Below are 56517 nucleotides of genomic sequence, written 5' to 3' on the forward strand. Positions count from 1 at the left end.
CTATCGGCTCACCGAGCACTTGGGCCTGCCGACCTTCTTTTGTGATCCGCATGCCCCCTGGCAGAAGGGCGGGATCGGGAATGCCATCGGCCGTTTGCGGCGGCGCCTGCCGCGCAAGGCTGATCTGGCCACCCTAGCGCAGTTGGAGTTGGTGGCTCTGGTCGAGAGCTACAACACAACGCCACGAAAGTGCCTTGCCTTTCGCACCCCGCACGAGATCTTCTCAACAATCATCAACCGTGTTGCACCTCAACCGTGAATTCACCTCCCCGCCTGCGCGGGGATGACAGCGTCGAGGTTCGAGTACCAGATGCTGAAAGCGATCTCGGATCGCATATGGCGTCAAGAATGACTACGGGCGATTACTCCGCTGCCTGAGGCAGCACACCATCCGACATCCAAGCCGCCAGATCCATCCGTGCCCGGTCCGTCAGCGCCTTCTTTCTCGCAACGGCCTTGGCGGGCCCGCGCAGGCGCTTCCCGTCCTCGGCCTTCGGCGTGTAGTCCAGCGGCGGGAAGAGGCCGAAATTGACGTTCATCGGCTGGAAGGAACGCGGGCCCTCATCGATCGTCTCGATGTGGCCGCCCGTGATGTGGTTGATGAGCGCGCCCAGCGCCGTGGTGTGCGGCAGGGGCTGCATCGGACGGCCGAGGCGCTCGGCAGCGGCGAAGCGGCCGGTCATCAGGCCCACCGCCGCGCTTTCCACATAACCTTCGCAGCCGGTGATCTGGCCGGCAAAGCGCAGGCGCGGCATCGCCTTGAGGCGCAGGGTCGGGTCGAGGAGCTTGGGCGAGTTGAGATAGGTGTTGCGGTGAATGCCGCCGAGGCGTGCGAACTCGGCATTCTCCAGGCCTGGGATCATGCGCAGGATCGCGGCCTGAGCGCCGTATTTGAGCTTGGTCTGGAAACCCACCATGTTGAACAGGGTGCCGAGGGCATTGTCCTGGCGCAGCTGCACGATAGCATAGGGCTTCTTGTCCGGATTGCGCGGATCGGTGAGACCAACGGGCTTCATGGGTCCATGCCGCAGGGTCTCGCGGCCGCGCTCGGCCATCACCTCGATGGGCAGGCAGCCGTCGAAATAGGGGGTGTTGGCCTCCCATTCCTTGAACTCGGTCTTGTCGCCGGCGATCAGCGCATCCACGAAGGCTTCATACTGCTCCTTGGTCATGGGGCAGTTGATGTAGTCCTTGCCGGTGCCTCCCGGTCCAACCTTGTCGTAGCGGGACTGGAACCAGGCCACGTCCATGTTGATCGACTCCCGGTAGACGATGGGCGCGATGGCGTCGAAGAAGGCAAGCGAGGTCTCTCCCGTCAGGGACAGGACCGCCTCCGCGAGGGCAGGCGAGGTGAGAGGGCCGGTGGCCACGATCACGGAGGACCAGTCCTCCGGCGGAAGGCCTGCCACTTCGCCCCGCTCGATGGTGACGAGGGGATGCGCCTCGAGCGTGGCCGTCACGGCATCGGAGAAGCCGTCCCGGTCCACCGCAAGCGCGCCTCCGGCAGGAACCTGATGGGCATCGCCCTTGGCCATGATGAGCGAGCCGAGGCTGCGCATCTCCTGGTGGAGCAAACCAACGGCGTTCGTTTCGGCATCGTCGGAGCGGAACGAGTTGGAGCAGACGAGCTCGGCAAGCCCCTCCGTCTTATGGGCGTCGGTGCCGCGCACGGGCCGCATCTCGTGCAGGACGACAGGAACACCCGCCTGGGCGATCTGCCAGGCAGCCTCCGACCCGGCGAGGCCGCCGCCGATGACGTGGATGGGTTCGATTGTGCTCATGGTCATTCTCCCGAGCGGTCTTGATTGACTCCCCTGGGAGCCCTGGTCAAGTTGAGCCGGTCAATTTCGAAAAGGGCTTTGAACGCCGTGCAATCCAGGCGACCCGTCGTCCTTATTACAGGAGGAAGCCGCGGCATAGGGGCTGCGGTGGCGCAGCTTGCGGCAGCGCGCGGCTATGACGTCGCGATCACCTACAGGTCCGAGCGGGAGGCGTCCGAGCGGGTGCTCTCAAGCTGCCGGGCTGCCAGCGCAAGAGCCGTGGCTTGCCGGGGCGATGTTGCGGTTGAAGCGGATGTGCTGCGCCTCTTCGACGAGGCCGAGGCCGCCTTGGGGGCCGTCTCGCACGTGGTCAACAATGCCGGGATCACGGGAAGATCGAGCCGGCTGGAGCAGGCATCGGCGGAGACGATCCGGGCATGCATCGACATCAATGTGCTGGGAGCTCTCTGGGTCGCCCGCGAGGCGGCGCGGCGGCTCTCCGTGAGCCGGGGCGGCGCCGGCGGTACCATCGTCAACATCTCGTCGGTTGCTGCATCCCTAGGCAGCCCCAACGAATATGTCTGGTATGCCGCCTCGAAGGGCGCCGTCGATTCACTCACGGTCGGGCTGGCAAAAGAGCTTGCGGGGGAAGGCATCCGGGTCAATGCGGTCTCTCCCGGCATGACGCGAACGGATATTCACGAGCGCAGCACCGGGGATGCAGGCCGCCTGGAGCGCCTGCGTCCCCATATTCCGCTCAACAGAATTGGCGAACCGGATGAGATCGCCGAAGCCGTGCTGTTTCTGATGTCGGAAGCCGCGTCATATATCACCGGGGCGAACATCCCCGTCTCAGGAGGGCGTTGAGCGGGTTCACGCACCCTCCAGAAAAGCGAACGCCCGCCGGAAGGGGCGGGCGAGGGCCAGTTGCTGCAGTGCAGCAGATAATTACGCGACAGCGTTCTCGCGCGCGATGTTCTCGATCTGGAAACGGGAGATGCCGAGATCGTCGAGTTCGCGGTCGGACAGCAGCGAAAGCTCGCGGACCGTATCGCGATAACGCAGATATGCGCGGAACTTAGAGAGAATATAAGACACGAACATAGGAGACTCCTTAGCAGTTGACCGGTCCCGTTGACCGGCAGCTTTTTTTCTTGCGTTTGCAGTGCAGTATATAGACCCGTGCACCGCGCAAGAGGAGCGGTAATAATGTAGGCCTGTTATGCTTTAGTAGCATACTGGCCTAATGCCAAGTTAACCATGATGCGGCCCTGGCATGGCTTCGGCCTGAGACCCGGCGCCCTGCTCGGCGGCCCAACAGGCCTACGGCCAAGCCTCGGCTTGGACAAACCAGCCGAAACTTGGCCGTAGGTGCCGATTGAGCGCGTGGCAGGCTCTGTATCAGAGCATGAAGAAATCGCTCTTCGTCAGGGACAAGCCCGATGAAAGTTGCGCGAACTTGACGGCTGCCGCTCCGCCAATCCCATCTGCATCGTAAAGCAGTGCGCCGTTCTGTTTGTTGTAGATGATCCGGTCCGAGGCATCCTTGGCCCCAGAGCCTGTGGTGAAAGCCTTGCCGGCAAGCCATCCATCGCGCCCAGCCTTGGTGAAGAACTGGTTGTCCAGCATGATCGTGTCGTCGCTTGGCCGGAAATCCAAGATCCGATCGACATTGGATCTGGAGGCTCTGACGTCGAAGACGAAGTAGTCCTTGCCGGAGTTTCCGGTCAACGTGTCGCTTCCGGCGCCCCCGCTCAGGTAATCGCTGCCCGATCCACCTTTCAGTACATCGCGGTCGTTGCCGCCATAAAGATCGTCGTCGCCCTGCAGGCCGAAGAGCGTGTCCGCTCCTGCATCGCCATGAATGATATCATCGCCGCCATAAGCTTCGATGATGTCGTTGCCGACGCCAGCACGAATGATGTCTACATAATCGTTGCCATAGAAGGTGTCGTGGCCGCCGTTGAGGGTCACATACCAGGCGTAGCCCTGAAGCTCGTCGACGGTGGTATGAAGTTCGAGGTCTTTGATGGTGAGGATGTCGAAGCCATCGTTCTCATAATACAAGTCATCGATGATGATCTCGTAACCGTCGGTCCAGTAGGCTGCGCCGAACCTGTCTACCTCCGGGCTGCCGTAGATGTAGTATTCTGCATATGACCCGTTATCCCAGTCGAGTTCGGTCGTGATGTAGGGGTTCGCTCCCACGAAAGCCCAGCCCGAACTGCCGGTGCTCGACATGTTGAACCCGGAACCTGCTGCGTTGAATGCCTGAAAAATTGCCATGGCGATGCCATTCCCAATGAACGACCGATAGGCTTAAGCTAAAAGGATAAACGTGAACTTAAGCTGTATACCCCTATTGACCGGCGTTCAGGTTGTTGTCGCCTGACCGTTCAGACTTTTCGGGCCGGGCCCTGCCTAATCGATTCCGCCTCCCAAGAAAGCGCTGAAACTTGAACAAACGTTCATCTTCGAGGTTTTGGGCAAGGGCAAGCCGACTTACTTGAAGTTGTTGGAACAGTCTGCGGCGCTTCGCGTTCATCTCGCAACCTTTACTTTGTTGGAGATGGTTCCGTGAAGAAAATCGTTCTAGGGGCGGCCCTTCTGCTGTTGAGCAGCACGGCTTATGCCCAGACATCCAGTCAGTCGAATACCAATACGACCTCGCAGTCGTCGCAGTCGAACACGATCCTGCGCAATCAGTCCGGCAGCGAGAGCAGGACGAACACCGAAACAACAGGCGCAACGCGCAGCGAGACCTCGGGTACGCAGACGAATGTTCGCACCCGTGAGGAAGGCAGCACGCGGGTCGGTGTCGGGGTCGAAACCCGCGAACGCACGGGAGTCTCCGTTCGCTCGCGCACTGAGGTCGAGGAACCGAGCGTTTCCGTCACCCGCCGCCGCAGCGTGACCACCTATGAGGAGCCGGAGACCGAGGTCCGCCGTACGGTGGTGAAGAAGAAGCCCACGAAGAAAGTCGCGGTCAAGAAGACCAAACGCACCAACAAGGTTGTTGCCAAGAAGCGCCGCTATCAGGTGGTCGATGAGCCGGTGGAGGTTCGTCGCCGGACCGTGCGTCGCTACGAGGAGGTCAACGAGCCGAGCGTCTCCGTCAACCGCCGCACGACCATTCGCCGGACTCAGGACACCTCGCCAAGCGTTGGCGTATCGGTGGAGCAGCGCCGCTCGAACGATGTGAATGTCTCGACCACACGTTCCCGCTCGACCTCGCCCGATACGACGGGAACCGTTTCGGGCAGCAGCCGCACGGATGTGAACAGCAACACCAGCGGCAACACCTCGAACAGCGGTGCAAGCGGCTCCGGCAATACGCGCCTGCCGCAGCAGGGCGGCTCTTCGGGCAGCAGCAGCACGACTGACTAATACGCAATAAACGTTTAGACGCATGAGGGGTCGGGCAACCGGCCCCTTTTTGTTGGTTCCTGGCCAGTTACGGAGGCTATAAGCTACGGAAAATTAAACTTGTGGAAGATCAACAAAGGAATCCATCGGGACGCGCCCTGCAATTTCATGAGCACTTCCATTCATGCATCACCAAATGGAACCACCGCTGGGGCTATAGCTTAATTATTCAAACTTCTTCTGGAGTATGGCGATGAAAAAGCTTTTAGCGACGATCAGCGTAGCCCTTCTGGCCGCTGCTTCCTTTGGCGGTGCGGCAGACGCGCGGCCGGGCAAAGGAAAAGGCCAAGCTTATGGGCATTACAAGCAGCACAAAGCGCAGCGCTATGCTGCGCCTCGACGCAACAACAACAATGCTGCCATCGCAGCAGGCGTGACAGGCGCGATTCTCGGTGGTGCGCTCGCAGCAGGCGCGCGGCCAGCCTATCGTGCTTATGACAGGCCTACCTACAGAACCTATGATGCACCGCGCCGGACCTACTATCGCGAAGAATATTACGACGATGAATATTGATTTCGTTAGGAAAGGCGCCCTCGGGCGCCTTTTTTGATGCTTGGATCAGTGCCGCATGCCGTCAACACGGATGACGGCGCGGAGCGGACCGTATTCCGTCTGCTTCCTCACATCGAGCTGAACGCGTCCGCTCGTCTGAGTTTGCAGCTTATTGGACTGACGTAGTCGGGGTGAGCCGGCCAGGGCGTCCGCCCGCACCCGGCCGCTGATCCGCACGCAGGTGTCCGATGCTTGGAGTTGCGCGAACCCCGGTGGGCAGGACGAGGATGCATGAGCCTCAATCCCCAGCAACATGCAGCTGAAAAGAGCAGTGGCCAGAAGATGCAACTTCATCATGGGCCGAACACTAGCCGTTATGATCGAAGCGGCGCAAGATCATGGCCTGCCGAACACGGCAGGCCATCGGTTGCCGGGTTGCGCCGATAGGGAGCCTAGAGGCTTCCCGAACTATTCCGGCGTCCATACGATGGAGCCACGTCCGGCCGGTCCACTTCGACATGGAACTGCTCCGCCTTGGGGCTGTAATCTTGAATCGCTCCGATGCCGTATCGATAGGCAAGTTCGCCGCCGAGCCATCCGCTGAACATCAGCAGCGCCGTTTGAATTCCCGACAGCCAGATGCCCCAGCCCTGCACGCCGGCGGCTGGATCGTCCAAGCGAACGCCGACATTGACGAGAGCCAAGCCGACCACCACCAGATTGGCGACCATGTGGGTCCATGACACCCAGACATTGCGCACCCGGTCGATGGTTATGAAGTCGATCATGCCAGGAACAGCCGCAACGAGGGCGGTGACGATGCCTGCGATCAGAAGCCAGTAGGAGCCTTGGGCCCAGAACGGATCCTGCGTGACGAGAAAGGCGATGTCGGTTCCAAACGCCCCGATCAGGAACGCGACCGGAAAGACGATGAGCATAGGATGAATCGGGTGGCCTGCAATGGCAGCGGTGCTTTGAACCCCGTGGCGATGGTACCGGCCCATGAATCTCTCCCTCCGTGAGGTGGCTTCAAGGAAAATGCTGCGGCCAAGCCTTCGTTCCGGCAAGCCCTCGTTCCGAGCAGGTGGTCCGATCCGCCGCACATGGGAGCGCTGGACATCGCGGGGACGATGAGAGATAGCGTAGGCATGCATTCCCCTACGGAATGATCCGCAGGGTAGCTTTCTGCGGCCGTTTGATCGAACGCATGGCAGCCGCTCTCATGGTCCTAGATCCTGCCACCCTTACCGTAGCCTTCGTGCTGCTGTCGGCGGTGCTTGGCACCCTGCTCATCTTCTCGTGGATCCTCAGCCCCGGGGTGAGCGCTCTTGCCTGGTGGGGAAGTGCCTTTCTGCTGATCGGCATTGCCATTGCGTCGGCCAATCTCGGGCAGGGTCAACCGAGCCTTCTGGTGCTTGTGACTGCTAATGCCTTGGGCATGCTGGCTTATGGCGTTCTCTATGGAGGCTGCAGGATCTTCAATGGCCGCTCTGCGCCCATCGCCGGGAGCCTGGCCGGCGTGGTCATATGGACCTGCGCCTTTCCGTTCATCTACGACTCGCAGGGCTATAGGCTGATGCTCGCCTCGCTGCTCACCGGCGGCTATGCAATGCTCTCCGCCTGGGAACTCGGACGGCATCAGGTCGAGCGCCTGGCATCGCAGCGCGTGGTAGTGGTTCTCGTGCTGGGCCTGGCTCTCTTCAATTTCTCCCGTGGAATGCTCGGGTTCTCCTGGGTCAGCGTTCCTTGGATTGCGGCCTTTGCCAGACGGTGGTCTTCGGAGATGGCGCTGTTCCTGGTGATCTTCACGCCCACCCTGGCCTTCATGTTCCTGTCCATGGCCAAAGAGCGCCTGAAGTTTGAATACAAGCAGGCGGCGCTCGTCGATCCCCTGACCAGTGTGCCCAACCGGCGAGCTTTCCTGCAGAACGCCGCCAAGCTCCTGGGCCAGCTCGGCGACAAGCCGGCGAGTTGCCTGCTCTTCGACCTCGATAACTTCAAGGCCATCAACGACAGCTACGGCCACGATGCCGGCGATCGGATCCTGACCGTCTTCGGGCAGGTGCTGGCAGGGCATCTGCCGAAGCGCACCTTCGGCCGTTTAGGCGGAGAGGAGTTTGCCGCCGTGCTCCCCATGAGTGCCCACGAGGCAGCGGCCCTGGCAGACAAGATCCGCCATGCCTTCTCGGCAGCCGGAAAGGCTGCCTTGGGAGGCCAAGCCGAGGTCACCGTCAGCGCAGGCTGCGCCACGGGAGCCCGGATCGAGGCCACGGCCCTTCTCCAGAAGGCGGATTCGGCGCTCTACCGGGCGAAGAGGAGCGGCCGCAACATCGTCATCGCGGCCTGACGCTTCCGATCAGTAATGATGCAGCTCGTCCTCTTTGGGGAGGCGGCCCTGCGGCGTCAGCTGATCGACGACTCCCGGCAGCACATGGGACAGTTCCGACAGGAGGTCCTGCTGCGGCATGCCGGTCTGCTGCGACAGCTCATTGACCGTATCCGGGCCTATTGCCTGGGCCAGCTGGTCGGGTGCGATCTGCCTGTTCTCGCCGGGGCTAACCCAGGAATTGGCGATGTCCCCGTGGCCGGAGCTGTTGAAGCTGTCGAGCAAGCCCCCTAGGCCGCTCGCCAGGATGCCTCCATTGAGGCCGCCACCCGATCCGCCGCCGAGCAAGCCACCAAGGGCGCCACCCAGGCCGCCGCCTCCGCCCCCAAGGCCGCCGGAGCCGCCACCCAGCAACCCACCAAGTCCACCACCTCCCAGCAGATCGCCAAGCCCGCCGCCACCGCCGGATGAGCCACGGCCGCTCATGGCCTTCTGGGCCAGCAGAGCAAGTACGGCCATCATGATCGGGGACATGCCACCCCCGCCGGAGCGACCTCCAATACCGCCGCCAAGGCCGCCGCCCATCATTCCGCCACCCGGCCGTCCACCGAGAACGTTGCCGAGCACTTGATCAAGCAAACCCATCGCGTGACTCCTCGCTTCAACTCTCCGGCTTAACGGGGCGCGCGGTAGAGAGTTTCAGCTTGGGCATGGAATAGGCTGCCAGGGGTGGAAGCCTGGCAGGAGATCAGGAGCAACCTGTCTCCCTTCGGGTGTCCGGTTCTCAGATGACGAAGAACTCCTTGGAGGTCATCGCAAGCCCCTTGTCGAGCAGAGCGAATTCCACCGCTTTGCCACGGCCCGAGCCATCGGCATCATAGGACAGGACGCCTGTCTTTTTGTTGTAAACGATATAGTCGTTTGCGTCCTGCGCTCTGCTCCCGACATTGAAGAAATCTGCCTGGAGCTTGCCGGGCTTGGTGGAGGAGCCCGAACCGATCTTCCGGAAGATCGCGTTGTCGAGCCATATCGAGTCGTTTCGAACCGAATAGTCGGTGATGGTGTCGAAGTTCACCCGCCGATCCGTGGCCGCCGTTCCAAGCTTGGTGTTAAATGCGAAAACATCCCGGCCCAAGTCTCCGGAAAGCTTGTCATTGCTGGAACCGCCATAGATCCTGTCGTTGCCCGACCCGCCATAGATGTTGTCGTTACCGGAATCGCCATAAAGCCGGTCGCTTCCGCTCTCTCCAAAAAGATGGTCGTTGCCAGCTTTGCCCTTGATGGTGTCGTTGCCGGCGCGTCCGCTCATGTCGTCGTCATCCGCGGTGCCCGAGCGGGAGTTGCTTCCGGCCGTTCCGACCCATCTCTGCGCGAAGGTGAAAATCGCACCTGATTCCGTTCCTGAGATCGTGTTGCCTAGGATACGGATGGCGGTGGGTCCGCCCTGAAGGTTCGTGGCCTCCTCACGGATGGCATAGCGGGCGTCGATTGCGGTGTCGGAGTAGATCGTATTGTTCAGGATCTGCGTATTCGTGGAGTAGTAGGTTGCGCCGGTCGTCGCATCGACACGCATGCGGATGTTGATTTCATCGAATTGGTTGTCCGCCGCCTGTGCATTGTTGAAGATCAGGCTGTTCTGAACGATCGTATCGGCGGAGCCTTCAATCCTGACGCCGCTGGACTTGTTGCCGCTAATCGTAGCGCCGTTGATGGTGACGTTGTCTGCCATGTTGAGCAGAACGCCCTCTTTGACATTGTCGTGGTACCAACCGCCAACAATGTTGATGTTGCTCGGCCACGGGATCGCCTCAGATCCCCGCTGCACGACGAGACCCGTGGATCCGTTGCCGTACGCCTCATTGTTCTGAAGCAGAAGTCCGTTGGTGGTCGTGGTGATGTTGAAGCCGTGACGATCGTTGTTATAGGCAACATTGTTCCGGTAGATGCCGTTCACGATGTAATCGGCCACGAAACCGTCGAGCCCGTTTCCATGGGCGGAGCTGCTCTCGATGATCAAGCGCAGGGTTTGCTCATGTGGGTCGAACCCATAGCCCGAACAATCCATGATCTCGACCCGAGCCACATGAATGTCGGTGTCCTGCTGCGTGCTTCCGGGCCGGACGCCGGTGTAGAAGCCATCGACCTTGCCTTTGGCCTGATCGCGGTTGCCGTCAATGGTGAGGTCGAACACACCGGCATTGTTGGTGACCTCATTGAAGGGGGTTCTTACCACGCCGGTGATGTCGCCCGACCATTGGTCTGCCACTTTGAGGACGGTCCGCCCCAGGCCTGCGCCTTGAAGAGCCGTGCCGCTGAGCAACTGAATCGCACCCTCGCTCTTATCGGTGCTTCCTGAGACGATCAGGGTGCCGGTCGGCAGGATGACGCTAACTCGCCCCGCAGCAGGATTCTTGAGATATGCATCGTTAGCCGCTTTGACCGCATTATTGATAGCGGCAGTATCGTCGGTCGCGTCGTTCGCAGTAGCGCCGAAATTCGCGGCGTTAATGGTCAAAGCCATACGGAAGATCCCCTGGTCCATGAATAAGAGGCTAGTTGCTTAAGGGAATTCCTAAGAAGCTTCTTTGGTTATTCTTGATCAGAAGACAAATTCAGGGGTAATCAACCGGAATTAATTGCGAAAAAATCGAACATCGTTTTTATTGCTTGATCCGCCCTATGACCTCCATGTTCGTCATCTGACCACGCGGAATGATGCGCTCCAGGGTGCCTGGACGCGGTACCCCGGATCGGCAAGCCAGCCCATGACACCAGGTTCAGCCTTGGATCGCTGAGCGGCTCATCCATGTCCGAGGCTTCGAAATAAAGAGCCGAGTCCAAGAAGAAGCCCATCATGGCTGGGCATTTTGAAGTATTACCCTACGTTAATGTCTCATCAAGCGGTTCATGCAATCTTTCCTAGTTGGGGAAGGTTGGCGCAGGGGGCTATCGTGACGGAAGAAGAGATCGAGGCTGTTGCAGAGGAGCTTGCGAAGGTTGGGGGGATCTCATGGTATCCGGGCCGGACGCGCGGCGCTCTTCTGCGGCCTGTAACCGAGCGCTACCGGGACCGAGCCAAGGTAGCTATCGCGGCCTTGGACCGCCTGCGGGCAAACAAAAACAGCGTTCCGGAACATCAGGCCTCGCAGGCAGGAGCAATCCTATCATGGCAAAACCCTGCGAAAGGACCTGACGAGCGGATCCAGATTGGTTCCATCGTCGTGTATCGTCCTCCTGGAGACCAGAGGGCAATTACCTGCCGGATCGATCAACTGGAGCAGGGACGCGCCTATCTGGTCCCGTGCTCCCGACCGGATGTCGGTTGGGTCTCCCTGGATAATCTTCAGCCCTTGAACACTGGGGCCATGGCCAAAGAGGAATAGTCGCATAGGATAATAGACCTGTTCACTTCTTGAAGGCGCGCGCTATTAAATATCATTGCGCCTATCTGGGAAGGTATTACCATGCGCTGCTACTTTCATCTCTTCAGCGACCAGGAAGAGATCTTGGATGAAGTCGGAGTAGAGGTGCCTGACCTCAATCACGCCAAGGTCGAGGCGCTCAAGGCCATCTCGGAGCTGCAGATAGAAATTGGCGGTGAAGCTGAGGATTGGAGCGGCTGGCGGCTCGAAATCGTTTGCCCTCAAGGAACGCTTCTCCACTCCATCCCGCTTAAGAGCACACTTCATTAAGGCAGAAGCCATTCTGACGAACCTTAGCTCTGTGCTTTCCTGACCCATAATTCTCCGGCTCTCCGTCTGGCTGCCGGAAAGCACCCTAGAGTTCAGCCGCCCCGCGCTGCTCAAATCGGTGCTCATGACCAGAGATCAGGCTCTGGTGCCGCAAGCAAAAGTCTCAGATAGCAGCATCGCTCACCCTTCAACGTTGCTGATGGCATTCGCTTGCCCAAGCAGGCGAATATGAGACACCGGATAAATTCCTGTGCGAAGAACAGACTTAAATAGAGAAGCTGATGGAGGAGGGTGTGCATGGAAGGTTGAGAGGCTTTGGTCGCGACGCTGCCATCCATGGCTCGGCTTTTTGCTGGTCTCCTGCCTACTCGGGCAACCGGCTGCCGCCCGAGGAGAGCGCAGCGGAGGGGCGATTCTGACCGCTAGGGGGTAGAGGAGCCGGAGTCGGTGCGAGCCATGGGTGTGCCCGCTGGCTCTTGAAACCATCGTCAGGCGCTCGCCTTCAGCGGCGCCACACCCAAGGTTCTGTTGATGCAGGCGCTCAGCTCCGCGGTGTCATAAGGCTTGCGGAGGATCGTGAAGCCTTCATTCATGGCAGACTGGGCAACGGTGCTGTAGCCGGTGGCAAGCAGGACGGGAAGGGATGGGTGTTCCTTGCGCAGGATACGCGCCAAGTCTACCCCGTTCAGATCTCCCGGCATCACGATGTCGCTGAACACCAGTTCGAACTTCGCACCGGGAGACAAGGCGGCGAGCGCCGAACGAGCATCGGCCACATGGGTCACCTGGAAGCCTATCTCCTCTAGATTGGCGCGGGTGACTTCCGCGATGTCGGCGTTGTCCTCCACAAGGAGAATGCGGCCCTGTCCACTCCGGCGCAGGGGCTCGGTTGCCGCAGCGCTTTCACCGTCTGCCGCTTCCAGCGTCCGCGGCAGGTAGAGGGTGATGGTGGTGCCACGCCCGGACTCGGCCAATGCGGTTGCCGTGCCGCCCGACTGCCGGGCAAAGCCGTAAACCTGGCTCAGGCCCAGGCCGGTGCCTTTCCCAACTTCCTTTGTGGTGTAGAAGGGCTCGAACACGTGGGGCAGCACGTGTTCCGGGATGCCGCTGCCGGTATCCGTGAGGCTCAAAGCCACGAACTCGCCTTTGAGGCCGATGATGTCCGGATCGCGCAGGATGACATTCCACGCCTCGATCAGCAGACGACCGCCGTCGGGCATCGCGTCTCTGGCATTGACGGCGATGTTGAGGATGGCAAGTTCGAGTTCGTTGAGATCGACCTTTGTGTTCCACAGATCCGGCGGCACCCGCATATCGATGGCGATATCGCCGCGCAGCGACGAGCGCAGCATGTCCTGCAGATCCGGCAAGTATCGGGACAGGCCGATCACAGCCGGCTCGTGCGTCTGCTGGCGGGAAAAAGACAGGAGCTGGCGCACGAGGCTCGCGCCTCGTACCGCCGCCGTCTCAATCGCATCGAGGGAACGTTTCTGGCGCTCCTCGGCTGGATAGCGGCGAAGGCGGTCGATGTTGCCTTTGACCACCATCAGAAGGTTGTTGAAGTCATGGGCCACGCCGCCGGTGAGGTGGCCCACCGCCTCCAGACGCTGAGCCTGCTTAAGGGCGGCCTCCGCAACCTCGCGCCGCTCCACTTCCACATGAAAGCTTCTGGTTCGCTGAAGGGCATAGAGGCTTACACCGAAAAGAAGCAGGGTCGCCGGAATGCCGAAGCCGAGAAGACCGCTCATGCTCGACCATAGATTCCGCGACAAGGCCGCCGTCTCGATGCCAACTTGCACGTATAGGGGATAGCCAGGCACCTTGCGGTATCCGATCCGGCGCTGGATGCCGTCTATCTGGGAAACCGCCGTGAAGAGTCCTGCCTCCTGGTTGTAACGGATCGCCTGCAGGAAGCCGCTCTGCGGGTTGAGCCGCATGGCCTCCTCGCCTCGGGATGGATAACGCGCCAGAAATTCGCCATCCGCCCGGATCAGGCCAAAGGAATCGGCGATGCCGCGGGAGATGCGGCCATAGAAATTATGGAAATGCTCGGGCCGGACAGAAACCGCCACGATTCCGTCGAAGCCTCCATCGGAAGTGGGGCGGCGCTGGCTGACCACGAAGAAGCGGATGCCGCCGATCTTGGAGGTGATCGAGCCGCCGATGAAGGTGCCGGCATCCTGCTCGGCCTGGGCTTTGAAGTAGTCCCGTTCCGAATTGTCGAGGTCGCGCGGGACAGGCAGGACCGTGCTCGAGACGAGCGGATGGCCGGCTTTGTCGAAAAGCCAGATCGCCTCGATCTGGGACAGGGTGTCCTGTGTTCTTTTGAGCCGACGCTGAATTCTGGCCTCGTCCGCCTGGATCTGCTCGGGCGGGAGATCGCGCACAACTTCGTTCGTTTCGGCCATCGTCCGTTCGATGGTCTGAAAGGCCTTGAGAGTATGCTCCTGAACCACGTCAAGAGCGCGCTCGATCCGCTCGTCGGCTTGCTGCGAGATCCGCCGATGGCTGTCCCAAGCCGTATAGGTGAAGAACAGGACAGGCCCGACCAGACTTGCAATCGCCAGGAATTGCAGAGGCCAGAGGATGTTACGGCTTTTCGGCATTACGAGCCCCACGACCGAGGACCTTCCTTGCATTGCCTATCGAGGGTTGTCTCGTTCTTGCGCATTGATGAGGCTAGGGAGGTGCAGACACGGCTTCGCAGGCTATCGCGAGGAAAGCCATGGCCGAGCAGATATAGTGGCGCCGGCTGGATTCAAGCCTGGGCGTTGACCTGCTCCAGCTTTCTTCGCCCATCCCGGTGGATCAAGGCCGCGCCGAGCCACTGTCGCGGGCGTATCGGTGTCTGACCTTCGGGGCACTCTTCATATGCTCGGTCCCCTGCCGCTGCACCGTCTGGCTGCTGTGACGGTCTACCGGCCGTCTGGATTATCGGCGGATCCGTTCAAGCCCCCGGTGCCGGTGTTCAGAGACATGAAGCATCGGCCTCATACCAAGCTTGACAATTGTAGGTAGCTCTTAAGATGTCTTGCACGTTAGAGTTGAAGTGACAGAATGCCTCTACCGTGTATCGGGGTGGAATGTGCGAGGGGCTTTCGTCATGAGTGCAATCATCCTCGGGCGCGCACCAGTGCTTGCGCTTGCATTGGGATGCGCTGCGTGTGCCAGCGTGCCGGCTCCGGACACGATACGACACGTCACCGTCAGAGAGATCGTTTCTCAGGTTAAATGCGAGATTGCCGCCGGCATTCGGACAGCAGGGCCTGGAGCCGAGGCTCGACGGCGGGTAAAGGGTTGGGCGGCCAAGAGCGCCCTGCAACTGAAGGGGGATCAACTTGCATCGGCTGGCGGATCATTCGGCGTGACGCCCCTTGCACCGGCTCCAAGCTTCAATCTCGCCTTCGGGAGCGGCGAAGGCTTTACGGAGACAAGCGAAATCACCTTCACCGACGATCTCGATACGATGGGCAATCCGACTTGCCCGAACGGAAGCGTCGAGCCCACACCCGGCAACAATCTGGGACTGGCAAGTTGGCTAGGAGAGAGCCTGAACGCATTTGGGCCCGGCAACAGGACGGAGTTCAGGCAACTGGGCCGGACGATCGTGTTCACGGCAACGAGCGACATGAGCGGAGGGATTGCCTTCGCCGTGGCTCCGGCATCTCTCAGCCTCAACGCTGCGCGAAAGCGCAGCGACACCCACACATTGACGGTTGCGTTGGCTGAGCAGGCAGGGCCGACGATCTACCATGTCAGGGTTGTCGGAGGTGCTGCGCCTGCGGCACCGAGAGGTGCGGCTCCCCCGGGGCAGATTGGAAGGGGCGCTATCTCGCGAGAGGCTCCAGGCCGATCCCGGTTTCTGAGTACGCCACCCGGCACGATCCCCCAGGGGACTATCGAGAACCTGAACAGGATGCTGGATCGCCAGCTGCAGAAGCTCCAGTAACGGGGGCGGCTATTCGGCCGCCTCTTGCCGCGTCACCTTCTTGTCCTTCTTCGCAGGCGCCTTCTTGGGGGCATCCTTCGGAGCCGCTTCGTTCTTCAAGGGCCTGCGCTCCAGCACCTCCTTCAGAAAGCGGCCGGTATGGCTTTCCTTGGATTGGGCGATGTCCTCCGGCGTGCCCTGAGCCACGATCCGTCCGCCGCCGCTGCCACCTTCGGGACCCATGTCGATCACCCAGTCGGCCGTCTTGATGACCTCGAGGTTATGCTCGATCACGACCACGCTGTTGCCCTGGTCAACCAATTCGTGCAGCACTTCAAGGAGCTTCGCCACATCGTGGAAATGCAGGCCGGTGGTGGGCTCGTCCAGGATATAGAGGGTGCGTCCGGTGGCGCGCTTGGAGAGCTCCTTGGAGAGCTTGACGCGCTGTGCCTCGCCGCCCGAAAGAGTGGTGGCCTGCTGGCCCACATGCACGTAGTCGAGGCCGACGCGGGCCAGCGTCTGCATCTTTTCGCGGATCGACGGCACCGCCTTGAACAACTCGCGGGCTTCCTCCACCGTCATGTCGAGCACGTCGGCGATGGACTTCTCGCGATACTTCACCTCCAAGGTCTCGCGGTCGTAGCGCTTGCCCTTGCACACGTCGCAGGTGACGTAGACGTCGGGCAGGAAGTGCATTTCGATCTTGATCACGCCGTCGCCAGAGCAGGCCTCGCAGCGTCCGCCCTTCACGTTGAACGAAAAGCGACCGGCTTGATAGCCGCGCGCCTTCGCTTCCGGGAGCCCTGCGAACCATTCGCGAATCGGCGTGAAAGCGCCGACATAGGTGGCCGGGTTCGAGCGCGGCGTGCGGCCGATGGGCGACTGGTCGATGTCGATGACCTTGTCGAGATGCTCCAGGCCCTCGATGCGGTCGAAGGGCGCCGGGTGCTCCAGCGCGCCGTTGAGCTTGCGTGCCACTGCCTTGTAGAGCGTGTCGATGACCAGCGTGGACTTGCCGCCGCCGGACACGCCGGTGATACAGGTGAAGGTGCCGAGCGGGATCTCCGCCGTCACATCCTGCAGGTTGTTGCCCCTGGCGCCCACCACCTTGATCATGCGCTTGCGATCGGGCTTGCGGCGCTTGGCCGGCACCTTCACGGACATAGCGCCCGTAAGGTACTTGCCGGTGAGCGACTTCGGGTTTGCCAGGAGTTCGTCGGGAGTGCCCTCGGCCACGATCTGGCCGCCATGAATGCCGGCGCCCGGGCCGATGTCGAACACATAGTCGGCCTGCAGGATCGCGTCCTCGTCATGCTCCACGACGATCACCGTGTTGCCGAGGTCGCGCAGGCGCTTCAGGGTGCCGAGCAGGCGCTCGTTGTCGCGCTGATGCAGGCCGATGGACGGCTCGTCGAGCACGTAGAGAACGCCCGTGAGGCCGGAGCCGATCTGGGAGGCGAGGCGGATGCGCTGACTCTCGCCGCCGGACAGGGTGCCGGAGGCGCGGGCAAGGGTCAGGTATTCCAAGCCCACATCGACCAGGAAGGTCAGACGCTCGCGGATTTCCTTGAGAATGCGGCCTGCGATCTCATTCTGCTTCTTGGTGAGCTTCTTGGACAGATCGCTGAACCAGATATGCGCATCCTTGACCGACAGGGCAGTGGCATCGCCAATGTCGGAGCCGGCAATCTTGACCGCCAGCGCTTCAGGCTTCAGACGCTTGCCGCCGCAGGCCTCGCAGGGCGTCTCGCCCATGAAGCGGCCGATTTCCTCGCGCGCCCAGTCGCTCTCGGTTTCCTTGTAGCGGCGCTCGAGGTTGGGGATCACCCCTTCGAAGGGCTTCTTCACCTCGTACGCGCGCAGGCCGTCGTCATAGGCCATGCGGATGGATTCCCCATCGGAACCGTAGAGGATCACCTCGCGCACCTGCTCCGGCAATTCGGTCCAGGGCTTCGTCATGGACGCCTTGAAGTGCTTGGTGATCGCCTCCAGGGTCTGGCCGTAATAAGGAGAGGTCGACTTCGCCCAGGGCATGATGGCCCCGCGCTTCAGGGACAGGGTCTCGTCAACCACCAGATCCGGGTCGATCCGCATCTCGTGACCGATGCCGCTGCAGGTGGGGCAGGCGCCGAAGGGATTGTTGAACGAGAACAGGCGGGGCTCGATCTCCGGGATCGTGAAGCCGGAGACCGGGCAGGCGAACTTGGACGAGAAGACGATGCGCTTCGGCTGACCCTTTTCGTCCTTTTCGTCGGCATATTCGATGATGGCGATGCCATCGGTCAGCTCGAGCGCCGTCTCAAAGGACTCCGACAGGCGCGCGGCGATGTCGGCGCGCACCACGATCCGATCCACCACCACGTCGATGTCGTGCTTGAACTTCTTGTCGAGGGCAGGGGTTTCGTCGATGGCGTAGTATTCGCCGTCTACCTTGAGGCGCTGGAACCCCTTTTTCTGGAACTCGGCGATTTCCTTTCGGTACTCGCCCTTGCGGCCGCGCACCACGGGGGCGAGCAGGAACAGGCGGGTCTTCTCCGGCAGTTCCAGCACCCGGTCGACCATTTGGGAGACGGTCTGGCTTTCGATGGGCAGGCCGGTGGCGGGAGAGTAGGGGATGCCGACGCGTGCCCAGAGCAGGCGCATGTAGTCGTAAATCTCGGTGACGGTGCCCACCGTCGAGCGCGGGTTCTTGGAGGTGGTCTTCTGCTCGATGGAGATGGCGGGCGAGAGACCGTCGATCTGGTCCACGTCCGGCTTCTGCATCATCTCCAGGAACTGGCGAGCGTAAGCGGAGAGCGACTCCACATAGCGCCGCTGCCCCTCGGCATAGATGGTATCGAAGGCCAGCGACGACTTGCCGGAGCCGGACAGGCCCGTGAACACCACGAGCTGGTCCCGTGGGACCATGAGGTCGACGTTCTTGAGGTTGTGCTCCCGCGCCCCGCGCACGGAGATCACGCGCGCATCCTTATCGCCCGCCTTGGCGCGGTTGAACAGTTCGTCGAGTTTAGCCATGGCCCGCTTAGCCTTCTGAGAGGTACCGACCTTGCCCGGCCGGTCCCCGCATATGTGATGTCCCTGCCGCCGACGCAATGCGGCGGATGATTCCAGGATGTGATCCTAGAACAAACAGGGTACGCAGGGCAATGGGTTCTGAACGGTGAGGGTAGGTGCTTCAATCTATGTCTTCCTCAACGTTGCTTGTGCGCCTGCCCATAGCTCGACCGTTTACAATTGTTCTTTCAGGTATTTTTTCTTGAGGCGGGATTGAAGCTCCAACGTAATAACGGTACTGTTTAGCTGTAGTTTGCAACCTTTGGGGATTTATTATGGCGACGCCAGCGCTTTGGGGAACAAAGTTCCTTGTCAATACTACCATAACCGGCACCAGCAAAATGCGGCTCTTCATGCCCTGAAGGGCGGGGCATTTTTGGCCGTATGGGAGGATGACAGCCAAACTGGGGGAGATACATCCAGCTGGGCAATCCGCGGGCAAATATTCAATGCCGACGGGACCAAGCGAGGAGTGGAATTCCTTATCAATACAGTTGCGGACAATATCCAAAGAGACCCTCAGGTAACCGTTTTAAGTGACGGCCGCTTTGTTGTCGTGTGGGAGGATGCCGCCCGGGATCAAATCGGCGCCCGTGCCTTCAGTGCCGACGGCGTTGCCCTTGGGGATGAGTTCCAGGTTAACACCACTTCCGTCAACGGAAGCCCGAGCCCTTCCGTCACGGCCCTGTCCAACGGAGGGTTCGCTGTCGCATACGAGACGGAGAACTACTCAGTTGTCGTGCAAGCCTTCGGCGCTTCCTTAGAACGGCTCGGAGGCGAAGTGCCTGTGAAAGCTGACGCGGACAATGATTCGAACGCGCCTATCATTGTTGCCATGCAAGGGCGGTATGCCGTGTTCTTCGAGGGGTGGGGTGATCAAGATGGTGTCATCCGTGCCCAGATCTTCAACAACGACGGGACAGGTGCAACCGAGCCCGTTGTCATTGCTGCTTCAGCCACTAACAAGGATGTCTCCAAACCGATCGCGACAATGTTGGTCGGCGGCCAGACCGTTATTGCTTGGGTCGAAGAGACCCGTGACGCGCAAGGCAAGTCCACCGCCTTGATCAAAGCGCAAATGCTCAATGCCGATGGTTCGAAACTCGGCGGTGAACTCATTGTCAAATCGAGCGGCCTGGATGGCTCTCTGCAAAAGCCAGCGATCACTCAGCTGGCGGATGGCGGCTTCGCCATCGCCTATTTCGCTCAAGAGGACGGCTTCAACTCAAAAGACCTCTACATCGCAACATTCAAAAACAATGGGGAGCGAAGCCAGTCAGACCTGTTCGTGGAACGCGTATATCCCTCGGGCGGAGCCGAGTATTCGGCGAGCTTGGCAAGCCTTGACGATGGCCGGCTTGTCGTGTCGTGGAGCAACTATGTCAGCGACTTCGATAACAATCGCAATGGCATACATGGGCAGATCATCGATCCGCGGCAGAAGGCGGTTAAATTGGAGGGGTCAGCCTTCAACGACCATTATGTGGGCACGCGCTTCAACGATAGCCTCAAGGGCGCTGCCGGCGATGATCGCCTGGAAGGTGGCCTAGGCAAGGACACTTTCACGGGTGGTACGGGCAAAGATGTCTTCATCTTCCGGTCGGAGGCGGCAAAACTCAACAAGGATAAGATCGTCGACTTCAAGACGAGGGATGATTCGATCTGGCTGGACAATTCGGTGCTCTCCAAGCTCGGCAAAAAAGGCACGGATGCCAGCCCTGCGAAACTCAGCAAAGCGTTTTTCACCATTGGCGAGAAAGCCAAAGATAAGAATGACTACCTCGTCTACGATAAGAACAAGGGCGTGCTTTACTATGACGCTGATGGGTCTGGAGCCGGCAAGGCGGTGGAGATCGCAACACTGACGAAGAAGCTCCCCATGACCTACAAGGACTTTTTTGTCATCTGAGCCGGTGCCTGCTCAATGAAAAAGCGGGAGGGGTATCGCGAGCCCCTTCCTCACCCTTTCTGGGGACAGGCCTGTGCAGAACCCGCTGCTCAGCTTGCTCTCGGGGCGACCCGGCCCCAGAACAGCCTCATGTGAGCGAGGAGAGGCCCTGATGGCAGGCAGTGTGAACAAGGTGATCTTGGTGGGCAATCTGGGGCGTGACCCTGAGGTTCGGCGTCTGGGCAACGGGGAGCCGGTGGTGAACCTGCGGATTGCCACGTCCGAAACCTGGAAGGACAAGGGCACGGGCGAGCGCAAGGAGAAGACCGAGTGGCACTCGGTGGTGATCTTCAACGAGAACCTGGGCCGGGTGGCGGAGCAGTACCTGAAGAAGGGCTCCAAGGTGTACATCGAGGGCCAGCTGCAGACGCGCAAGTGGACGGACCAGCAGGGTCAGGAGAAGTACAGCACGGAGGTGGTGCTGCAGCGCTTCCGCGGTGAGCTGACGATCCTGGACAGCCGCGGCGGCGGAGCCTCGGAGTTCGGCGACGAGGAGCCGGGTCAGGTCGCAAGAGGCGGCGAATTCGGAGGGCGGTCTTCCCAGCAGGACCGGCGGCCGGCACCGTCCTTCGGCGGCGGCAACAGCGGCGGCGGCAACAGCGGCGGTGGCAACAGCGGCGGCGGAGGTGGCGGGTCCCGCTACAACGATCTGGACGACGATATTCCGTTCTAGTGGCCCGATATCTCGCAGAAAGGCCGCCCTCGCTGGCGGCCTTTTCTTTCCGTGCGCCAGACGTGAGAGCCCGCCTAGAGGATCAGCAGTTGTGAGATCGCCCAAGTTGCCAGGTCATGATAGAAAACGATGCTGACCTAGAGTAGCCTGCAGTAGACGGCGCGTCGTTATTGTGAAACCGCTGTAAAGCTTCCGCAAATTTGAAAACATACCTTGCGTATGTGCATAGAAGCTGTTCATGTAAGATCATCTTCTGTGGTCATCCGATGACCCGGTGGTTGATTAAAGCAATCAGGGCCATTGTAGAGTGCATTGCTACTTTCACCTTGTGCATGCGCATGAACGCATTCTGGATGAGACGGGGATCGAAGTCTCAAACCTGGAGGCTGCGCATTATCAGGCCCTCAAAGCTATCCAGGAACTGCGGGAGGAGACTGAGGCCGGTGAGATCGATTGGCGTGACTGGCACCTGGAGGTTGTGGACGAGGCAGGCAACATCCTGTTGTCGATCCCGCTTGCTACAGCACAGCACTGACGCTCCTCTCTAGAGATTTCCTTCAAGCATTTGCATACCTGCCAAGATCTATGATCCATCTTGATCAAGTGAGTGCAAGACGAAGGTGGCGAGTAGGCAAGCGAAGTCTTCAGGCTACGCTGCAGATGCTGTAGTGCTTCGTAGGAATTGAGGCAATTTTCCGTGGATTATATCGAATTCCCTCTTCGTCCATATGAAGATTCCGGCCCTTGTCGGCGCTGCATCGTCATATGGAGTGAAAAGGTTGTGGAGAATAAAAGAGGCCCGGAGTGTATCCGGGCCTCTTGCCTTTAGAGGATGAAGTCACTCGTCAAGAGCTGGGTCTTCAAGACGTTCTCAAGCTTGATGTAGTGGCTCGTTCCGGAAAGATACACAACGGAATAGCCCGTCTTCTGGGTGATGCTGATGCTCTCGAAAGACGCGAAGCGCCAAGCCCGCAGGTCGATCTGGTCCTCGCCCGGACGGAAGTATTGGATGGTGTCCCGGCCGGACGAGAGATCGAAGGCAAAGATATCGCGGCCGCCGCCGCCGTCCATGGTGTCGTTTCCGCTGCCGCCGTTGAGATAATCGAGGCCCGTTCCGCCATAGGACGAGTCGCCGACCAGCCGGTCGTTGCCCGCGCCTCCAAGGAGGGTATCGTTGCCATAACCGGCAAGGGGGCTGGTGACCTGCGCGTCGCCATAGATCACGTCATTGCCCGAGCTGCCGCTCAAGTAATCGTGGCCGCCGCGGCTCTGATCGTTTAACGACAGGGCATCGCCATAAAGCTTGTCGTTGCCGCTGCTTCCATAGAGCGTGTCGTTCCCGCCAAGGGAGAAGGCGTTCATGGTGTCGGCGTCACCGAAGAGGGTATTGTTGCCGCTTTCGCCGTAAAGCGTGTCTGATCCGCCTACGACATTGTCGTAGAACCCGAGGGCGTCGCCATAAAGCTTATCGCTGCTCGACCCCCCATAGAGGATATCCGACCCACCCACTGCAAAGTTACGCATCTGGTAGCCATCGCCATAAAGGATGTCATCGGAGGTGCCGCCCTTGAGGATGTCATGTCCACCCAGCACATAGGACGTGAGCGTGCGCGCGTCGCCATACAGCACATCCCGCCCGCTATCGCCGTTGAGCGTGTCAGCTCCGCCCTTGGCGCTGTGGCTCAGGGTGTAGGCATCCCCATAAAGGGTATCATCGTGGCTGCCCCCGGACAGGGCGTCCGCGCCGCCTTGAGCGAGGCTGGTCATGGAGTGAGCGTCGCCGAAAAGGCGATCGTTGCCGTTCTCTCCGTAGAGGCTGTCCCTGCCACCAGTGGTCCTTGTCGACATCGAATAGGCATCGCCATAGAGCCTGTCGTCATCATGGCCGGCATAAAGCTTGTCGGATCCGCCACGGGCGTAGCCTGACATGGTCCGGGCATCGCCGTAGAGTGTGTCGTAGCCGGATTCGCCCCAGATCTTGTCGTTTCCTCCGGCAGAGTACTGGCTCATCGTGTAAGAATCGCCGTAGGCGGTGTCGCCATCGAGACCGGCCCAGATCGAGTCGGCTCCGCCGCGGGCTTTGGACTTCAGGGCTCTTGCGTCGCCGTAAAGGAAATCTGCCCCGTTGTAGCTGTGGATTCGGTCACCCGTTGTCGAGCCGGAGATGCGCGTTCCGCTGCTGTCCCCATAGATGCTGTCGGAAACACTGGAGCCTTCGAGGAAGTCATTGCGAAGCGAACCGATTGTGCGTGCCATTGTTATTTTGATTCCGGTTGAAGCTATAACCTTAGGGCACTTATCCTATTTGCAGGTGATAGAGTATCCTTAAAGCGTGGCTGCGTCATAAGGACGTAGTTTTGTAGCGCAGGGCCTCGTCTCCGAACTTGATGTTTGCGGCGATGAGTGTTTACCCAGAAGGCATCATTGCCCCGGAACCGAGAATTCATGAGCCGCTCCTTGCCCTCCCTCGACACGCTCTTCACCTGGATCCGCACCGAGAGCCCGACCCATGACAGGGCCGGGGTGAACCTGATGATGGACCTCGTGGTCGCGCAGATGCAGGACGCGCCCGTAGCCATAGAGCGTGTCCCGGGGGAGCAGGGTCTGGGCGATACGCTCGTCCTGCGCGCGGGGCCGCAGACCACAGAGCCGAGCATTCTGGTCATGTCGCACCTGGACACGGTGCACCCCTTGGGCACCATCGAGCGCGACCTGCCCCTGCGGATCGAGGGTGACCGGCTCTATGGGCCGGGCATCTACGACATGAAGGGCGGCGCCTGGTTCTGCCTTGAGGCCTTCAAGGACGTGGCACGGAAAGGCACTGCCGTGCGCCCCATGGTGTTCCTGGTGACGCCGGATGAGGAGATCGGCTCGCCCACCACCCGGCCGATCATCGAGGCTCTCGGTCGCCGCTCGGCTTATGCCCTGGTCACAGAGCCCGCCCGGGACGGCGGCCAGATCGTCACCGCCCGCAAAGGCGTGGGACGCTTCGACGTGCATGTGGAGGGCCGGCCCGCCCATGCGGGCTCGCGCCACAAGGACGGTCGCAACGCCATCTACGAGGCCGCGCGCCAGATCCTCGCCATCGAGGCCATGACGGATTATGCGCGGGGGATCACCACCACAGTCGGCATGGTGTCCGGCGGCACGGCGATGAACACCATTCCGCAGCATTGCCGCTTCCCCGTGGACCTGCGGGTCGAGACCGTGGCGGACGGGGAGGCCGTAACGGCGGCGATCCTGGGTCTGAAGCCTCAGAATTCCGATTTCAAGGTTACGGTCACGGGGGGCATGAACCGGCCGCCTTACGAGCGGACGGAGGCGACCTCCAGACTGTTCGACCATGCCAAGTCGCTCGCGGCCGAGATCGGATTCGACCTCGTGTCCGCGCCGCGGGTCGGCGGCGGCTCTGACGGCAATTTTACGGCGGCGCTCGACATCCCGACCCTCGACGGCCTCGGTATCGACGGCGACGGGGCGCATACGCTTCAGGAATACGGCCTTATCTCTTCCATCGCACCGCGCCAGAAGCTCATGACGCGCCTTCTGGAAACGCTTCGATGACTATGCTGGCGATCAGTGACCTGCGCGATCGTCCGGATTTTGCGGATACCGTCGCCGATCGGGTCTGGCGCGCGTTCTGGAAGAAGGATGGCCATCCGTTGGAACTGCTCAGCGGCCTCGTGCAGGGGAGTTTTGCGCCTGGCCCCATACCAACAGCGCTGGTGGCGCATGAGGACGGCAGATTCCTGGGTACCGTCTCCATCATCGCTTGGGACGAGGAGACGAGGCCGCAATACACCCCCTGGGTTGCGGCTCTCTGGGTTGAGCCCGAGCAGCGGCGAAAGGGAATCGGAGCGGCACTGGTGGAAAAGGCTGCCTCTTACGGCTTCAGTACGGGAGCGGAGCGGGTATATCTTCTGTCACGTGCCCACCGGCGTGCGTTCTATGAAGGGTTGGGGTGGAGCGTCCTCGAGGCGGATGCGCCGGAGGATGGGATGTTCATTCTTACCATGAGCGCGGACGGCGCGGCCCTGGGATGAGTCCGGCGCCCGAACCTCTCTATCGCCCTAATGTGGGCATTGCGCTCTTCAACCGGGAAGGGCAGGTGCTGATTGCACGGCGCTTGCGCGACGATGGACCGGAGACAATCGCGCCTGGGCATGAGTGGCAGATGCCCCAGGGTGGCGTCGACGAGGGCGAGGAGCTTCTGGCGGCGGCCAAGCGGGAGCTCTGGGAGGAGACAGGTGTCACAAGCCCTGCCCATCTCGGGCAAACGCCCACCTGGGTAACGTACGACTTTCCGCCTTATGAGGGCCCGCCGCACCGGCTGTCCCAATTTCGCGGGCAGCGTCAGCGCTGGTTCGCCTTTCGGTTCGTCGGGGACGAGCGCGAGATCGAGGTGGCCGGAACAAGAGGTGGCGCCGAGCCGGAATTCGGCGAGTGGCGGTGGGAGTGTCTCGAGCGCCTGCCTGAACTGGTGGTTCCCTTCAAGCGTCACGTCTACGAGCAGGTCGCACGCGAATTCCAGCCTTTTGCGGTTACGGCTGCTGATTGAGCAGGGCCACGACCCCATCGATGATGAACTGCACGGCGAGGCCGGCCAGGATCACGCCAAGAAGGCGGGTCAGCACCACGTTTCCGGTAACTCCAAGCCAGCGGGATACCCGGTCCGCGGTGGAGAACACCAAGAAGCAGCTCAGGATTCCGAGCGCAATCAGGATCAGCAGCGAGGCCAGGTAGACAAGGTTGCCGTCGGCGCGGCCCGCCAGCAGGATCACGGCCGTAATGGCGCCGGGGCCCGCCATGAGCGGGATCGCGAGCGGGAAGGCGGCGACGTTGCGGATGTGATCCTCGGTGATCGCGATATCCGCCGTGTGCTGCTTGCGCTCGTTGCGGCGCTCGAACACCATCTCGAAGGCGATCCAGAACAGCAGAAGGCCGCCCGAGATGCGGAAAGCCGGAATGCCCACGCCAAGCAGACGCAGCAGCACCTCGCCGCCAAGGCCGAAGAAGGCCAGAATGCCGAAGGCGATCAGGCTCGCCCGCAGGGCCACCCGGCGTCGCTCCGACGCGTTCATGCCCCGGGTCAGCGACACGAAGATCGGAGCCAGCGCTACCGGATCGAGGGTGACGAGCAGGGTGACGAGGGCGGCTGAAATATAGTCGAGGAGCATCGCTGGACCTTATCCTAAGCTTTGCGTTATGGCGTCGTCGGGTGCGTTTGGCGAGGGGCAGGGCGACGATGTTCACGATTTTGGACCGGATCAGCTGGCCGGGTTCTCCCGACAGGGCCAACGAGGATGCCTTCGGCGCCTCAGGGGCTTGGGCCTGGGTAATCGACACCTCCATCTTCCCCGGCACTCCGGCCATCATGCACGAGAGGAGCGATGCCGCTTGGCTTGCCGGCTTCGCAAGCCGGCGCTTGTCGGATCTCGCGCCGGAAGCTCAGGACGGCTCTGCTTTGATCCGTCATGTGATGGAGGAGGCGCGCACGGCCTTCATGGCTGCGGCACCGAAGGAGCGTCAAGATTTCCTCACTTGGCCGGTCGGGGCCATGACCCTCGTACGCCACAGGGGCGGGAGCCTCGATGTCTGGACCTTTGCCGATACGACCGCCTTTGTCCGAAGGCCTGACGGCTCCGTCCTCACCGTGGGGGAGGCGCCCGGCATGAGGCAGTTCGAGGTTGCGGCCGCCGAAAGGCTCCTCCAGGCAAGTAGGGCAACGCCGGAGACCATCAACCGGACACCCGAGTTCCAGGCTTGGCTCGCCGAGCGCCGCCAGCGGCAGCGGCAGAGCAGAGGGCCCTCCCTGCTCGGTCTCGATCCCAGTGCGGCCGACCGTCTGCGGCACGGGACGGTGCCGTGCGAGGAAGGCTCAACCATCCTCCTGACCAGCGACGGCTTTTCGGCCCTTGTCGACCTCTATGGGGTGATGAATGCGGAAAGCATGATGGCGGCTGCGCTGTCGTCAGGTCTGGAGCCCTTGGCGCAGAAGGCGCGGGAGATCGAAACGCAAATCGATCCGGACGGGAGGCTCTACCCGCGCTTCAAGGTCAGCGACGACGCGACGGCCCTGCTCGTCCGGGTCTAGGCCGCCGGAGCCTCCGGCATGACGTTGCCCTGGTCAGGATCCGGCAACGCCACAGGATGCGCGCCCGCATAGCGCACCAAGGCATCGATCCGCTTCTCGATAGGTGGGTGGGAGGCGTAGAGATCCATGAACCCGGAGCGCGGATTGTCGAGGCAGAGCTCCATGACGCCGGACGGCACGTCATGGAGGTCGGTGTTGCCTTGGATCTTCACGAGAGCCGAGATCATGGCATCCGGATCTTTCGTCAGCTCGACCGCGCCAGCGTCCGCAAGGTATTCGCGTCGGCGGGACAGGGTAAAGCGGATGATGAGCGAGAGCTGCCAGGCGACCGCAATGCAGAGCGCAGCAATGACGATGGCGGCGAGGCGGCCGCCCTTCACCTTTGTTTCCTTATCCTTCTTTCCGGTGTCGTAGCGGCTTGTCTTTCGCTTGGTCGAAAGCGTCCAGAAGCCCCAATAGCCGGAACTGTCACGCAGCCAGCGATAGGCATATTCGCCCAGAAATGAGACGATCCCCACCACCAGGACGGCAATGGTCATGGTCCTGACGTCCTCGTTGCGGATGTGGGTCAGCTCATGAGCGAGCACGGCTTCCAGCTCCCGGTCATCCAGCAGATCGAGCAGGCCGCGGGTCACCGTGATCGTGTACTGATCCGGCCGGATGCCTGACGCAAAGGCATTGAGTGCTTCAGTTTCCAGAACTCTCAGCTTGGGCATGGAGAGGCCCCGGGAGATGCACAGATTCTGGAGCAGGTTGTAGACGCGAGGGGCCTCGGCACGTTCAAGGCTCGCGGAGCCGGTGGTCAGGTTGAGAATAAAGGTATTGAGGCGCAGGCCGCACCAGATCCAGATCCCCGCAAGAGCGGTCACAAGAGGTGAAACCCAGAGGGTGTCCCGAAGGCCTGCTCGAAGCAGGGGTTGGAGCGAAGTCTCGCTGCTCGCAGCCTGCGGGCCGATCTGCCACAAGAGGGCCAGCCCGAAGGTCATGAGGTAGAACATCAGGAAAAGGCCGGCGATCAGGAGCATCGAACGCCGACGATTGGCTTGAATGTGCGTATAGAGGCCGAAAGCGGGAAACACGGGGCAGGTCTTCAGAAAGCAACTTTGGGCGGCGCCTCAAGGGCTTGCCGCTGGATCTCTCCAACGTCGAAGAAGACCTGCTGCCTGAACCCCATCAGCCCTGCAAAAAGCACGGCCGGGAAATGCCCGATGGCAGCGTTGTACTCGCCAACCCCGTTGTTGAAGAAGCGGCGGGCAGCCGCGAGCTTGTCTTCGATGTCTGCCAGATCCGTCTGCAGCTGCTGGAAATTGGCGCTAGCCTTGAGGTCCGGGTAGGCTTCCCCGAGGGCCATGAGCCGCCCCAAGGCCCCGGACAAGGCGCCTTCGCTGGCAGCCTGCTCGCCGGGGGTCTGAGCCTTCAGGGCTGCGTTGCGCGTTTCGACAACCGCCTGGAGCGTCTCGCGCTCATGGGCCACATAGCCCTTTACCGTCTCGATCAGGTTGGGGATCAGGTCGTGACGCTGCTTCAGCTGAACGTCGATATCCGCAAAGGCTTGAGCCACCCGCGTCCGCAGGGTGACGAGGCTGTTATAGGTGGATATTCCATAGAGCACGAAGAGGGCGACGATTCCCCAGACCACCCAATCCATGTTCTTTTTCCTTTAGCGGCGACAGAAATTGCCATGCCACGAGCCTTACCTTTCGGCAAGCTGGGTTATCTCAGCCGTGAACTATAAACCTAGGCTTAAGCCATGCGTCAGTATGTGTCCCTTCAGGGTGGTCGTGGGCTTTGGAAAACCCCCGAAATACCTTGAAAAAAGGCTTGCAATCGCCCATCTAAAGACTTGATTTCAATTGGATTCGCGGGGCTGCCGAACGACTTGACGAAGCGGCATCGAAAGCCGCCTCTCGCGAAAGGGCAGACCGTTTTAAGAAAGACCAACCTTGACCGATCCGAACGATATCCGCTCCGGCGGCCCCGGCGGGGACCAGCCGGCCAGCGACATCAAGTTGATTTCCATCGTCGACGAGATGAAGCGCTCCTATCTCGATTACGCCATGAGCGTGATCGTGAGCCGCGCTCTGCCCGATGCGCGCGACGGCCTCAAGCCCGTGCACCGGCGCATCCTCTACTCGATGCACGAGAACGGCTATACGCCCGACAAGAAGTACGTGAAGTCCGCCCGCATCGTCGGCGACGTGATGGGTCAGTACCACCCGCATGGCGACAGCGCGATCTACGACGCCTTGGTGCGCATGGCGCAGGACTTCTCTCTGCGGCTGATGCTCGTGGACGGGCAGGGCAACTTCGGCTCCGTGGACGGCGATCCGCCGGCGGCCATGCGCTACACCGAGTCCCGTCTTGCCAAGGCGGCGATGCCGCTTCTCGACGACATCGACAAGGACACGGTCGATTTCACGCCCAACTACGACGAGTCGAAATACGAGCCTGCGGTCCTGCCCGCGCGCTTCCCGAATCTGCTCGTCAACGGCGCCGGCGGCATCGCGGTCGGCATGGCCACCAACATGCCTCCCCATAACCTGGGCGAGGTCATCGACGGCTGCCTGGCGCTCATCGACAACCCTGCCATCTCGGCCGAGGAGCTGATCGAGATCATCCCCGGCCCGGACTTTCCGACCGGCGCCCTGATCCTCGGCCGCTCCGGCGCGCGCTCGGCCTACACCACGGGCCGCGGCTCCATCATCATGCGGGCCAAGTCGGAGATCGAGGAGGTTCGCAAGGACCGCGAGGCGATCATCTTCACCGAGATTCCCTATCAGGTGAACAAGGCCTCGCTGATCGAGAAGATTGCCGAGCTGGTGCGCGAGAAGAAGATCGAGGGCATCGCGGATCTTCGCGACGAGTCCGACCGCGACGGCATGCGCATCGTGGTCGAGATCAAGCGCGACGCCATGGCGGACGTGGTGCTCAATCAGCTCTACCGCTACACCCCGCTCCAGACGAGCTTCGGCGCCAACATGGTGGCGCTCAACGGCGGCCGTCCCGAGCTGATGAACCTGAAGGACCTGATCCGCGCCTTCGTCGACTTCCGTGAGGAGGTCGTCTCCCGCCGGACCAAGTACCTGCTGAACAAGGCGCGCGAGCGCGCCCACGTATTGTGCGGCTTGGCGATTGCTGTCGCCAACATCGACGAGGTGATCCGCCTCATCCGCACGGCGCCCGATCCGAACGCCGCCCGCGAGTCCCTCATGGGCCGCGACTGGCCGGCTCATGACATCGCGCCGCTGATTGCCCTCGTGGACGATCCGCGCCACAAGATCAACGAGGACGGCACCTACCGTCTCTCCGAGACCCAGGCCCGCGCCATCCTCGACCTGCGCCTGCAGCGCCTCACGGCTCTCGGCCGGGACGAGATCGGCGACGAGCTGTCGAAGCTTGCGGCCGAGATCTCGGACTATCTCGAGATCCTGCGCTCCCGTGTTCGCATCATGGGCATCATCAGGGACGAGCTGACCGAGGTTCGCCAAACCTTTGCGACCCCCCGCAAGACCCAGATCGTGGACTGGGATTCGGACCTGGACGACGAGGATCTCATCGCCCGCGAGGACATGGTCGTGACCGTGTCGCACGCCGGCTATATCAAGCGCGTGCCGCTCTCGACCTACCGGGCGCAGCGCCGCGGGGGCAAGGGCCGCTCCGCCATGACGACACGGGACGAGGATTTCGTCACCCGCCTGTTCGTGGCGAACACCCACACGCCGGTGATCTTCTTCTCGTCCGAGGGCCAAGCCTACAAGGAGAAGGTGTGGCGCCTGCCGCTGGCTGCTCCCAACGCCAAGGGCAAGGCCCTGGTGAACATGCTGCCCATCAAGCAGGGCGAGCGCATCACCACGATCATGCCGCTGCCTGAGGACGAGGCGTCCTGGGACAAGCTGGACGTGATGTTCGCCACCTCCCGCGGCACGGTTCGCCGCAACAAGCTTTCGGACTTCGTCCAGGTCAATCGCGGCGGCAAGATCGCCATGAAGCTGGGTGAGGGCGAGCACATCGTCGACGTGCAGATCTGCTCGGAAAACGACGACGTGCTGCTCACCACGGCCAAGGGACAGTGCATCCGCTTCCCGGTCACGGACGTGCGCGTCTTCAAGGGGCGCGACTCCATGGGCGTGCGCGGCATCAACCTGGCCGAGGGCGACGACATCATCTCGATGGCGATCCTGCGCCACGTGGAAGCGACCGGCGAAGAGCGGGCGGCCTATCTCAAGATGCGCCGCGCCGTCACCGGCGAGCAGATGGGCTCGGACGCCGATGCCGCGGACGATGCGGAGGAGGCAAGCGCCGATGCCACGCTCTCCCAGGAGCGCTACGCGGAGATGAGCGCGCAGGAACAGTGCATCCTGACGCTCTCCGAAAAGGGCTACGGCAAGCGCACGCTTTCCTACGAGTACCGCATCACCGGACGCGGCGGCAAAGGTATCACGGCCATGGCGGTGAACAGCCGCAACGGCAAGCTGGTGGCCTCGTTCCCGGTCGAGGCTTCGGACCAGATCATGCTCGTCACCGATGGCGGCCAGCTGATCCGCGTACCGGTGGAAGGCATCCGCGTCGTGGGCCGCAACTCGCAAGGCGTCACCATCTTCTCCACCCGAGACAAGGAGAAGGTGGTCTCGGTGGAACACATCGAGGGTGAAGACGGCGAAGAGGTCGAGGGCGTGGATGACGCTGCGACCGAGGGCGGTGAGGCTGCGGAAGAATAATCTCCTCCCGTTTCCCAGTTGAGAATAATGGCCGGGTTTGTCCCGGCCATTTTCATAGAGTAGGTAAGATCAATACAGCGAGTCTCTTCGTATGGCTTTGATTTGCCAGTGTCGTTCCCGGGCGGCCAAAGGCCAACCTGCAATCCATGAAAAGTTGGTTCTGGCCAGAATTGAAACCTTGTTATGCCAGATTATGGATTGCCGAGCGGCCTCTCAGACGGGGTTCCGCTGCGCAGCCGCGGAATGACAGCCAGAGCGCAAGATGGGTTTGCGGAACTCAGCCGAGACTCGCGAGCGCTGCCGGGCTTAGAACCGCAACAGCCGTGATGGCGACGATGAAGAGACGGAAGATCATAGCTTTCTCCTGACCTAAGGTTAGCCATATCTCTCACCTCCATGCCATGCCTGCCGTGCGCCAACGCACGGCTTGCTCAGCGGCGCCAATCCCGCTACGCCTTAGCCTTATGACACGCACCGCCCTCTATACCGGCACCTTTGACCCCGTCACCAACGGCCATCTGGACGTTCTGCGCCAGGCCTGCAGCGTAGCCGACAGGATTGTGGTGGCCATCGGCGTTCACTCCTCCAAGGCGCCGATCTTTTCCGCCGAGGAGCGGGCCGACATGCTCCGCGCCGCCTGCGGACCTATCCTGCAGGAAAAGGGTGTGGCGCTCGAGGTGGCGACCTTCAAGGATTTGGCGGTCGAGGCGGCCCGCCGCCATGGGGCAAGCCTTATCGTGCGTGGCCTGCGTGACGGATCGGATTTCGATTACGAGATCCAGATGGCCTCCATGAACGCCGCCATTGCACCGGAGGTCCAGACCCTCTTCTTCCCAGCTTCTCCTCCCGTTCGCCCGATTACCGCCACGCTTGTGCGGCAGATCGCCGGCATGGGCGGCGATGTCTCGGCCTTCGTGCCGGGTCTTGTCGCCGAGCGCTTGCAGGCCAAATTCAAGCGGCCATAAAGTTTCACGTTCTCGAAAGGAGACCTACACCCATGAAGCGTTTGCTCGCAGCCGGAGCGCTTGTGCTCGCCGGCCTCGTTCCGGCAACTGCCCAACAGGCTAACGATCCGCAGAACACCGTCCTCCTGGACACCAAGGACGGCCGCATCACCATCCGCCTGCGCCCGGACCTGGCTCCCAAGCACGTGGAGCAGATCAAGACGCTCACGAAGCAGGGCTTCTATAATGGCGTCGTCTTCCACCGGGTGATCGATGGCTTCATGGCCCAGGCCGGCGATCCCACCGGCACCGGCACCGGCAAGTCCAGCCTGCCCAACATTCCGGCCGAGTTCACCAAGACCCAGTACAAGCGCGGCTCCGTCGGCATGGCGCGCTCCCAGAGCCCCGATTCCGCCAACAGCCAGTTCTTCATCTGCTACGAGGGCTGCGGCCCGTTGACTGGCCAGTACACCATCTTCGGTGAGGTCGTGTCCGGCATGGATGTGGTCGACAAGATCAAGAAGGGGGATGCCGCCGCCAATGGCATGGTGTCGAACCCCGACAAGATCGTGAAGATGCAGCTCGCGGCCGACGCTAAGTAATGCGGCTTGGCCACATAGCGGGAGCGCGGCGCTGTACTGCCGTGCTTCTTCTTGCGGCAACCCTGGCTTCACCGGTTGCTGCTCAGGGCTTGCCGCATTTCGACGATCCGGACGAGCGGCAGCGCCAGTTCGAGCGGCCTCCGCCGCTGCCTGAGGGCCTCCGAGGGACCGTGCGGCCGCGGGCCGATGCACCTCAGGTCGAGCGGATCGACCGCATCGCCCAGATTTTTCAGGCGATCCAAGCCTGCTGGCGTCCTCCTGCGGGCAGCGGCTTTTCGGGCCAGGAGATCACCCTGCGCATCAGCTTCAAACGCAGTGGCGAGGTTCTGGGCCAGCCTCGCATCACCTATTACAAGGCCGGCACCGAGGCCGACCAGCGCGAGCCTTTCACCCGCGCTGTTCGCGAGGCCTTCGAGCGCTGCACACCGCTTCCCTTTACGGAAAGCTTCGGACGTGCCATTGCCGGGCGTATCTTCGCCTTTCGTTTTGTCGATGCCCGGCCTATGTGAGCGGGCAGGCGGCCGATTCCAACCGAACAGAGCCAATACAGGAGACTTCGATGGCAGATCCGGAAAACACCCTCATCCTGGAAACCACCAAGGGCCGCGTGGTCATCGAGCTGCGCCCCGATCTCGCGCCGGGTCACGTGGAGCGGATCAAGACCCTGGCCCGCAAGGGATTTTATGACGGCGTTGTCTTTCACCGGGTGATCGACGGCTTCATGGCCCAGACCGGCGACCCGACCGGGACCGGCACAGGCGGCTCCGACCTGCCGGACCTCAGGGCCGAGTTCAACGCTGAGCCGCATGTGCGCGGCACCTGCTCCATGGCGCGCACGAATGCGCCGCATTCCGCCAACTCGCAGTTCTTCATCTGCTTCGACGATGCCCGCTTCCTCGACAAGCAGTACACCGTGTGGGGCAAAGTGACCGAAGGCATGGAGAACGTGGACAAGATCAAGCGCGGCGAGCCCGTGCGCGATCCCGACAGCATTGTCTCCATGAAGGTCGCGGCGGACGCGGCCTGATCAGCCGCCTGTCTTCGAAGGGTCCGATAGCCGGCCTTACTTGAGGCCGGCTATTGCGTTTCTAGCGGATTGTAGACGCTTGAGTTCCCGGTCTTCCTGGAGGCGTGCCTTATGCTGCTGCATCCCCTGAACCCCGCGAACGCCATGAATGCTCAACAGGAGCATTAGAAGCCAGGCGGCAAATGCTACGGTGGAGTCATCACGCAGGGCAAAAACGGCGTCGTACGTGCGCAGGATGAGTCCGAAGGCTGCGGCCCCAAGGCTGTGCTTGCGCCACAGGCGCAGGGCCGAGACGACAAAGACCATCGCGAACATCATCGTGATGATGAAGACGATCACACGCTGGTCCACCGTAGCATTGACGCCGCCGATGCTCCATTCCGGAAAGAATTGTTTGAAAGCCTTGTACATCATGGCCAGACCAATGATAGCCAAGCTTATGGTCCCGTACAGAATGGCAATCTTGCGGCCTTTCTCCGTACCGGTGTCCGGACAGAGGATGTTCAGCAGCATAATCGCCTCCTTCAAGATTTTCCTAAGCTACAAAACGCTATAGCATTATAAGGTTCCCGCTGGGGTCCGGCAGCTCTCTCCTGCTGTTGACCTTGTGCCATTCGGACCCGTAAACCGTCTCCGGAGTGGAGAGATCATGCGCGTCGACTTGTTCGATTTCGATCTGCCTGAAACCAGCATCGCGCTCCGCCCGGTGGAGCCGCGGGATGGCGCGCGCATGCTCGTGGTCAGGCCTGAAGATAGGCTTGAGGACCACACCGTTAGCGACCTGCCCGACCTGCTGCAGCCAGGCGATGTGCTGGTGCTCAACGACACCAAAGTGATTCCATCCCGGCTCTTCGGCCTTCGCGTGCGGGAGGAGACGGCCGCTCGCGTCGAGATCATGCTCCACAAGCGGGAGGGCGCTGACCGCTGGCGCGCCTTCGCCCGGCCGGCCAAGAAGCTCAATGTGGGCGACCGTATCCGCTTCGGCGAAGCTGCCGAGAGCACCGCCTGCGAGCTCGTGCGGCTCGATGCCGAGGTGGAGGAAAAAGGCGAGGGGGGCGACGTGGCCCTGCGCTTCTCCTTTGCCGGTGCATATCTCGATGAGGCTATCGCTCGCCTCGGGGAGCTGCCCCTGCCGCCCTACATCGCGGGCAAGCGCCCAACTGACGATAAGGACCGGTCCGATTACCAGACCGTTTACGCCAAGGACGAGGGTGCCGTCGCTGCACCCACGGCCGGCCTACACTTCACGGACGACCTGTTTCGGCGCCTTGACGAGCGCGGCATCACCCGTCAGTTCGTCACCCTCCATGTGGGCGCGGGCACGTTCCTGCCCGTGAAGGCGGAGGATACCGCCGAGCACCGGATGCATGCGGAATGGGGCTCCGTCTCCGAGGAGACCGCGCGGGCGCTTAACGAAGCGCGGGCCAGGGGAGGGCGCATCGTCGCCGTGGGCACCACGTCGCTCCGGCTCCTGGAGAGCGCCGCTCAGGATGATGGCTCCATCGTGCCGTTTTCCGGCGACACCGCCATCTTCATCACCCCCGGCTACCGCTTCAAGGCGGTGGACGTGCTGATGACCAATTTCCACCTGCCACGCTCGACCCTGTTCATGCTGGTGTCTGCCTTTTCAGGGCTGGATTGCATGAGGGCGGCCTATGCCCACGCTATTGAAACAGGCTATCGCTTCTACTCCTATGGCGATGCGAGTTTGCTGTTTCGGCGTTGATGATCCATCACAGTACGTTCCCGCCCGTGACCGGCGGTTTGAAACACCTCGCGAGGTTTGTATGACCACCGACAACTTCACCTTTACGGTCAACAAAACCGACGGGGCGGCCCGCACCGGTGAGATCCGAATGCCCCGCGGCGTCATCCGCACGCCTGCCTTCATGCCTGTCGGCACGGCCGCCACCGTGAAGGCCATGTACCCTGATCAGGTAAAGGCGCTCGGAGCGGACGTGGTTCTCGGCAATACCTATCACCTCATGCTCCGCCCCGGCGCGGAACGGGTGGCCCGGCTCGGCGGGCTGCATCATTTCATGAACTGGCCCTACCCGATCCTCACCGATTCCGGCGGTTTCCAGGTCATGTCCCTGTCGGCCCTGCGCAAGATCGACGAGACGGGCGTCACGTTCCAGTCCCATATCGACGGATCAACCCACGTCCTTACGCCGGAGCGCTCCATCGAAATTCAAGGCCTGCTCGGATCCGACATCCAGATGCAGCTCGACGAATGCGTGAAGCTCCCATGCCCGGACGATGTGGCCGAGAAGGCCATGCGTCTATCCTTGCGCTGGGCCGAGCGCTGCCGGGTTGCCTTCGGCGAGCAGCTGGGCAAGGCCATGTTCGGCATCGTCCAGGGCGGCGCGGTCGAGCGGCTGCGCATCGAGAGCGCCAGGGAGCTCGCTGCTCTGGATTTGAAGGGATACGCCATCGGCGGCCTCGCCGTGGGTGAGCCGCAGGAGGTGATGCTGCGCATGATCGAGACGGTCGAGCCGCATATGCCCAAGGAAAAACCCCGCTATCTCATGGGCGTCGGCACACCGGACGACATCGTCGAGGCAGTGCGCCGGGGCGTCGACATGTTCGATTGCGTCATGCCGACCCGTGCCGGACGCCACGGGCAGGTCTTCACCCGCCATGGCCGCATGAACCTCCGCAATGCACGCTTCGCGGAAGATAAGAGCCCCCTTGACCCTGAGTCGAAGTGCACGGCCTCCAATACCTATTCCCGAGCCTATCTTCACCATCTCGTTCGCTCCAACGAGATTTTGGGGATGATGCTGCTCACTTGGAATAACCTTGCCTATTATCAGGAACTTACGGCCGGCCTGCGAAAGGCTATCGCCGATAGCCGGCTTGAGGATTATATCGGCGAGGTCAAAGAGGGGTGGGCCAAAGGCGAGCGGGACAGCAAGGCCGAGCAGGGCCAGCATGCCAACAACATAGCCATGGTGGAGGAAGGCTGAGCCTCCTGGTTTCAAGCCTCCGATCCGCAGGGGTAATATCCTGAAAACAGCCTGCTTGGCTTTGGAAATGAGGATTCAGGCCTCCAAGTGGGGCTTTTCGATTGACCCAAGGCTCAAGAGCCCCTATCTCGGGCTCACCCCTGGGAGCGCGTAGCTCAGCCGGTAGAGCATCTGACTTTTAATCAGAGGGTCCTGGGTTCGAGTCCCAGCGCGCTCACCACCCTAAACCCTTAACCGGCAAGGGTTCTAACAATTTCTTGCGTCTGCAGCCCTGCAGCTATTTTTATCCCGGGTAACGGCACGGGTAACAGCAGACGAACTCCGAGCAGTCTGCGCCAGCCCTGCCTCACTTCGCGCTGGACATCAAAACGTCCGCAAATGCGCGACGAGCGGACACTCATAAGGCCACGCTTAAAGGCAGTTCGTGACCCGTTCCGGACCTTCGGCACGCTGGCCATTGGGCATGCGAGCGACAGAGGCGGTCAGGAAGCGCCATCATCATCCGCTTCTTGCCTTCTGATTGAGCTTGTTGACAACGCATCTTCGGATCACATCTATTGAGCCCATGGGGGCTGCGATCCCCTCACGAGGCGCCATGCCCAAGTATCGCGTCCAGCTCTCCTTCAGCAAGGACGCGTCTTCATGCCGTCAATCAACGCCATCTCCGCTGACAAGCTCGCCCGCCTGGTCGGCACGCCCAAGTGCCCGGTCCTCATCGATGTCCAGACCGATGACGACTTCGCCACTGACCCGCGCCTGGTCCCGGGAGCCGTCCGCCGCCCTTGGTCCCTCGTCTCCCAGTGGGCTCATGAGTTCACGGGCCGCTCCGTCATTGTCATCTGCCAGAAGGGTCTCAAGATCAGCCAGGGCGTGGCCGCCTGGCTTCGGCACGAGGGTGTTCCTGCGGACTCTCTCGAGGGTGGCGCGTTGGCGTGGGCGCGGGCGGGTCTGCCCATGGTGCCGGAGGCCGTGCTGCCTCCCCGGGATGCCCAGGGCCGCACCGTCTGGGTAACCCGCGCCCGTCCCAAGGTCGACCGCATCGCCTGTCCCTGGCTCATCCGCCGCTTCGTTGACCCGCAGGCCGTCTTCCTGTTCGTGGTCGCATCGGAAGTCCCCGCCGTCGCGCAGCGCTTCGGGGCAGCCCCGTTCGACATTGAAGGCGAGGACTTGTTCTGGAGCCATCGCGGCGAGAAGTGCACATTCGACACCATGGTCGAGGAGTTCGGCCTCGCGACGGAGCCTCTGCTGCGCCTCGCCACCATCGTGCGCGGTGCCGACACAGCCCGTCCCGATCTGGCGCCCGAGGCACCAGGCCTGCTCGCCGCCTCGCTCGGGCTCTCGCGCATGTATGCCGACGACCTCGAGCAGCTCGAGGCCGGGATGGCGCTCTACGACGCCTTCTACCGTTGGTGCCGGGATGCCACCGACGAAATCCACAACTGGCCCATGAGAAAGCCGGGTGTTTGACATGACGGACACAACGACCATCACGAAGGTGCGCGCAGGCGCTGGGGAAGCATCCCATGGCGTCAGCCTCGGCGAGGCCTTCCGCGTCTGGGCCCGCGTCGCCGCCCTCAGCTTCGGCGGCCCTGCCGGCCAGATCGCGGTCATGCACCGCATCATCGTCGAGGAGAAGCGATGGATCGGCGAGAACCGCTTCCTGCATGCCCTGAACTACTGCATGCTCCTGCCGGGTCCTGAGGCGCAGCAACTCGCCACCTACATCGGCTGGCTCATGCACCGCACGCTCGGCGGTGTCATTGCCGGGGTGCTGTTCGTGCTACCGGGTGTGATCTCGATTATGGCGCTCAGCATCATCTACGCCCTGTTCGGCAAGGTTGGCATCGTCTCGGCCCTGTTCTTCGGCCTCAAGGCCGCGGTGCTTGCTGTCGTGCTGCAAGCGGTGGTGCGCATCGGGGGCAAGGCGCTCAAGAACCGAATTATGATCGGCCTCGCGGCCGCCGCCTTCATCGCGATCTTCTTCTTCGGGGTGCCGTTCCCGATCATCGTGCTCACCGCCGGAGTCATCGGGTTCTTCGGCGGACGCGCGGGTGTTCCGGCCTTCCAGGTGGGAGGCGGGCACGGTGCCGCCAAGGACGGCAAGCAGGTTGCTGATGCCGAGGCCTTGCTGGGCGAGGACCTGCCCGAGCATGCCCGCCCGACTGTGGCTCGGGCTCTGTGGGTATCGGCGATCAGTCTCGCGCTGTGGCTCGTGCCTGTCGCCCTCCTGCTGATGACGCTCGGGCCCGACAACGTGTTCAGCCGGATCGCCACCTTCTTCTCCACCATGGCGGTCGTGACCTTCGGCGGCGCGTACGCGGTCTTGGCCTACGTGGCCCAGCAGGCGGTCGAGAGCTACGGCTGGCTCCAGCCCGGCGAGATGCTCGACGGGCTCGGCATGGCCGAGACCACGCCAGGACCGCTGATCATGGTCCTCCAATTCGTGGGATTCATGGGCGCGTTCCGCGACCCCGGCGCGCTGTCTCCCCTGATGGCGGGCGTGCTCGGAGGCCTGCTCGCCACCTGGGTCACCTTCGTGCCCTGCTTCCTGTTCATCTTCCTGGGTGCGCCGTTCATCGAGGCGCTGCGCGGCAACCGAGCCCTGCACGGGGCGCTATCGGCGATCACGGCAGCCGTGGTCGGCGTGGTGCTGAACCTCGCGATCTGGTTCGCGATCCATACGGTGTTCCGTGAGACATGGGCCGTGCGGAGTTTCGGCCTGTCCTTCGACGCCCCCGTGCTCGCGAGCGTCGACGTCTGGGCGCTGCTGCTGTCGGCGGCGGCGGTGATCGCCATGTTCCGGTTCAAGGTCGGCATGATCCCGACGCTCGCCGCCTGCTCTGCCATCGGGGTCGTCCTGTACCTCGTGGGAGCGATCTCCTGATGTGAGGGAGAGGGCAGTTGCTCCAGGGTCAAAGTGCGACAGGAACAATCGAGGAGATACAGGCCAAAAGCCTGCGGCCCGACATCAGTCTCGTCCTCGTGGCCCGGTCGCTGCGGGCCTTCGGCGATGGCTACGTGGCGATCCTGCTGCCGGTGCATCTGTCTCGGCTGGGCTACGACGCCTTCGGTGTCGGTTTCATCGCAACCGCGTCATTGCTGAGTTCCGCCCTGCTGACGCTCGCGCTCGGGCTCGTTGCTTATCGGATCCCGCGGCGCCGAGCCCTGCTGGCCGCAGCCCTTCTCATGCTGGCAACCAGATTGGGCTTTGCCGGGATCGACGGCTTCTGGCCGCTGCTGGTGATCGCCTTCGTCGGAACCCTCAATCCATCCGGTGGCGACGTCAGCGTCTTTTTGCCCCTCGAACACACAGTCCTCTCCCATGTCGTCGCGGACCAGGACCGGACGGCGGCATTCGCCCGCTACAGTTTCGTCGGCGCCTTCTTCGGTGCTCTCGGAGCTCTCTCCGTCGGCGTGGTCGATTGGCTTGCCCAGTCGTCGCACCGTCGGTTACGGTGACTGCCTTGTTCGGACTTTACGCAGCCATCGGGCTGCTCACGTTCCTGCTCTACCGGCGGCTGTCGCCGCAGGTCGAGGCCAGCACCGACAACCCACCGGTACCACTTGGTCCCTCGCGCGGGATCGTCTACCGCTTGGCGGCCCTGTTCTCGGTCGACGCCTTCGGTGGTGGGCTCGTCATCAATGCCCTGCTGGCGCTCTGGCTCAGCGAGAGGTTCGGTATCAGCATCGCCACCATCGGCGCGATCTTCTTCGTCACCAGCCTGTGCTCGGCGGTTTCTTATTTTGCGGCGGTGCCGTTGGCGCGACGGTTCGGCTTGATCAACACCATGGTGTTCACGCACCTGCCGTCGAGCGTCTTCCTGATCCTGACCGCCTTCGCACCGACCATCTGGATAGCGTTCGGGCTCCTGATCCTGCGGAGCCTGCTGTCGCAGATGGACGTGCCAACGCGGTCCTCCTACGTCATGGCGGTGGTCACGCCAGAAGAGAGGCCCGCCGCCGCGAGTGTGACGGCGGTGCCGCGGAGCCTCGCGTCGGCGCTCGCCCCGCTGCTGTCCGGATGGCTGCTGACCGTGTCGCCGTTCGGCTGGCCGCTCGTCCTCGCTGGTACCCTGAAGGCCGCCTACGACCTCACGCTGCTGCGGCGGTTCTCAAGCATCAAGCCGCCGGAGGAGCGCTGATGCGGTTCAGGTCCAGCGGGATAGGAAAAGGCGGGGGAGCAGCATAGGAGAGCCAATGGGCCCCTCATTGAAATGGTTGCTCGCGATGGCCGCTCTGTCTCGGAACGTCTCGTAATGGCACGGGGCTGACCTTAGCCGTACTTCCGTCTAGCTAGGATGAGCGGACCTTCCCACGGAAATCCGCTTCTACTCAGTTTGACCCAGATCAGACCTTCCGACCTCCGAAAGTACCACAAGGATACAAAGAGCCGAGCCTCCAGATGGATCGACGCACCAGAGTTGATCCCGCACATTGCAAGGAGCCAGCAGCATACCAAAAGGACCTTTCTCTGCTATTTCCTTCCTTCCGGAGAACCTTTCTGAGCGTCAAAGCCTTAAGCGTGGGGATAGCTATGGAGACGGTTGTCACACGGACGCTCGTGAACATCGCAGGCATGCTTGCCCTCGTTCTCTTGGTTGTTCTGATGGGACGTTTGCTATGAGCCATAGCTCTCGTCACGTTCCTTGGTGCCGTTAATCACCCTTGTTCAACGGGAATTCAGCTCTCATCATGCTTGCACTCGTCCTATGGCTCGCCGTCATCCCAGTCGGAATTGCGGTCATGCAATGGGGGCGTCGTCCGCTGCCGATCTTCTGGAGCGCATACGCGACCGCTTTGCTTTGCCCGCGACAGCAGGCGGCGCGCTGATGGGCCTTGCCACCGCGTCTCCCGAAACAGCTGTCAACGTTGCGAGCGTGGCATTCGGCTGGCCTGACCTAGGTCTTGGCGCAGCTCTTGGGTCCAATGTACCTGCTTTGCCCCTTGTTTTCGGTCTCGCATATCTTGGAGGCCGCTATGCCGACCGGGGGGCGAACAGACCATCCACCATCAGCGAGGACGGAACACCGACCGTCAAGCCTCAAGCAGTGCCGGTCCAGGTTCTCCCGTATCTCGGCATTGTTCTGCTTCTTGCCTTGCTGACTTTGCCCCCGGCTTGGGCTGGCCTCCAGCCAATCGACGGCGTTATCCTGTTCCTCGCATGGGTGGCCTTCTTTGACCGTGCCGTCTGGCGCAAGCCCTGGCGACAACAGGAGCGCTCCTCGGCTCCGCTTGTGGCCAGAAAGGCCGTTCTGCTTGGGCTTCCTGCCGTCGCTTTGGGTGCGCTCGCCAGCGTATATGCCGCGCAGAAGGCTGGCAGTGCACTTGGCTGGTCCGATCTGGTGGTGGGGTTGTTTGCCATCGGGTTTCTCTGCGCGCTGCCGGAGTCCTACTCCGCTTTTCGGTTCGCTCGAGACGGCAAGCCGACTTTGGCGGTTTCGGGTGCCACCGCAGATGGGATCGTGTCCTTGAGTATCGCGCTGCTTCCCGCGGCGTTTATCGGAGCAACGGTCGGCAACTATGCGGTTTACGTCGTCAATGTTGGGTTCCTCATCGTCGTTCTGAGCCTCTACGCGATCTTCAACCACAAACGACGCGGACAGGAGCTCGGGCCGAGGTTCGTTGCTTTGTTTCTGGGGCTCTATGGAGGGTACATCGCCCTTATGGTGTGGGTGTTATTGGCATAGGTCGCCAGGTCTTGACCTGCTTCCCCTGCCTAAACTCCCGTACCATTGAACAACGCTGTTACTGATGATCTTTGGGCGAAGGATCCTTCGCCCAGAGATGTGCTTGTGATGAAACTGGTCCTAGAGACGGATCAGTCGATCTGAACCCCGGCCTCCTTCACCACCGGGGTCCACTTGGCGATCTCGGTTTTGACGTGCTCGCCCAGAGCCTCCGGCGTTGAGCCGACTACCGTGGCGCTGAAGGTCTTGAGCCGCTCCTGCACAGCCGGGTCCTTGACGGCCTTGAGCGCCTCCGCGTTCAGACGGTCCACCACTGCCTTGGGAGTGTTCGGCGGGGCAAACAGAGCATTCCAGGTGTAGGTCTCATACCCGGCCAGGCCACCCTCGGCGATGGTTGGCATGTCTGGAAAGGACGGCGCCCGCTCCTTTGTGGTTACGGCAATGCCGCGCAGCGTACCGGCCCGGATGAACTCGGAGGCTGAGGGCAGGTTGTCGAACATGATCGGCACTTGATTGGCCACGACATCGTTCAGGGCCGGTCCGGAGCCGCGATACGCGATGTGCTGCATTGTGACCTTCGCCATGCTCTTGAACAGTTCGCCCGATAGGTGAAGCGGCGTACCGACGCCTGACGAGGCGTAGTTGTACTTGGACGGATCAGCTTTCAGCAGCGCGATCAGCTCCGGCACTGTCTTGGCTGGCAGGCTGGGGTGGACCACCAGCACGTTGGGCACGATGACCAGCAGTGACACCGGAGTGAAGTCCGTCACTGCATCGTAGGGTTTACGCTTGAGCATGAGGGGGTTGAGCGCGTGCGTGGCAACGGTGCCCATCAGAATGGAGTAGCCGTCAGGCTCCGCCTTGGCGACGCGGGCCGCACCGGTGCTACCGCCGGCGCCAGCGACGTTCTCCACGATCACCTGCTGCCCTAAGCCCTCAGACATCTTCTGGGCGATGATGCGCGCGACCACGTCGGTCGAGCCGCCGGCGGCAAACGGCACCACCATAGTGATTGGACGGGTGGGAAATGTCTGAGCGGCGCCGGGTGCAAGGCTCAGAGCGGTCCCAGCCAGCAGTGCGCCGGCGGCGAGGAGAGCTTGGCGTCGGGTTGTTCTGATCACGGTCATGTCTCCAGGATTGGATGGTCAGCGGCAGGAATACAGCCCCTTGGCAGTCTCACATAGCCAACACATGATCCATGTCCATGATCCAGACGCCGGCCGGGTGGCGAGACTGGCTTCGCCGGCGGTCACGAAGGCGTCGCGCCAGGTGCTCAGCGTTGCAGCCGTCACGCCCAGGGAGCGCGAGACCGTGTCGAGATCCTCACCCCGCAACAGGCGCAGAACCGCCTCGCGTTTGCGCTGGCGCGACATGCGCCCACCGCGGCCCGGACCCGCTGCATCCTTCATCGTCTCTGTCATCGTCATCACCCTTCTGCGGATCTCGTCCACTTACAGGGTGTCTCAGGAAACTGTAGGGCAGAGGAAACGGAAGATCGTGGATGGATCAACGGCGATACCGCGCTCGGACATCATCTCGGCGAGATCGCGGTAGCTGATGCCGTACTTGCAGTACCAGCGCACACATATCAGGATGATCTCAACCGGGAAGCGACGGCGCTTGAACAGATACACGGGAGCGGATCCTTGATGAACCGCTCCTCGCTATACGGCCGAGGTTCATGCAACGGTGCCAGTGGCTGCACCGGCTGATGTTTCGTCGGCACCGGCGTTCTGAAGCGCGGAAAAAGTTTGGATTCCAAGCTGATCTAGTGGAGCAATGACAAGGTCTGTCCCATCATTTTCTTTCGGTTCTACCCGTTCGAAGTTTCCGCACGTCTATGATGCTCAGTTAATCTTAATATCGGCGAAAGGATTAATCCGGCGCAAGCATAAAGTGTCGGAACTGTCACATACGAGGCAACGTCAGATGCCAGACAAGCGACAACAGCCGCAGCAATCGGACTGTTTTTTATTCCGGCGTGAAGATCTCAGGGTTCTGACCTGACACACGTTCTAACTCCTCTATGACAGCTTCCAAATGGGTCTTCATAGCGCGCCGTGCTGCCTCAGCGTCACGAGCTTCAAGGGAATGGAGCACCTCGCGATGTTCAATAAGGGTAGCCATGTGCCGACGCGGCGAAGAGAGAAGGCGACGAGCTCGATCAACGTTAGCACGTGACACCGCGATCATCGCTGCAATCCGCGGAAGCTCCAGCGACTCTACCAGAGTGTTATGAAACACTACATCAAGGCTGTGAAACTCCGATGGATCCTTTCGCGCAACAGCGTGCTCTTGAGCCTGCAGATTATCCCGGAGCACGTCCAACGTAGATGGCGATAGGCGCTGAGCGGCTGTCGCAGCCACCAGCTCCTCTAAAGCTTGGCGGATCAACATGAACTCCTTAATTACGGGCAGACGTATTCGGGTTACGTGGGTGCCGCGTTGTGGCAGAACCTCAACGAGGCCTTCTACGGCTAAGCGCGCTAGCGCCTCCGAAACAGGAAACATCGATACGCCAAGTCTAGCACAGACGGCTCTTTTGTCGATAAATTCGCCCGGAGCGAAGTCCAAGGAAAGAACTGCAGTTCGCAGTGACTGCTCCACCTGTTCCAAAGTACTTCCACGGGGTCGATGCTCAAGACGAGCAAGGAACATATATTTTCTGTTCTTGTCGGGCGCTTGCATGGTGCGGGATTTTTAACAGTTACATACTTCCGACGCCATAGTCTGATAAAGACGGTGATGCTTGCAACCTATTCTCCAAAGTTTAGAAAGCAGGGCAGAGTATTTATGTCGTTTGTGATTGATAAGCTGTCTTGAGGATCAGATCGACATCGTACGCCGACTAGGCCTAATCCCTGCTCGCACAAGGGCTAAAAATCCGGGATGAAACTTATATGCTTGACTGTAGATGAGGGTGCTGGATCTAGACTACCAATCAGCCGAAAGTCTAAGGAGGAAATTGCGGCTTCCTTCGTGGTCTGAAGCTTGTTGGAGTTACCAAATTCCAATAACCCGTTGTCCATTGCCGACAAACTGGGGAGGGCAAATCATAACGACCCTAGTCGCCTAAAGTCGATAGAGCAGACGTGTTACCAATCCCTTCCGCTGAACTAATCTCACTTGACACACTACAGACATTGCTATCTTTTTTAAGAAAATTGGCCGGACCAATCTAGATAAACGGCCGCAAATAACCAGTTTGGGGCGGGACGCGATCGCAGGAGGGAGGCCTTGTCATTCAAGGTCGATGAGTCACGGCGGCTTTACCGACAAATTGCCAAGCACTTGCGCGATCTAATCGATAGCGGTGAGTACCCGATCGGCGGGCGGCTGCCTTCTGAGCGCGAGCTTGCGGATCGCTTCCAGGTCTCTCGCACAAGTGTACGCGAAGCGCTCATTGCTCTAGAAGTCGAAGGCCTTGTTCGCATCAACGTCGGCTCCGGCATCTACGTTCTTGGACCGTCAGCATTGAGGTTGGCAATACCTTCTGGCGATGCTTCGATCGAAGGCCCGTTCGAAATTCTGCATGCACGCGAGATCTTAGAGCCGCCCGTCGCCGCAGAAGCGGCTGTTCTTGCCGATCCCGAGCAGGTCGGTACCCTTGATCAAATTCTCGCCCAGATGGAGCAATCTGGAGGCAGTGATAAGTGGATCTCACTTGATCGCGAATTCCACGTGGCAATTGCAGCGTCTCTTTCGAACGGCACGTTAGCCCGCTTCATCGGCCAGCTCTTTGATCTACGGATGAATCCCTACTTCCGGCGCCTCGCAAGTTATTTCGAGGATGCGAGCACTTGGAGCCAAGCGCTCGCTGAGCATAGGGTCATCCGCGATGCCATTGCAGCGGGGGATCCAGAAGCAGCGCGGCAGGCGATGAGGCAGCACTTACGACTCTCTCAGGAGCGTTTCTCAAGGGGTTTCGGCGAAACTGCAGTGCCGTCACACCGATCGGGCAAGGTCACGCCCGTACTTCGCAGCCGAGCGGAAAGCCCCCGTGAGCTGCAAACGAAAACCAGCAGGAGGAAAATATGAAGACAATGAAATGGTCGGCGGTTGCAGCAGCTGTACTTGGCCTCGCGATTACAGGAGGGGCTGCTCAGGCCCAAACGAAGCTGAAGTGGGCTCACGTTTACGAGCCTAGCGAGCCATTCCACACGCAGTCAGTGTGGGCCGCCGGCGAAGTCGCCAAGCGTACCAACGGGCGCTACACAGTTGACGTCTATCCTTCCTCGCAGCTTGGCAAGGAAACTGACATCAATCAGGGTCTATCCCTTGGTTCCGTTGACATGATCATTTCGGGGTCCAGCTTTGCCGCACGAAGCTATCCGCCCATTGGCGTCACGTATTACCCATACGTTTTCCGAGATGCGAACCACCTCCTGGCTTACACAAAGAGCGATGTATTTAAGGAGCTTGCCAAGGGCTATACGGACAAGACCGGGCACCAGATCCTTTCGGTGACCTATTATGGCGCGCGCCACACATCGTCGAACAAGCCCATTAAGACATGTGCTGACATGAAGGGATTGAAGATCCGCGTTCCGGATGTGCCAGCCTACCTCGCTATGCCCCGCGCGTGTGGTGCCAACACTGCTCCGATCGCATTCGCAGAAGTGTACCTCGCGCTTCAGAACGGGACTGTCGAGGCTCAGGAGAACCCTCTGACGACGATCGAGGCCAAGAAGTTCTACGAGGTGCAGAAGCACATCGCCCTGACCGGGCATATCGTCGACCATCTCAACACGGTGGTGTCCGCCAATCTGTGGAAGAAGCTTTCTGACGAAGACAAGAAGATCTTCTCAGAGGTTGCTCAGGAAGCTGCAGCCCGCGCCACCGCCGAAATTCAGGCCAAGGAGAAGGAACTCGTCGGCTTTTTCAAGGATAAGGGACTGACTGTGTCTGAAGTCGACAAGGAAGACTTCAAGCAGAACGTCTTGAAGAACGTCACATTCGAGTCCTTTGGATATCGCAAGGCAGACTACGACAAGATCCAAGCCATCAAGAGCGAGCCTGCGTTGTAAAGCTCGTGTTTGCTCTGCCAGGGGATATCAACTCTCCTGGCAGCTTCCTGGCCGAGAAATGTCGACCATATCCACTATTCAACATTAATTCTGGAGTGAGCGGGATGAAGCCCGAGGTTCATACTGAGATCACGGCTGAGGAACTGGCCCACGCTTTCGAGGAACCCGCTCCTGAGGTCGATCTCAAGCAGTATGGTATTGAGGACTGGGCAACATTAGCGATCTTCTGGCTAATGGCATTTGCGGTCTTTCTGCAATTCTTCACGCGGTACGTGCTCAATGACTCCTTCGCGTGGACCGAGGAAATTGCAACCTACTGCCTGGTAGCAGTGGTGTTTCTCGGGGCTGCGATGTGCGTTCGATTGGGCCGCCATATCCACGTTGATCTGCTCTTCCGCTACCTACCAGCAAGGGTAGCACGGGCGTTGGCAACTATGATTGATGCCGTACGTACGCTCTTTTTCGCTTATGCCGCCTATCTGGTTTGGAACTTCATGGCAATTGTCGAAGGCGAGACGATGACCACAATCATGCTGCCGAAGAACTGGGTTTATGGCAGCGTCTTCGTCGGGTTCATCCTTATGTTCCTCCGATCAGTTCAGGTGTCAATTGATAACTGGCGCCGCGGCTACTCGATTCTGGAGAAACCAGAGGCTTTTGACGCAGCCCCGATCTAACAACTTCAATAATCCTTTGTCCTAAGATTGGTCGGAGCTCGCCCATGCTTATCCTGATCGGTTCGTTTCTCGCTTTGATGCTTCTCGGCCTACCAGTCGCGATAGCGATGGCTGTGTCGTCCCTGATTTACATCCTTGCCACGGGAACCGCGCCCGACGTCGTTCTGGCTCAGCGCATGATCGCCGGGGTGGAGAGCTTTCCGCTGCTTGCCGTGCCGTTTTTCATTCTCGCCGGCAACCTGATGAATACTGCTGGCGTCACGGGGCGGATCTACAGCTTCGCGGTTGCATTGGTCGGCTGGATGAAAGGTGGGTTGGGTCAAGTCAACATTATTGGTTCAGTGATTTTTTCCGGAATGTCGGGAACCGCGATCGCTGACGCCGCTGGCCTTGGTACAATCGAAATCAAGGCTATGAAGGACCATGGCTACTCGACTGAGTTTGCAGTCGGCGTGACCGCGGCTTCTGCGACACTTGGGCCGATCATACCGCCGTCCTTGCCATTCGTGATCTACGGCATGATGGCCAACGTTTCTATTGGGGCGCTTTTCCTTGGAGGATTAATCCCTGGCGTTGTCATGACACTCATGATGATGGGGACAGTGGCATACTTTGCCCATAAGAATGGTTGGGGCAGTGACAGTCCATTCTCTTGGCGCCAGCTCGGTAATGCGACAGTCGAGGTCATCGTTGTCCTGATGTTCCCGGTCGCTGTCTGGGCCATGGTCCAGTTCGGGCTGTCGACCAACGTTGCAATTGGCATTGCGCTTGCGGTCCTGCTTGCACTCGATTGGTACTTCGATTTCTCGGCCGTTATGGCCCTTATGGCGCCTGTGATCCTGATCGGCGGCATGACTCTCGGTTTGTTCACACCAACTGAGGCTGCCGTCGCCGCAGTGCTGTGGTCACTCTTCCTCGGTCTCGTGCGCTATCGCTCGATGACCTTGAAGACGCTGATCAAAGCAACCTTTGACACCATTGAGACCACAGCCTCGGTTCTGTTCATCGTAACAGCTGCGTCAATCTTTGCGTGGCTCCTCACAGTAAGTCAGGCTGCCCAGATCCTATCAGACGCGATCCTCAGTATTACCCAGAACAAATGGGTCTTCCTGCTGCTAGCCAATCTGTTGATGCTGTTTGTTGGCTGTTTCATCGACACGATCGCGGCGATTACTATCCTTGTACCGATCCTTCTTCCGATCGTACTCAAGCTCGGCATTGATCCCATTCACTTCGGCTTGATCATCACCCTCAACCTTATGATCGGGCTACTCCATCCGCCTCTTGGGATGGTTCTGTTCGTACTAGCTCGCGTGGCGAAGCTCTCGGTTGAGCGTACGACCGTGGCAATTCTGCCTTGGCTAATTCCACTGATGCTGGCGCTTGTCGCGATCACCTACATTCCTGAGTTAACTCTCTGGCTGCCGCGAACGATGGGAGTGGCAAAGTGACCGAAACTGCTCTTGCTGCAACGCTCTTTGGAGCCGAAGATCTTCGGCTGGTAGAAGCGCCGCTCAGTCCTTTAGCCCGTGGCATGGTCCGAGTGCACTTCGGTGCAGGCGGGATCTGCGGGTCAGACATGCACTACTACCGACATGGTCGAACAGGGGATTTCGTCGTAAAATCCCCTTTGATCCTCGGCCACGAGATCGCTGGCGAGATCGTGGATATCGCGGCTGATAACGGAGATCTCAAGATCGGCGATCGCGTCGCAGTCAATCCATCACGGTGGTGCGGTCACTGCGCGAGATGTCAGGAAGGCCGTCCGAACCTGTGCGAAAACATCTATTTCATGGGATCGGCGTCAAAGACACCGCACATGCAGGGGGGCTTTGCCACATACTTTGATGCCATCCCGACTCAGTGTGTCAAAGTTTCAGACAATACGTCGATGGCTGCTGCAGCGTTGGCAGAGCCCCTTGCTGTTTGTCTTCATGCGGTAAGTCGGGCCGGCCAGGTGGAGGGCCGGAAAGTTATTGTGTTTGGTGCGGGTCCCATTGGTCTTCTGACAGTCCTGGCCGCCCGGTTGGCCGGAGTATCGGAGGTCGCGGTGGTCGATATAGCCGCCGCTCCGCTCGCCTTTGCGCAGCGTCTAGGCGCTGATTATACCGTTGATCTCTCTGGTGGCGAAGATGCTCTGAAGGAGCTTGCTGCAGCGAAATCCTTTGACTTAGCCTTTGAGGTCTCTGGAACGGCCTCCGGTCTGGCTTCGGCGATATCGTACGTGCGTCGCGGCGGTACAGTCGTTCAAGTCGGGAATTTACCCGGGGGGCAGATCCCGATCCCTGCCAACGCTGTTATGGCTAAGGAGATAGACCTCAAAGGCTCGTTTCGCTTTGGCGACGAGTTCGAACAAGCTGTCCGGCTCATTGACAACAAAAAAATCGATGTGCTTTCGATTGTCACGTCAGAGTACCCGCTCTCAAGAGCCACAGAAGGCTTTAGTGTAGCTCTAGACCGGTCACAGAGCGTTAAAGTCATGCTTATAGCTTCTTGAGCCGGCTCATCTGGTGGCGAGCCCGTGCTCACGAAAGGCGGTAAGATTGCTGACGAGCAATGCGACCAGGCTCTCGTTTGAAGGGTAGTGCCCCCTGCGGTATGAGACGGTCGCCCTGATCAGGGCGCTGGAGGATGACACCTGTCATTGCCCAAACGCCTGCCTCAGTGGCCAGCAGATCATCCGTGTAGAGGGGCTGATGAGCGTGCACGAGGGTACCATCGCAAGATGCACGCCTCCAAGATGCAAGCCGCTCCTATTGTATGCTGGCTGATGCATGCCGACACACGCAGTGGTCATTGCGGAAACCGGCAGGCGAGTGGGAGTGATTGCCATTAATTTCAAACACAAGCGTCGCTTACGATCAGGTCAGGATACTCAGGTGCTAGGATTTCGGCACTCTTAAAAACTTCCGAGAAGTGCAGCCGCATAGCTCCTTCGGCCGCGTCAGCATCCCGGCGGACGATGGCGGCGAGAATATCGCGGTGTTGAATGATCAGAGAAGCGACCGGTGTCACCACAGGCAGACTGAGGAACCGGATGCGATCGAACTGGGATTTCTCCCGTTCGATCACTGCCCAGATCTGAGCGATGCCGATATCATCTGCAAGAGTCTGGTGGAATGCATCGTCTGCCATGGTGAAACGCTCTGGATCATCCTGAACCCGCTCTTGCTCAGCCAAGATGGCAGCGGCTTTGTCGTAAGCCTCGTGTGAAAGGCCACGTTCGGCCGCCCGCCGAACGATAGCTACCTCTAGCACTTCCCTCACGAAGCGGGCCCGCTGCATAGCCGCGAGGGAAATTGGGCTTACGAAACTGCCGCGCTGCGGCAATACCTCAATCAACCCTTCCTCAACTAAGCGGATGAGCGCCTCGCGCACCGGAGCCCGGCTGGTCCCGAAGCGAAGGGCGAGTTCGTTTTCCGAGAGGCGGCACCCTGGACGGAGCCTGAGAGTTACGATGTCATGCCTGATTTGCGCATGGATGCTCCGCACTGTCGTAGACGGAAGCGACGTAGAAGTGCTTGTAGGCAATTTGAAGGCGTCGAGAGTAGACCGTTTCATAAATAGTGACCTATGTTGCGTAGATTTGTCTAAACTGATATAATCGTCTAAGCTGACTTGGTGTAATACTCTGTTCTATAGTCTGACCTAAGCTAGCGTATCTTGATTAATTCCAAGTATTTTACTAATAACATTGATGACTTTATAGGATAGCAGGTCTAGCGCACGTGACTTGTTTTAAGCGTCGCAGTTTCGTCTCTCAACATCTTTCCGTGCGCGCCGGTGCGGAGCATTTTAGAAGCTTCCGCCTTGATTGCTTATGCGCACTTTGCTATGAACTGTGCGGTCAACTAGTCGACAAGTTAGCGATTCATAAAGCGCTGCGCAAGGCGAGACGATAATCCCTGGGTTGAGTTTTCCATTTTTGATGCTGAGACCTGACTTTTACATGTCTCACATTGTAAGGTTCACATTCATGCGGTGTGTCTACAAATAAAGCGGCGCAAGAGGTTTGATACCAGTTGCGATGCAAAGCTGCCGACCAGAGATGCTCTTCGTGAGCGGTGAGGAAGTATCTTCTATGACAATGCATGCTGCCACGTCACATCCTGTGATTTGCCTTCACCCTCACGATCATGTGGTAATAGCGCGTGCGACACTGTTGCCAGGTGCGCAAGTTGCAGATGGTATCGCAGCCTATGACCGGATCCCGGCTGGGCACAAAATTGCCGTGCGCCCGATCGCTGCAGGCGAGGCGGTACGGCGCTACAACCAGATCATTGGCTTCGCCACAGCGCCAATCACCCCCGGCCAGCACGTGCATGTCCATAACCTTGGCATGGGTGAATTCACCAAAGACTATGCCTATGGCCAGGATGTAAAGCCGACGGAATATGTCGACAGCCCAGCCACCTTCGAAGGCATCCGTCGCCCGGACGGGCGTGTGGCGACCCGCAACTACATCGGCATTTTAACCTCGGTAAACTGCAGCGCCCATGCGGCCAGCTTGGTGTCGGATGCCTTCAAGCGCCACCCTTTCACGGGCTTTGATCCCCTCGCCGAATTTCCGAATGTCGATGGCGTAGTTGCATTGACGCACAAAACGGGCTGCGGCATGCCGGAGGGCGAGCCGCTTCAATTACTGCGCCGCACGCTCGCTGGCTATGCTCGCCATCCCAACTTTTCCCACATCGTGGTGCTCGGCCTCGGCTGCGAGGTGAACCAGATCAGCGGGATGCTAAAGGAGCACAAGCTCACCGACCGGATCCGCAACATGGATATCCAGAGCATGGGCGGCACCCGTAAGACCGTCGAGGCTGGCATAGCCTTCGTGAGAGAGGTCTTGGCCGAGTCGAACAATGTGCAGCGCCAGACGGTGCCTGCAAGCGAGTTGAAGGTGGCGCTGCAATGTGGCGGCTCGGACGGATATTCCGGCGTTTCTGCCAATCCGGCTCTGGGGATCGCAAGTGACCTTGTTGTGCGCCACGGTGGCACGGTGATCCTGTCTGAGACAACCGAGACATATGGTGCGGAGCACATCTTCACCCGTCGGGCGGTCAGCCGCGAGGTCGGGGAGAAGCTGGTCGAGCTGATGCGCTGGTGGGAAGAGTACACGCATAAGCACGGAGCGGAGATTAATGCTAACCCGTCGCCTGGCAACAAAGCTGGTGGGCTGACCACAATCCTGGAAAAGTCGCTCGGCGCCATGGCCAAGGCGGGCAGCACCAATCTCGTTGACGTGATCAGGTATGCCGAACCTGTGACAGCGCGCGGGTTTGTGTTTATGGACACCCCCGGTTTTGACCCCGTCTCCGCCACGGGTCAGGTGGCCGGTGGCGCCAACGTGGTCTGTTTCACTACCGGACGCGGCAGCGTGTTCGGGTGCAAGCCATCGCCATCGATCAAGATCGCGACCAACACCCCTCTGTACCGACGCATGGAAGAGGATATGGATGTCAATTGCGGCACGATCGTCGATGGTGGGGAGACCGTGCAAGAGGCTGGGCAGCGCATCTTTGACCTGCTCCTACGGGTTGCCTCCGGCGAGCGCACGAAGAGCGAGTTGTACGATTTTGGCTCCGCCGAGTTCGCACCGTGGCCGCTTGGCGTGACCGTGTGATTATCGGGCACTGTGCCTAGTGAGTGGAGGGCAATGTGGCAGATCGCAAGCAAGTTCAGGCCAGTGAGGACCTAAGCTCAGCAGCGCAGGCTCGAAGACTAGCGGAAGAGGGCCTGCATGAACAAGCGATCGGCCACAACGAGGAGGCCGATCGCTTGCTCATGCAGGCCCAAGAGATTGAACCTGAAGTTGTCGCCGAAGTGCTGCGCGAGCACGACGCTGCGCGAGCACCTGATGCAAGGCTGCAGGCGACGGCGGACCAGGATGTAGAACGCGCTCTTCCGCGGATCAAACCCGGACCAGAGCAGCCCAGCGGATGAGCCGAAGATTGGATTGGACCTAGTCTTCGCAGGTTCCCTGAAGGTGAACCTCCCGATTTCGATCCGCTGGTTGATCAATCTTGGATGATCCTTGGCAAAGCGTGTGCAAGAGCCTCAAGGCAAATGCCCTCTACCTATGCGCCATCAACTAAGGCTGGGCAGAGTTGAGGCCAGAGCCCGCTATAACTCGACAAGTGCCTTGATTACTCCCGCCTCGGGCGTCGACCACGCAGGGACACGGCGTGGAGCCTCATCAAGGCTGCTACGGTGGCTGGCAAGCGCGGCGACCGGCACCTTGCCGTCCCGCATGGCGTTAAGAACCGTCTCAAAATCATACCATGTGGCATTGCGGCTGCCCAGCAGCGACGTCTCAGCTTGGGAGCACAATGCCGCGCTCGACCATCACAGGTCTTGATCGTGCGCCTGGTGCTTGGTGACGTCAACGGCACCTGTAGAATTCGCTTGAACTGAGCCTGTGTACCTGCCAAGAGCCACGTGATCATTATTGGGGAAATACAATGGCCACCGATCTTCTCATCGGGATTGCAGGCATCATCATCGGCGTTGCTTTGGTTCTCGTGATCCGCGGCAAAGACGGCAACCCCCGTTTTCTGCGGACCAGCGGTTGGCTGATTGTCTACCCTGTTCTCCCCTTGCTCTCCCTCACAATTGGAGGTGCCTGGCTAATCCGTGCGCTGTCTTAAGCGCTCTGGATCGGGCCTAGCCCCAGTTCCATAAAGTGACATGGGGGATCACGTGTGCATAGGGCTGTGAAGGTCAACCGGTGGGCCTCCATTGGACCTGCCGTGAGGTGTCTTTTCTAAACCTAAGGGCGGTCTGGCTGTATTCACGCCTCAGGCTCTACAATAACCGCTGAGTGTCACTCGTCTGAAGGTGGTCTATGTCAGGCTTACTGTTTCTCGCAGGTCTCGCCATGTTCGCTTTTGGGGCAGCGCTTTTGTATTTCGCAAGGCCACGAAATGGTCAGATGAGGTCCTTCTTAGCCGTCGGTATCGCTGAGCAACTCTATACCTTCGTAGTGTTACTTTGTTGTACAATAGGCATTATGTTACTGCTCTATGCAGCTCTTGATTGAACGGGTGGCGGTACCCGCCACCGCCTTGGGTTATGGCCATGATTGAATAAGTTGTTGAGCATGGCGATGAGGTTGATCTGGCTGCCTCTATGCAGAACGGCAGGCGTGATCCGAAGCGGCAAGATAGCTAAACCGCCTCGCTACTTCCGTTGGGTAAATGCGCTGCCATGTATTTCTGGTGTCGGTACTGTAAGAGCGATGCAATGGTCCAAGAACTTATCCTTGCCGCCGTCGGCTTCGGAATGGGCGTCTTCCTAATCCGGATCGCCATGCCAAACGCACAGGGAGAGAGCCCCCGGTTTCTTCGAGGCAATCTCATCTCGGATCTCTATCCCCTCATTCCAATGATGTTCCTCATTTTGGGTGCAGCAGGCTTGATCCTGCTCTTGTCCTAAACCCATGTCAGGCGGTATTCCAATATCATAGGACGAGATTA

At 60.4% G+C, this 56517-nt stretch carries 55 protein-coding genes, 1 tRNA gene and 1 pseudogene (1 of these 57 only partly in view); 37 read left to right on the plus strand and 20 right to left on the minus strand.

Annotated features, from left to right (window positions below):
* A partial coding sequence (locus tag JKG68_RS17890; protein WP_202062259.1) for an IS30 family transposase occupies nt 1-259 on the plus strand: 259 nt, incomplete at its 5' end.
* A 103-nt stretch (nt 260-362) separates the two neighbouring features.
* Here the strand turns inward: JKG68_RS17890 and trmFO are convergent.
* On the minus strand, nt 363-1781 hold the full coding sequence (trmFO, locus tag JKG68_RS17895; protein ID WP_202062261.1) for a methylenetetrahydrofolate--tRNA-(uracil(54)-C(5))-methyltransferase (FADH(2)-oxidizing) TrmFO: 1419 nt from the start codon (nt 1779-1781) through the stop codon (nt 363-365).
* Nucleotides 1782-1868: 87 nt separating this feature from the next.
* On the opposite strand from trmFO, the gene JKG68_RS17900 reads away from it, so the two are divergent.
* Complete coding sequence (locus JKG68_RS17900) at nt 1869-2627, plus strand: glucose 1-dehydrogenase (RefSeq protein WP_202062263.1); 759 nt, start codon at nt 1869-1871, stop codon at nt 2625-2627.
* Between the two features lie 81 nt (nt 2628-2708).
* Here the strand turns inward: JKG68_RS17900 and JKG68_RS17905 are convergent, their stop codons facing one another.
* Together JKG68_RS17905 and JKG68_RS17910 are read right to left on the minus strand one after the other, a co-directional pair.
* Nucleotides 2709-2864 carry a DUF1127 domain-containing protein gene (locus JKG68_RS17905; RefSeq protein ID WP_202062265.1) on the minus strand — a complete coding sequence of 52 codons (156 nt, stop codon included), beginning with the start codon at nt 2862-2864 and terminating at the stop codon, nt 2709-2711.
* Between the two features lie 297 nt (nt 2865-3161).
* Complete coding sequence (locus JKG68_RS17910; RefSeq protein WP_202062267.1) at nt 3162-4046, minus strand: calcium-binding protein; 885 nt, start codon at nt 4044-4046, stop codon at nt 3162-3164.
* A gap of 291 nt (nt 4047-4337) precedes the next feature.
* On the opposite strand from JKG68_RS17910, the gene JKG68_RS17915 reads away from it, so the two are divergent.
* Complete coding sequence (locus JKG68_RS17915; RefSeq protein ID WP_202062269.1) at nt 4338-5147, plus strand: hypothetical protein; 810 nt, start codon at nt 4338-4340, stop codon at nt 5145-5147.
* Between the two features lie 232 nt (nt 5148-5379).
* Nucleotides 5380-5700, plus strand: coding sequence for a hypothetical protein (locus JKG68_RS17920; RefSeq protein ID WP_202062271.1), 321 nt, complete (start codon nt 5380-5382; stop codon nt 5698-5700).
* 45 nt (nt 5701-5745) lie between these two features.
* Here JKG68_RS17920 and JKG68_RS34740 read toward each other — a convergent pair whose 3' ends face one another.
* Complete coding sequence (locus JKG68_RS34740) at nt 5746-6036, minus strand: porin (protein ID WP_202062273.1); 291 nt, start codon at nt 6034-6036, stop codon at nt 5746-5748.
* A 95-nt stretch (nt 6037-6131) separates the two neighbouring features.
* On the minus strand, nt 6132-6683 hold the full coding sequence (locus JKG68_RS17930; protein WP_202062275.1) for a DUF2231 domain-containing protein: 552 nt from the start codon (nt 6681-6683) through the stop codon (nt 6132-6134).
* Between the two features lie 203 nt (nt 6684-6886).
* On the opposite strand from JKG68_RS17930, the gene JKG68_RS17935 reads away from it, so the two are divergent.
* Nucleotides 6887-8026 (plus strand): GGDEF domain-containing protein, encoded by a 1140-nt coding sequence (locus tag JKG68_RS17935; RefSeq protein ID WP_202062277.1) that lies wholly within the window; start codon nt 6887-6889, stop codon nt 8024-8026.
* A gap of 9 nt (nt 8027-8035) precedes the next feature.
* On the opposite strand, the gene JKG68_RS17940 is transcribed toward JKG68_RS17935, so the two are convergent.
* Both JKG68_RS17940 and JKG68_RS17945 read right to left on the minus strand, forming a co-directional pair.
* Nucleotides 8036-8650 (minus strand): YidB family protein, encoded by a 615-nt coding sequence (locus JKG68_RS17940; RefSeq protein ID WP_202062279.1) that lies wholly within the window; start codon nt 8648-8650, stop codon nt 8036-8038.
* Nucleotides 8651-8789: 139 nt separating this feature from the next.
* Nucleotides 8790-10526 carry a right-handed parallel beta-helix repeat-containing protein gene (locus tag JKG68_RS17945; protein ID WP_202062281.1) on the minus strand — a complete coding sequence of 579 codons (1737 nt, stop codon included), beginning with the start codon at nt 10524-10526 and terminating at the stop codon, nt 8790-8792.
* Nucleotides 10527-10956: 430 nt separating this feature from the next.
* Between JKG68_RS17945 and JKG68_RS17950 the strand changes: the two genes are divergently transcribed.
* Nucleotides 10957-11388, plus strand: coding sequence for a hypothetical protein (locus JKG68_RS17950; RefSeq protein ID WP_202062283.1), 432 nt, complete (start codon nt 10957-10959; stop codon nt 11386-11388).
* 81 nt (nt 11389-11469) lie between these two features.
* On the plus strand, nt 11470-11697 hold the full coding sequence (locus tag JKG68_RS34745; protein WP_376773169.1) for a DUF6894 family protein: 228 nt from the start codon (nt 11470-11472) through the stop codon (nt 11695-11697).
* Nucleotides 11698-12185: 488 nt separating this feature from the next.
* On the opposite strand, the gene JKG68_RS17960 is transcribed toward JKG68_RS34745, so the two are convergent.
* Nucleotides 12186-14303 (minus strand): hybrid sensor histidine kinase/response regulator family protein, encoded by a 2118-nt coding sequence (locus JKG68_RS17960; RefSeq protein ID WP_202062287.1) that lies wholly within the window; start codon nt 14301-14303, stop codon nt 12186-12188.
* Nucleotides 14304-14800: 497 nt separating this feature from the next.
* Here JKG68_RS17960 and JKG68_RS17965 point away from each other — a divergent pair, with 497 nt between their 5' ends.
* Nucleotides 14801-15646: a hypothetical protein gene (locus JKG68_RS17965; protein ID WP_202062289.1), complete on the plus strand. Its 846-nt coding sequence runs from the start codon at nt 14801-14803 to the stop codon at nt 15644-15646.
* A gap of 9 nt (nt 15647-15655) precedes the next feature.
* On the opposite strand, the gene uvrA is transcribed toward JKG68_RS17965, so the two are convergent.
* Nucleotides 15656-18640, minus strand: coding sequence for an excinuclease ABC subunit UvrA (gene uvrA, locus JKG68_RS17970; protein ID WP_202062291.1), 2985 nt, complete (start codon nt 18638-18640; stop codon nt 15656-15658).
* Nucleotides 18641-18941: 301 nt separating this feature from the next.
* Between uvrA and JKG68_RS17975 the strand changes: the two genes are divergently transcribed.
* The 3 genes from JKG68_RS17975 to JKG68_RS17985 all read left to right on the plus strand — a co-directional run bounded on the left by JKG68_RS17975 (nt 18942) and on the right by JKG68_RS17985 (nt 21835).
* Nucleotides 18942-20588 carry a hypothetical protein gene (locus JKG68_RS17975; protein WP_210346374.1) on the plus strand — a complete coding sequence of 549 codons (1647 nt, stop codon included), beginning with the start codon at nt 18942-18944 and terminating at the stop codon, nt 20586-20588.
* Nucleotides 20589-20739: 151 nt separating this feature from the next.
* Nucleotides 20740-21300: a single-stranded DNA-binding protein gene (gene ssb / locus JKG68_RS17980; protein ID WP_202062296.1), complete on the plus strand. Its 561-nt coding sequence runs from the start codon at nt 20740-20742 to the stop codon at nt 21298-21300.
* Between the two features lie 307 nt (nt 21301-21607).
* Nucleotides 21608-21835, plus strand: a complete 228-nt coding sequence (locus JKG68_RS17985; protein ID WP_202062298.1) for a DUF6894 family protein — start codon at nt 21608-21610, stop codon at nt 21833-21835.
* Nucleotides 21836-22125: 290 nt separating this feature from the next.
* Here JKG68_RS17985 and JKG68_RS17990 read toward each other — a convergent pair whose 3' ends face one another.
* Nucleotides 22126-23556, minus strand: coding sequence for a calcium-binding protein (locus JKG68_RS17990; RefSeq protein WP_202062300.1), 1431 nt, complete (start codon nt 23554-23556; stop codon nt 22126-22128).
* A gap of 189 nt (nt 23557-23745) precedes the next feature.
* Between JKG68_RS17990 and JKG68_RS17995 the strand changes: the two genes are divergently transcribed.
* The 3 genes from JKG68_RS17995 to JKG68_RS18005 are packed head-to-tail and all read left to right on the plus strand — an operon-like array spanning nt 23746 to nt 25858.
* Complete coding sequence (locus tag JKG68_RS17995) at nt 23746-24864, plus strand: M20 family metallopeptidase (protein ID WP_202062302.1); 1119 nt, start codon at nt 23746-23748, stop codon at nt 24862-24864.
* On the plus strand, nt 24861-25343 hold the full coding sequence (locus JKG68_RS18000) for a GNAT family N-acetyltransferase (RefSeq protein ID WP_202062304.1): 483 nt from the start codon (nt 24861-24863) through the stop codon (nt 25341-25343). The genes JKG68_RS17995 and JKG68_RS18000 overlap by 4 nt, the downstream gene beginning before the upstream one ends.
* Nucleotides 25340-25858 carry an RNA pyrophosphohydrolase gene (locus JKG68_RS18005; RefSeq protein ID WP_202062306.1) on the plus strand — a complete coding sequence of 173 codons (519 nt, stop codon included), beginning with the start codon at nt 25340-25342 and terminating at the stop codon, nt 25856-25858. The genes JKG68_RS18000 and JKG68_RS18005 overlap by 4 nt, the downstream gene beginning before the upstream one ends.
* Here the strand turns inward: JKG68_RS18005 and JKG68_RS18010 are convergent.
* Nucleotides 25842-26477: a MarC family protein gene (locus tag JKG68_RS18010; protein ID WP_202062308.1), complete on the minus strand. Its 636-nt coding sequence runs from the start codon at nt 26475-26477 to the stop codon at nt 25842-25844. The genes JKG68_RS18005 and JKG68_RS18010 overlap by 17 nt on opposite strands.
* 68 nt (nt 26478-26545) lie before the next feature.
* Here JKG68_RS18010 and JKG68_RS18015 point away from each other — a divergent pair, with 68 nt between their 5' ends.
* Nucleotides 26546-27394, plus strand: coding sequence for a protein phosphatase 2C domain-containing protein (locus JKG68_RS18015; RefSeq protein ID WP_202062310.1), 849 nt, complete (start codon nt 26546-26548; stop codon nt 27392-27394).
* Here JKG68_RS18015 and JKG68_RS18020 read toward each other — a convergent pair.
* Together JKG68_RS18020 and JKG68_RS18025 are read right to left on the minus strand one after the other, a co-directional pair.
* On the minus strand, nt 27391-28473 hold the full coding sequence (locus JKG68_RS18020) for a M48 family metallopeptidase (protein ID WP_202062312.1): 1083 nt from the start codon (nt 28471-28473) through the stop codon (nt 27391-27393). The genes JKG68_RS18015 and JKG68_RS18020 overlap by 4 nt on opposite strands.
* Before the next feature lie 11 nt (nt 28474-28484).
* Nucleotides 28485-29042 (minus strand): LemA family protein, encoded by a 558-nt coding sequence (locus tag JKG68_RS18025; RefSeq protein WP_202062314.1) that lies wholly within the window; start codon nt 29040-29042, stop codon nt 28485-28487.
* Nucleotides 29043-29337: 295 nt separating this feature from the next.
* Between JKG68_RS18025 and gyrA the strand changes: the two genes are divergently transcribed.
* From gyrA to JKG68_RS18050, 5 genes are all read left to right on the plus strand, one after another.
* A complete protein-coding gene (gene gyrA, locus JKG68_RS18030; protein WP_202062316.1) occupies nt 29338-32112 on the plus strand; it encodes a DNA gyrase subunit A in 2775 nt (924 codons plus the stop codon).
* Between the two features lie 464 nt (nt 32113-32576).
* Entirely contained in the window at nt 32577-33077 is a 501-nt protein-coding gene (coaD, locus tag JKG68_RS18035) for a pantetheine-phosphate adenylyltransferase (RefSeq protein ID WP_202062318.1), read from the plus strand.
* Between the two features lie 32 nt (nt 33078-33109).
* Nucleotides 33110-33658: a peptidylprolyl isomerase gene (locus JKG68_RS18040; RefSeq protein ID WP_202062320.1), complete on the plus strand. Its 549-nt coding sequence runs from the start codon at nt 33110-33112 to the stop codon at nt 33656-33658.
* Between the two features lie 41 nt (nt 33659-33699).
* Nucleotides 33700-34167 carry a UCP034077 family protein gene (locus JKG68_RS18045; RefSeq protein ID WP_202062322.1) on the plus strand — a complete coding sequence of 156 codons (468 nt, stop codon included), beginning with the start codon at nt 33700-33702 and terminating at the stop codon, nt 34165-34167.
* A 50-nt stretch (nt 34168-34217) separates the two neighbouring features.
* On the plus strand, nt 34218-34685 hold the full coding sequence (locus JKG68_RS18050; RefSeq protein WP_202062324.1) for a peptidylprolyl isomerase: 468 nt from the start codon (nt 34218-34220) through the stop codon (nt 34683-34685).
* Between the two features lie 36 nt (nt 34686-34721).
* On the opposite strand, the gene JKG68_RS18055 is transcribed toward JKG68_RS18050, so the two are convergent.
* On the minus strand, nt 34722-35198 hold the full coding sequence (locus JKG68_RS18055) for a hypothetical protein (RefSeq protein ID WP_202062326.1): 477 nt from the start codon (nt 35196-35198) through the stop codon (nt 34722-34724).
* A gap of 136 nt (nt 35199-35334) precedes the next feature.
* Here JKG68_RS18055 and queA point away from each other — a divergent pair, with 136 nt between their 5' ends.
* The 8 genes from queA (at nt 35335) to JKG68_RS18090 (ending at nt 43341) form a co-directional block, all read left to right on the plus strand.
* On the plus strand, nt 35335-36411 hold the full coding sequence (gene queA / locus JKG68_RS18060; protein WP_202062328.1) for a tRNA preQ1(34) S-adenosylmethionine ribosyltransferase-isomerase QueA: 1077 nt from the start codon (nt 35335-35337) through the stop codon (nt 36409-36411).
* Between the two features lie 61 nt (nt 36412-36472).
* Complete coding sequence (gene tgt, locus JKG68_RS18065; RefSeq protein WP_202062330.1) at nt 36473-37654, plus strand: tRNA guanosine(34) transglycosylase Tgt; 1182 nt, start codon at nt 36473-36475, stop codon at nt 37652-37654.
* Nucleotides 37655-37798: 144 nt separating this feature from the next.
* A tRNA-Lys gene (locus tag JKG68_RS18070) sits at nt 37799-37874 on the plus strand.
* A gap of 422 nt (nt 37875-38296) precedes the next feature.
* Nucleotides 38297-39121, plus strand: a complete 825-nt coding sequence (locus tag JKG68_RS18075; protein WP_202062332.1) for a chromate resistance protein ChrB domain-containing protein — start codon at nt 38297-38299, stop codon at nt 39119-39121.
* 1 nt (nt 39122) lies between these two features.
* Entirely contained in the window at nt 39123-40538 is a 1416-nt protein-coding gene (chrA, locus tag JKG68_RS18080) for a chromate efflux transporter (protein ID WP_202062334.1), read from the plus strand.
* Nucleotides 40539-40555: 17 nt separating this feature from the next.
* Complete coding sequence (locus JKG68_RS35155; protein ID WP_312890855.1) at nt 40556-41113, plus strand: MFS transporter; 558 nt, start codon at nt 40556-40558, stop codon at nt 41111-41113.
* A 5-nt stretch (nt 41114-41118) separates the two neighbouring features.
* Nucleotides 41119-41796 carry an MFS transporter gene (locus JKG68_RS35160; protein ID WP_312890856.1) on the plus strand — a complete coding sequence of 226 codons (678 nt, stop codon included), beginning with the start codon at nt 41119-41121 and terminating at the stop codon, nt 41794-41796.
* A 606-nt stretch (nt 41797-42402) separates the two neighbouring features.
* Nucleotides 42403-43341, plus strand: a complete 939-nt coding sequence (locus JKG68_RS18090) for a sodium:calcium antiporter (protein WP_202062336.1) — start codon at nt 42403-42405, stop codon at nt 43339-43341.
* A 131-nt stretch (nt 43342-43472) separates the two neighbouring features.
* Here JKG68_RS18090 and JKG68_RS18095 read toward each other — a convergent pair whose 3' ends face one another.
* The 4 genes and pseudogenes from JKG68_RS18095 to JKG68_RS18110 form a co-directional block, all read right to left on the minus strand.
* On the minus strand, nt 43473-44468 hold the full coding sequence (locus JKG68_RS18095; RefSeq protein ID WP_202062338.1) for a Bug family tripartite tricarboxylate transporter substrate binding protein: 996 nt from the start codon (nt 44466-44468) through the stop codon (nt 43473-43475).
* Between the two features lie 18 nt (nt 44469-44486).
* Nucleotides 44487-44768: a helix-turn-helix domain-containing protein gene (locus JKG68_RS18100; RefSeq protein ID WP_281399150.1), complete on the minus strand. Its 282-nt coding sequence runs from the start codon at nt 44766-44768 to the stop codon at nt 44487-44489.
* A gap of 54 nt (nt 44769-44822) precedes the next feature.
* A pseudogene (locus tag JKG68_RS18105) lies at nt 44823-44975 on the minus strand (IS6 family transposase); the annotation flags it as partial.
* A 337-nt stretch (nt 44976-45312) separates the two neighbouring features.
* Nucleotides 45313-46029, minus strand: coding sequence for a GntR family transcriptional regulator (locus JKG68_RS18110; RefSeq protein ID WP_202062342.1), 717 nt, complete (start codon nt 46027-46029; stop codon nt 45313-45315).
* A gap of 549 nt (nt 46030-46578) precedes the next feature.
* Between JKG68_RS18110 and JKG68_RS18115 the strand changes: the two genes are divergently transcribed.
* From JKG68_RS18115 to JKG68_RS18135, 5 genes are all read left to right on the plus strand, one after another.
* On the plus strand, nt 46579-47379 hold the full coding sequence (locus JKG68_RS18115; RefSeq protein ID WP_202062344.1) for a FadR/GntR family transcriptional regulator: 801 nt from the start codon (nt 46579-46581) through the stop codon (nt 47377-47379).
* Between the two features lie 5 nt (nt 47380-47384).
* Complete coding sequence (locus tag JKG68_RS18120) at nt 47385-48368, plus strand: sialic acid TRAP transporter substrate-binding protein SiaP (RefSeq protein WP_246515571.1); 984 nt, start codon at nt 47385-47387, stop codon at nt 48366-48368.
* A 104-nt stretch (nt 48369-48472) separates the two neighbouring features.
* Nucleotides 48473-49045, plus strand: coding sequence for a TRAP transporter small permease (locus tag JKG68_RS18125; RefSeq protein WP_202062348.1), 573 nt, complete (start codon nt 48473-48475; stop codon nt 49043-49045).
* A 44-nt stretch (nt 49046-49089) separates the two neighbouring features.
* Complete coding sequence (locus tag JKG68_RS18130; protein WP_202062350.1) at nt 49090-50496, plus strand: TRAP transporter large permease; 1407 nt, start codon at nt 49090-49092, stop codon at nt 50494-50496.
* Entirely contained in the window at nt 50493-51542 is a 1050-nt protein-coding gene (locus JKG68_RS18135) for an L-idonate 5-dehydrogenase (RefSeq protein ID WP_202062352.1), read from the plus strand. The genes JKG68_RS18130 and JKG68_RS18135 overlap by 4 nt, the downstream gene beginning before the upstream one ends.
* 341 nt (nt 51543-51883) lie before the next feature.
* Here JKG68_RS18135 and JKG68_RS18140 read toward each other — a convergent pair whose 3' ends face one another.
* Nucleotides 51884-52606 (minus strand): GntR family transcriptional regulator, encoded by a 723-nt coding sequence (locus JKG68_RS18140; RefSeq protein WP_202062355.1) that lies wholly within the window; start codon nt 52604-52606, stop codon nt 51884-51886.
* A 526-nt stretch (nt 52607-53132) separates the two neighbouring features.
* Between JKG68_RS18140 and JKG68_RS18145 the strand changes: the two genes are divergently transcribed.
* The 4 genes from JKG68_RS18145 to JKG68_RS18160 all read left to right on the plus strand — a co-directional run bounded on the left by JKG68_RS18145 (nt 53133) and on the right by JKG68_RS18160 (nt 56476).
* Entirely contained in the window at nt 53133-54665 is a 1533-nt protein-coding gene (locus JKG68_RS18145) for a D-arabinonate dehydratase (RefSeq protein WP_202062357.1), read from the plus strand.
* A gap of 35 nt (nt 54666-54700) precedes the next feature.
* A complete protein-coding gene (locus tag JKG68_RS18150) occupies nt 54701-54985 on the plus strand; it encodes a hypothetical protein (protein ID WP_202062359.1) in 285 nt (94 codons plus the stop codon).
* A 518-nt stretch (nt 54986-55503) separates the two neighbouring features.
* Nucleotides 55504-55689 (plus strand): hypothetical protein, encoded by a 186-nt coding sequence (locus JKG68_RS18155; RefSeq protein ID WP_202062361.1) that lies wholly within the window; start codon nt 55504-55506, stop codon nt 55687-55689.
* Nucleotides 55690-56284: 595 nt separating this feature from the next.
* Nucleotides 56285-56476, plus strand: a complete 192-nt coding sequence (locus JKG68_RS18160; RefSeq protein ID WP_202062363.1) for a hypothetical protein — start codon at nt 56285-56287, stop codon at nt 56474-56476.
* Between the two features lie 25 nt (nt 56477-56501).
* Here the strand turns inward: JKG68_RS18160 and JKG68_RS18165 are convergent, their stop codons facing one another.
* Nucleotides 56502-56517 carry the 3' end of a hypothetical protein gene (locus tag JKG68_RS18165; RefSeq protein ID WP_202062365.1) on the minus strand. It continues 245 nt past the right edge of the window, so only the last 16 of its 261 coding nucleotides appear in the window; its start codon lies off the right edge, out of view; the stop codon is at nt 56502-56504.

Source organism: Microvirga aerilata (assembly GCF_016743775.1).
Taxonomy (GTDB): domain Bacteria; phylum Pseudomonadota; class Alphaproteobacteria; order Rhizobiales; family Beijerinckiaceae; genus Microvirga; species Microvirga aerilata.

Excerpts from the sequence above, each read along its gene's own strand:
- JKG68_RS18075 (WP_202062332.1), top strand. The coding sequence starts at position 38,297 with ATGCCGTCAATCAACGCCATCTCCGCTGACAAGCTCGCCCGCCTGGTC.
- JKG68_RS17930 (WP_202062275.1), bottom strand. The coding sequence starts at position 6,683 with ATGGGCCGGTACCATCGCCACGGGGTTCAAAGCACCGCTGCCATTGCA.
- JKG68_RS17905 (WP_202062265.1), bottom strand. The coding sequence starts at position 2,864 with ATGTTCGTGTCTTATATTCTCTCTAAGTTCCGCGCATATCTGCGTTAT.
- ssb (WP_202062296.1), top strand. The coding sequence starts at position 20,740 with ATGGCAGGCAGTGTGAACAAGGTGATCTTGGTGGGCAATCTGGGGCGT.
- JKG68_RS17990 (WP_202062300.1), bottom strand. The coding sequence starts at position 23,556 with ATGGCACGCACAATCGGTTCGCTTCGCAATGACTTCCTCGAAGGCTCC.
- JKG68_RS18055 (WP_202062326.1), bottom strand. The coding sequence starts at position 35,198 with ATGCTGCTGAACATCCTCTGTCCGGACACCGGTACGGAGAAAGGCCGC.
- JKG68_RS18025 (WP_202062314.1), bottom strand. The coding sequence starts at position 29,042 with ATGGATTGGGTGGTCTGGGGAATCGTCGCCCTCTTCGTGCTCTATGGA.
- JKG68_RS18010 (WP_202062308.1), bottom strand. The coding sequence starts at position 26,477 with ATGCTCCTCGACTATATTTCAGCCGCCCTCGTCACCCTGCTCGTCACC.
- JKG68_RS18160 (WP_202062363.1), top strand. The coding sequence starts at position 56,285 with ATGGTCCAAGAACTTATCCTTGCCGCCGTCGGCTTCGGAATGGGCGTC.
- trmFO (WP_202062261.1), bottom strand. The coding sequence starts at position 1,781 with ATGAGCACAATCGAACCCATCCACGTCATCGGCGGCGGCCTCGCCGGG.
- JKG68_RS18050 (WP_202062324.1), top strand. The coding sequence starts at position 34,218 with ATGGCAGATCCGGAAAACACCCTCATCCTGGAAACCACCAAGGGCCGC.
- JKG68_RS18155 (WP_202062361.1), top strand. The coding sequence starts at position 55,504 with ATGGCCACCGATCTTCTCATCGGGATTGCAGGCATCATCATCGGCGTT.
- JKG68_RS18125 (WP_202062348.1), top strand. The coding sequence starts at position 48,473 with ATGAAGCCCGAGGTTCATACTGAGATCACGGCTGAGGAACTGGCCCAC.
- JKG68_RS18015 (WP_202062310.1), top strand. The coding sequence starts at position 26,546 with ATGTTCACGATTTTGGACCGGATCAGCTGGCCGGGTTCTCCCGACAGG.
- JKG68_RS34745 (WP_376773169.1), top strand. The coding sequence starts at position 11,470 with ATGCGCTGCTACTTTCATCTCTTCAGCGACCAGGAAGAGATCTTGGAT.
- JKG68_RS18040 (WP_202062320.1), top strand. The coding sequence starts at position 33,110 with ATGAAGCGTTTGCTCGCAGCCGGAGCGCTTGTGCTCGCCGGCCTCGTT.
- JKG68_RS18005 (WP_202062306.1), top strand. The coding sequence starts at position 25,340 with ATGAGTCCGGCGCCCGAACCTCTCTATCGCCCTAATGTGGGCATTGCG.
- JKG68_RS17995 (WP_202062302.1), top strand. The coding sequence starts at position 23,746 with ATGAGCCGCTCCTTGCCCTCCCTCGACACGCTCTTCACCTGGATCCGC.
- JKG68_RS18120 (WP_246515571.1), top strand. The coding sequence starts at position 47,385 with ATGAAATGGTCGGCGGTTGCAGCAGCTGTACTTGGCCTCGCGATTACA.
- JKG68_RS18140 (WP_202062355.1), bottom strand. The coding sequence starts at position 52,606 with ATGAAACGGTCTACTCTCGACGCCTTCAAATTGCCTACAAGCACTTCT.
- JKG68_RS17940 (WP_202062279.1), bottom strand. The coding sequence starts at position 8,650 with ATGGGTTTGCTTGATCAAGTGCTCGGCAACGTTCTCGGTGGACGGCCG.
- JKG68_RS18100 (WP_281399150.1), bottom strand. The coding sequence starts at position 44,768 with ATGACGATGACAGAGACGATGAAGGATGCAGCGGGTCCGGGCCGCGGT.
- JKG68_RS18000 (WP_202062304.1), top strand. The coding sequence starts at position 24,861 with ATGACTATGCTGGCGATCAGTGACCTGCGCGATCGTCCGGATTTTGCG.
- queA (WP_202062328.1), top strand. The coding sequence starts at position 35,335 with ATGCGCGTCGACTTGTTCGATTTCGATCTGCCTGAAACCAGCATCGCG.
- uvrA (WP_202062291.1), bottom strand. The coding sequence starts at position 18,640 with ATGGCTAAACTCGACGAACTGTTCAACCGCGCCAAGGCGGGCGATAAG.
- JKG68_RS18145 (WP_202062357.1), top strand. The coding sequence starts at position 53,133 with ATGCATGCTGCCACGTCACATCCTGTGATTTGCCTTCACCCTCACGAT.
- JKG68_RS17935 (WP_202062277.1), top strand. The coding sequence starts at position 6,887 with ATGGCAGCCGCTCTCATGGTCCTAGATCCTGCCACCCTTACCGTAGCC.
- JKG68_RS17945 (WP_202062281.1), bottom strand. The coding sequence starts at position 10,526 with ATGGCTTTGACCATTAACGCCGCGAATTTCGGCGCTACTGCGAACGAC.
- JKG68_RS18130 (WP_202062350.1), top strand. The coding sequence starts at position 49,090 with ATGCTTATCCTGATCGGTTCGTTTCTCGCTTTGATGCTTCTCGGCCTA.
- tgt (WP_202062330.1), top strand. The coding sequence starts at position 36,473 with ATGACCACCGACAACTTCACCTTTACGGTCAACAAAACCGACGGGGCG.
- coaD (WP_202062318.1), top strand. The coding sequence starts at position 32,577 with ATGACACGCACCGCCCTCTATACCGGCACCTTTGACCCCGTCACCAAC.
- JKG68_RS18095 (WP_202062338.1), bottom strand. The coding sequence starts at position 44,468 with ATGACCGTGATCAGAACAACCCGACGCCAAGCTCTCCTCGCCGCCGGC.
- JKG68_RS18110 (WP_202062342.1), bottom strand. The coding sequence starts at position 46,029 with ATGCAAGCGCCCGACAAGAACAGAAAATATATGTTCCTTGCTCGTCTT.
- chrA (WP_202062334.1), top strand. The coding sequence starts at position 39,123 with ATGACGGACACAACGACCATCACGAAGGTGCGCGCAGGCGCTGGGGAA.
- JKG68_RS18090 (WP_202062336.1), top strand. The coding sequence starts at position 42,403 with ATGGGGGCGTCGTCCGCTGCCGATCTTCTGGAGCGCATACGCGACCGC.
- JKG68_RS34740 (WP_202062273.1), bottom strand. The coding sequence starts at position 6,036 with ATGATGAAGTTGCATCTTCTGGCCACTGCTCTTTTCAGCTGCATGTTG.
- JKG68_RS17910 (WP_202062267.1), bottom strand. The coding sequence starts at position 4,046 with ATGGCAATTTTTCAGGCATTCAACGCAGCAGGTTCCGGGTTCAACATG.
- JKG68_RS17960 (WP_202062287.1), bottom strand. The coding sequence starts at position 14,303 with ATGCCGAAAAGCCGTAACATCCTCTGGCCTCTGCAATTCCTGGCGATT.
- JKG68_RS17920 (WP_202062271.1), top strand. The coding sequence starts at position 5,380 with ATGAAAAAGCTTTTAGCGACGATCAGCGTAGCCCTTCTGGCCGCTGCT.
- JKG68_RS17965 (WP_202062289.1), top strand. The coding sequence starts at position 14,801 with ATGAGTGCAATCATCCTCGGGCGCGCACCAGTGCTTGCGCTTGCATTG.